At 69.9% G+C, this 57,481-nt stretch carries 49 protein-coding genes, 1 tRNA gene and 1 pseudogene (1 of these 51 running past the window's edge); 24 read left to right on the forward strand and 27 right to left on the reverse strand.

The genetic code is table 11. From position 1 onward, the window contains the following. A protein-coding gene (gene gltX / locus OHB04_RS18700; RefSeq protein WP_442814876.1) for a glutamate--tRNA ligase crosses the window boundary here: on the forward strand, positions 1 to 695 show its 3' portion. It extends 679 nt beyond the left edge of the window; only the last 695 of its 1,374 coding nucleotides appear in the window; the start codon falls outside the window, past its left edge; the stop codon is at positions 693 to 695. A gap of 7 nt (positions 696 to 702) precedes the next feature. Here gltX and OHB04_RS18705 read toward each other — a convergent pair whose 3' ends face one another. The 9 genes from OHB04_RS18705 to OHB04_RS18745 are packed head-to-tail and all read right to left on the reverse strand — an operon-like array spanning position 703 to position 9,807. Then, positions 703 to 1,689, reverse strand: a complete 987-nt coding sequence (locus OHB04_RS18705) for a glycosyltransferase (RefSeq protein WP_326807842.1) — start codon at positions 1,687 to 1,689, stop codon at positions 703 to 705. Next, the gene (locus tag OHB04_RS18710) at positions 1,686 to 2,300 is read right to left on the reverse strand and encodes an HD domain-containing protein (protein WP_326688843.1); all 615 of its coding nucleotides are present in this window, start codon (positions 2,298 to 2,300) and stop codon (positions 1,686 to 1,688) included. Before OHB04_RS18710 ends, OHB04_RS18705 begins: the two co-directional genes overlap by 4 nt. Further along, the gene (locus OHB04_RS18715; protein WP_326688844.1) at positions 2,297 to 4,021 is read right to left on the reverse strand and encodes a carbamoyltransferase C-terminal domain-containing protein; all 1,725 of its coding nucleotides are present in this window, start codon (positions 4,019 to 4,021) and stop codon (positions 2,297 to 2,299) included. Before OHB04_RS18715 ends, OHB04_RS18710 begins: the two co-directional genes overlap by 4 nt. 24 nt (positions 4,022 to 4,045) lie before the next feature. Then, complete coding sequence (locus tag OHB04_RS18720; RefSeq protein ID WP_326807843.1) at positions 4,046 to 4,843, reverse strand: radical SAM protein; 798 nt, start codon at positions 4,841 to 4,843, stop codon at positions 4,046 to 4,048. Positions 4,844 to 4,859: 16 nt separating this feature from the next. Beyond that, positions 4,860 to 5,981: a hypothetical protein gene (locus OHB04_RS18725; RefSeq protein WP_326807844.1), complete on the reverse strand. Its 1,122-nt coding sequence runs from the start codon at positions 5,979 to 5,981 to the stop codon at positions 4,860 to 4,862. Further along, the gene (locus OHB04_RS18730; RefSeq protein WP_326807845.1) at positions 5,981 to 7,093 is read right to left on the reverse strand and encodes a radical SAM protein; all 1,113 of its coding nucleotides are present in this window, start codon (positions 7,091 to 7,093) and stop codon (positions 5,981 to 5,983) included. Before OHB04_RS18730 ends, OHB04_RS18725 begins: the two co-directional genes overlap by 1 nt. Before the next feature lie 3 nt (positions 7,094 to 7,096). After that, positions 7,097 to 8,095, reverse strand: a complete 999-nt coding sequence (locus OHB04_RS18735; protein ID WP_326807846.1) for a D-2-hydroxyacid dehydrogenase — start codon at positions 8,093 to 8,095, stop codon at positions 7,097 to 7,099. After that, the gene (locus tag OHB04_RS18740) at positions 8,092 to 9,408 is read right to left on the reverse strand and encodes a glycosyltransferase family 4 protein (RefSeq protein WP_326688849.1); all 1,317 of its coding nucleotides are present in this window, start codon (positions 9,406 to 9,408) and stop codon (positions 8,092 to 8,094) included. The genes OHB04_RS18735 and OHB04_RS18740 overlap by 4 nt, the downstream gene beginning before the upstream one ends. A 21-nt stretch (positions 9,409 to 9,429) precedes the next feature. Continuing rightward, complete coding sequence (locus OHB04_RS18745) at positions 9,430 to 9,807, reverse strand: ATP-binding protein (RefSeq protein ID WP_326688850.1); 378 nt, start codon at positions 9,805 to 9,807, stop codon at positions 9,430 to 9,432. A gap of 351 nt (positions 9,808 to 10,158) precedes the next feature. Between OHB04_RS18745 and OHB04_RS18750 the strand changes: the two genes are divergently transcribed. The 4 genes from OHB04_RS18750 (at position 10,159) to OHB04_RS18765 (ending at position 14,659) form a co-directional block, all read left to right on the forward strand. Further along, complete coding sequence (locus OHB04_RS18750; RefSeq protein ID WP_326688851.1) at positions 10,159 to 11,604, forward strand: carph-isopro domain-containing protein; 1,446 nt, start codon at positions 10,159 to 10,161, stop codon at positions 11,602 to 11,604. Between the two features lie 10 nt (positions 11,605 to 11,614). Next, positions 11,615 to 12,568 carry an FAD-dependent oxidoreductase gene (locus OHB04_RS18755; protein ID WP_326688852.1) on the forward strand — a complete coding sequence of 318 codons (954 nt, stop codon included), beginning with the start codon at positions 11,615 to 11,617 and terminating at the stop codon, positions 12,566 to 12,568. A gap of 469 nt (positions 12,569 to 13,037) precedes the next feature. Next, on the forward strand, positions 13,038 to 13,205 hold the full coding sequence (locus tag OHB04_RS18760) for a hypothetical protein (protein WP_326688853.1): 168 nt from the start codon (positions 13,038 to 13,040) through the stop codon (positions 13,203 to 13,205). A gap of 149 nt (positions 13,206 to 13,354) precedes the next feature. Then, positions 13,355 to 14,659 (forward strand): tyrosine-type recombinase/integrase, encoded by a 1,305-nt coding sequence (locus OHB04_RS18765; RefSeq protein WP_326688854.1) that lies wholly within the window; start codon positions 13,355 to 13,357, stop codon positions 14,657 to 14,659. Positions 14,660 to 15,245: 586 nt separating this feature from the next. On the opposite strand, the gene OHB04_RS41850 is transcribed toward OHB04_RS18765, so the two are convergent. After that, positions 15,246 to 16,133: a DUF6615 family protein gene (locus OHB04_RS41850; protein WP_442815097.1), complete on the reverse strand. Its 888-nt coding sequence runs from the start codon at positions 16,131 to 16,133 to the stop codon at positions 15,246 to 15,248. A 184-nt stretch (positions 16,134 to 16,317) separates the two neighbouring features. On the opposite strand from OHB04_RS41850, the gene OHB04_RS18770 reads away from it, so the two are divergent. After that, positions 16,318 to 17,121: a hypothetical protein gene (locus tag OHB04_RS18770; protein WP_326688855.1), complete on the forward strand. Its 804-nt coding sequence runs from the start codon at positions 16,318 to 16,320 to the stop codon at positions 17,119 to 17,121. Between the two features lie 488 nt (positions 17,122 to 17,609). Here the strand turns inward: OHB04_RS18770 and OHB04_RS18775 are convergent, their stop codons facing one another. Together OHB04_RS18775 and OHB04_RS18780 are read right to left on the reverse strand one after the other, a co-directional pair. Further along, positions 17,610 to 18,644 carry a protein NO VEIN domain-containing protein gene (locus tag OHB04_RS18775; protein WP_326807847.1) on the reverse strand — a complete coding sequence of 345 codons (1,035 nt, stop codon included), beginning with the start codon at positions 18,642 to 18,644 and terminating at the stop codon, positions 17,610 to 17,612. 49 nt (positions 18,645 to 18,693) lie between these two features. Next, on the reverse strand, positions 18,694 to 18,915 hold the full coding sequence (locus OHB04_RS18780) for a hypothetical protein (protein ID WP_326807848.1): 222 nt from the start codon (positions 18,913 to 18,915) through the stop codon (positions 18,694 to 18,696). Positions 18,916 to 19,358: 443 nt separating this feature from the next. Between OHB04_RS18780 and OHB04_RS18785 the strand changes: the two genes are divergently transcribed. Next, positions 19,359 to 20,063: an HNH endonuclease gene (locus OHB04_RS18785; RefSeq protein WP_326807849.1), complete on the forward strand. Its 705-nt coding sequence runs from the start codon at positions 19,359 to 19,361 to the stop codon at positions 20,061 to 20,063. 219 nt (positions 20,064 to 20,282) lie between these two features. On the opposite strand, the gene OHB04_RS18790 is transcribed toward OHB04_RS18785, so the two are convergent. The 3 genes from OHB04_RS18790 to OHB04_RS18800 are packed head-to-tail and all read right to left on the reverse strand — an operon-like array spanning position 20,283 to position 22,190. Further along, positions 20,283 to 21,002: a YdcF family protein gene (locus OHB04_RS18790; RefSeq protein WP_326807850.1), complete on the reverse strand. Its 720-nt coding sequence runs from the start codon at positions 21,000 to 21,002 to the stop codon at positions 20,283 to 20,285. Then, the gene (locus tag OHB04_RS18795) at positions 20,999 to 21,388 is read right to left on the reverse strand and encodes a hypothetical protein (protein ID WP_326807851.1); all 390 of its coding nucleotides are present in this window, start codon (positions 21,386 to 21,388) and stop codon (positions 20,999 to 21,001) included. The genes OHB04_RS18790 and OHB04_RS18795 overlap by 4 nt, the downstream gene beginning before the upstream one ends. After that, a complete protein-coding gene (locus OHB04_RS18800) occupies positions 21,381 to 22,190 on the reverse strand; it encodes a GntR family transcriptional regulator (RefSeq protein WP_326807852.1) in 810 nt (269 codons plus the stop codon). Before OHB04_RS18800 ends, OHB04_RS18795 begins: the two co-directional genes overlap by 8 nt. Before the next feature lie 713 nt (positions 22,191 to 22,903). Between OHB04_RS18800 and OHB04_RS18805 the strand changes: the two genes are divergently transcribed. The 14 genes from OHB04_RS18805 to OHB04_RS18870 all read left to right on the forward strand — a co-directional run bounded on the left by OHB04_RS18805 (position 22,904) and on the right by OHB04_RS18870 (position 35,454). Then, on the forward strand, positions 22,904 to 23,161 hold the full coding sequence (locus OHB04_RS18805) for a DUF6284 family protein (RefSeq protein WP_326807853.1): 258 nt from the start codon (positions 22,904 to 22,906) through the stop codon (positions 23,159 to 23,161). Beyond that, the gene (locus OHB04_RS18810; RefSeq protein WP_326807854.1) at positions 23,161 to 23,448 is read left to right on the forward strand and encodes a DUF6303 family protein; all 288 of its coding nucleotides are present in this window, start codon (positions 23,161 to 23,163) and stop codon (positions 23,446 to 23,448) included. The genes OHB04_RS18805 and OHB04_RS18810 overlap by 1 nt, the downstream gene beginning before the upstream one ends. After that, the gene (locus OHB04_RS18815) at positions 23,445 to 24,467 is read left to right on the forward strand and encodes a DUF2637 domain-containing protein (protein ID WP_326807855.1); all 1,023 of its coding nucleotides are present in this window, start codon (positions 23,445 to 23,447) and stop codon (positions 24,465 to 24,467) included. The genes OHB04_RS18810 and OHB04_RS18815 overlap by 4 nt, the downstream gene beginning before the upstream one ends. 47 nt (positions 24,468 to 24,514) lie before the next feature. Continuing rightward, a complete protein-coding gene (locus OHB04_RS18820; RefSeq protein ID WP_326809469.1) occupies positions 24,515 to 24,841 on the forward strand; it encodes an RRQRL motif-containing zinc-binding protein in 327 nt (108 codons plus the stop codon). A gap of 17 nt (positions 24,842 to 24,858) precedes the next feature. Next, positions 24,859 to 25,278: an NUDIX hydrolase gene (locus OHB04_RS18825; RefSeq protein WP_326807856.1), complete on the forward strand. Its 420-nt coding sequence runs from the start codon at positions 24,859 to 24,861 to the stop codon at positions 25,276 to 25,278. 1,056 nt (positions 25,279 to 26,334) lie between these two features. Continuing rightward, the gene (locus tag OHB04_RS18830; protein ID WP_326807857.1) at positions 26,335 to 27,048 is read left to right on the forward strand and encodes a hypothetical protein; all 714 of its coding nucleotides are present in this window, start codon (positions 26,335 to 26,337) and stop codon (positions 27,046 to 27,048) included. 83 nt (positions 27,049 to 27,131) lie between these two features. Then, a complete protein-coding gene (locus OHB04_RS18835) occupies positions 27,132 to 29,375 on the forward strand; it encodes a hypothetical protein (protein WP_326807858.1) in 2,244 nt (747 codons plus the stop codon). 185 nt (positions 29,376 to 29,560) lie between these two features. Next, positions 29,561 to 29,884 carry a hypothetical protein gene (locus OHB04_RS18840; RefSeq protein WP_326807859.1) on the forward strand — a complete coding sequence of 108 codons (324 nt, stop codon included), beginning with the start codon at positions 29,561 to 29,563 and terminating at the stop codon, positions 29,882 to 29,884. A gap of 17 nt (positions 29,885 to 29,901) precedes the next feature. Further along, complete coding sequence (locus OHB04_RS18845; protein ID WP_326807860.1) at positions 29,902 to 30,351, forward strand: single-stranded DNA-binding protein; 450 nt, start codon at positions 29,902 to 29,904, stop codon at positions 30,349 to 30,351. Between the two features lie 89 nt (positions 30,352 to 30,440). Beyond that, the gene (locus OHB04_RS18850) at positions 30,441 to 31,124 is read left to right on the forward strand and encodes an SAM-dependent methyltransferase (protein ID WP_326807861.1); all 684 of its coding nucleotides are present in this window, start codon (positions 30,441 to 30,443) and stop codon (positions 31,122 to 31,124) included. Then, the gene (locus OHB04_RS18855; RefSeq protein WP_326807862.1) at positions 31,121 to 32,041 is read left to right on the forward strand and encodes a bifunctional DNA primase/polymerase; all 921 of its coding nucleotides are present in this window, start codon (positions 31,121 to 31,123) and stop codon (positions 32,039 to 32,041) included. Before OHB04_RS18850 ends, OHB04_RS18855 begins: the two co-directional genes overlap by 4 nt. 355 nt (positions 32,042 to 32,396) lie before the next feature. Then, a complete protein-coding gene (locus OHB04_RS18860; RefSeq protein ID WP_326807863.1) occupies positions 32,397 to 33,629 on the forward strand; it encodes a DUF3631 domain-containing protein in 1,233 nt (410 codons plus the stop codon). A gap of 167 nt (positions 33,630 to 33,796) precedes the next feature. Further along, complete coding sequence (locus OHB04_RS18865) at positions 33,797 to 34,003, forward strand: helix-turn-helix domain-containing protein (protein WP_326807864.1); 207 nt, start codon at positions 33,797 to 33,799, stop codon at positions 34,001 to 34,003. 65 nt (positions 34,004 to 34,068) lie between these two features. After that, positions 34,069 to 35,454, forward strand: a complete 1,386-nt coding sequence (locus tag OHB04_RS18870) for a tyrosine-type recombinase/integrase (RefSeq protein ID WP_326807865.1) — start codon at positions 34,069 to 34,071, stop codon at positions 35,452 to 35,454. A 46-nt stretch (positions 35,455 to 35,500) separates the two neighbouring features. On the opposite strand, the gene OHB04_RS18875 is transcribed toward OHB04_RS18870, so the two are convergent. The 5 genes from OHB04_RS18875 to topA all read right to left on the reverse strand — a co-directional run bounded on the left by OHB04_RS18875 (position 35,501) and on the right by topA (position 45,294). Beyond that, a tRNA-Thr gene (locus OHB04_RS18875) sits at positions 35,501 to 35,574 on the reverse strand. 120 nt (positions 35,575 to 35,694) lie between these two features. Next, positions 35,695 to 37,308 carry an alpha/beta hydrolase gene (locus OHB04_RS18880; RefSeq protein WP_326688856.1) on the reverse strand — a complete coding sequence of 538 codons (1,614 nt, stop codon included), beginning with the start codon at positions 37,306 to 37,308 and terminating at the stop codon, positions 35,695 to 35,697. A gap of 356 nt (positions 37,309 to 37,664) precedes the next feature. Then, positions 37,665 to 38,876 (reverse strand): DNA polymerase III subunit delta', encoded by a 1,212-nt coding sequence (locus tag OHB04_RS18885; protein WP_326688857.1) that lies wholly within the window; start codon positions 38,874 to 38,876, stop codon positions 37,665 to 37,667. Between the two features lie 290 nt (positions 38,877 to 39,166). Next, positions 39,167 to 42,313 (reverse strand): dTMP kinase, encoded by a 3,147-nt coding sequence (gene tmk, locus OHB04_RS18890; RefSeq protein ID WP_326807866.1) that lies wholly within the window; start codon positions 42,311 to 42,313, stop codon positions 39,167 to 39,169. Positions 42,314 to 42,444: 131 nt separating this feature from the next. Next, entirely contained in the window at positions 42,445 to 45,294 is a 2,850-nt protein-coding gene (gene topA, locus OHB04_RS18895) for a type I DNA topoisomerase (protein ID WP_326688859.1), read from the reverse strand. A 240-nt stretch (positions 45,295 to 45,534) separates the two neighbouring features. Here topA and OHB04_RS18900 point away from each other — a divergent pair, with 240 nt between their 5' ends. After that, positions 45,535 to 45,939 (forward strand): NINE protein, encoded by a 405-nt coding sequence (locus OHB04_RS18900; protein ID WP_326807867.1) that lies wholly within the window; start codon positions 45,535 to 45,537, stop codon positions 45,937 to 45,939. A gap of 130 nt (positions 45,940 to 46,069) precedes the next feature. Then, the gene (locus OHB04_RS18905; RefSeq protein WP_326688861.1) at positions 46,070 to 46,543 is read left to right on the forward strand and encodes a DUF2752 domain-containing protein; all 474 of its coding nucleotides are present in this window, start codon (positions 46,070 to 46,072) and stop codon (positions 46,541 to 46,543) included. A gap of 155 nt (positions 46,544 to 46,698) precedes the next feature. Here OHB04_RS18905 and OHB04_RS18910 read toward each other — a convergent pair whose 3' ends face one another. The 5 genes from OHB04_RS18910 to bldG form a co-directional block, all read right to left on the reverse strand. Further along, on the reverse strand, positions 46,699 to 48,438 hold the full coding sequence (locus OHB04_RS18910) for a class I SAM-dependent methyltransferase (protein WP_326807868.1): 1,740 nt from the start codon (positions 48,436 to 48,438) through the stop codon (positions 46,699 to 46,701). Positions 48,439 to 49,012: 574 nt separating this feature from the next. Continuing rightward, positions 49,013 to 49,573: a small secreted protein gene (locus tag OHB04_RS18915; RefSeq protein ID WP_326807869.1), complete on the reverse strand. Its 561-nt coding sequence runs from the start codon at positions 49,571 to 49,573 to the stop codon at positions 49,013 to 49,015. 263 nt (positions 49,574 to 49,836) lie between these two features. Next, positions 49,837 to 52,236, reverse strand: a complete 2,400-nt coding sequence (locus OHB04_RS18920) for a sodium-translocating pyrophosphatase (protein ID WP_326688863.1) — start codon at positions 52,234 to 52,236, stop codon at positions 49,837 to 49,839. Between the two features lie 710 nt (positions 52,237 to 52,946). Beyond that, positions 52,947 to 53,492 (reverse strand): ATP-binding protein, encoded by a 546-nt coding sequence (locus OHB04_RS18925; RefSeq protein ID WP_326688864.1) that lies wholly within the window; start codon positions 53,490 to 53,492, stop codon positions 52,947 to 52,949. A gap of 140 nt (positions 53,493 to 53,632) precedes the next feature. Beyond that, positions 53,633 to 53,974, reverse strand: a complete 342-nt coding sequence (gene bldG / locus OHB04_RS18930) for an anti-sigma factor antagonist BldG (RefSeq protein ID WP_016473000.1) — start codon at positions 53,972 to 53,974, stop codon at positions 53,633 to 53,635. A gap of 71 nt (positions 53,975 to 54,045) precedes the next feature. On the opposite strand from bldG, the gene OHB04_RS18935 reads away from it, so the two are divergent. After that, positions 54,046 to 56,592: a DEAD/DEAH box helicase gene (locus OHB04_RS18935; protein ID WP_405804896.1), complete on the forward strand. Its 2,547-nt coding sequence runs from the start codon at positions 54,046 to 54,048 to the stop codon at positions 56,590 to 56,592. A 201-nt stretch (positions 56,593 to 56,793) separates the two neighbouring features. Here OHB04_RS18935 and OHB04_RS18940 read toward each other — a convergent pair. Together OHB04_RS18940 and OHB04_RS18945 are read right to left on the reverse strand one after the other, a co-directional pair. Further along, positions 56,794 to 57,150: pseudogene (locus tag OHB04_RS18940) on the reverse strand (Rv3654c family TadE-like protein); the annotation flags it as partial. Next, a complete protein-coding gene (locus OHB04_RS18945; RefSeq protein ID WP_326688866.1) occupies positions 57,092 to 57,466 on the reverse strand; it encodes a TadE family type IV pilus minor pilin in 375 nt (124 codons plus the stop codon). The gene OHB04_RS18945 and the pseudogene OHB04_RS18940, both read right to left, overlap by 59 nt. Between the last annotated feature and the right edge of the window lie 15 nt (positions 57,467 to 57,481).

Genomic DNA, 57,481 nt, shown 5'->3' on the forward strand with positions numbered 1-57,481 from the left:
ACAAGGTGGCGCTGGAGGACTACCTCGCCGACGGCTTCCTGCCCGATGCGCTGGTGAACTACCTCATGTTGCTCGGCTGGGGCCCCGGTGATGACCAGGAGATCAGGCCGTACGAGGAGCTGGAGCGGCTCTTCCGGATCGAGGATGTCGGGACGGCACCGGCCTTCTTCGACGTGAAGAAGCTGACGGCGTTCAACGGCGACTACATCCGCGCGCTGGCGCCGGAGGAGTTCGTCAAGGCGTGCGCGCCGTGGCTGGCGGCGCCGTACGCGCCTTGGCAGCCCGAGGCGTTCGACCCGGGCGTCTTCGAGCAGGTGGCCCCGCTGGCCCAGACCCGGCTGGCGCTGCTGTCGGAGATCACGGACAACGTGGACTTCCTCTTCCTCGACGAGCCGGTCTGGGACGAGGCGTCCTGGAACAAGGCGATGAAGGCGGGCGCCCTCGATATCCTGCGCGACGCCCGCGCCGAGCTGGCCACCACAGCGGACTGGCAGGCGGACGGTCTGAAGGCCGTACTGCTCGCCGTCGGTGAGAAGCACGGGCTGAAGCTGGGCAAGGCGCAGGCGCCCGTCCGGGTCGCGGTCACCGGCCGGACCGTCGGACTCCCCCTGTTCGAGTCCATGGAACTGCTCGGCCGGGACCGCGTGCTGGACCGTCTGGACGCCGCAGCCGAGAAGCTGGCCGCGCAGGCGTAGTTGTCGGTCAGGCGATCTCCGCGAGGAGGTCGCCCCAGGCGTTGCCGAAGTAGTTCAGGTCGAAGCGGGCCAGGACCTCGTACGCGGCCTTGGCCTCAGTCTGGCGGGCCGCCGCGCGCTCCAGGACCTGCGTCGGCAGGCGGCCGAGATCCGGGGCCGGCTGGCCAGTCAGAACGGCAAGGTCGCCCAGTCCGGCCACCGGACGGATCAGGCAGGGCAGGCCCAGCAGCAGGGCCTCGGCCGCGCAGCGGCTCCAGCCTTCCCGCATCCGGGGAAGGAAGACGCCTACGTCACACGCGCGCAGCAACCGGAGATATCGCGCGCGATCGACGTCATAGTGCGCGCCGCCGAAGCCGATGGTGTTGCTGCCGCTGGTGATCACTCGCATCCCCGGGGTGTTGGCCAGGGCAGCCGCGACGTCCTCGGTTCCCTTCCAGTGCACGGCCTTGCCCGCGTAGACGCCGAGCGTGTCCGGGGGCAGGCCGAATTCGGCTCGGCACTCGGCCCGGTCGAAGCCGCGCGCCTGCTCGACCTCGCCCATGTCGAACGCGTTGTGGATCATCCGTACGTTCCGGACGCCTCGGGCCCGGAGGAACGCGGCCCAGTACGGGGCGACGCACACCACGACGGCGCACTGCGGCAGCACCTGGAACAGCCTCTCCCAGAGCACGGCTTCGACCGGGGCGGAGTCGTGCTGCAACGGCTCGTAGTGGTGCAGGAGGAAGATCGTGCGGGCGCGCATTTCGGGGGTGAAGAGGAGCAGGCTGAGGTCGTCCCATACGAACGGTCCGGCCGTCTTGCCGAGGGCCCGGATGGTCGGAGCGAGGCGGGTGAGGTGGCGGAGCTTGCGCCAGCGGCGGGTCCGGTAGGTGCGTTTGTGGTCGGGGACCGTGTGCCACTCCACGTCGTCGGCCGTGACCTCGTGGAGCATCCGCAGGTACACCCGGCCGCCAGTCGAACCGACAGGCTCCATCGAGTAGACGACCCGCTTCACGGACGTACCTCCTGTGTCTGTCTGACGTGTTCGGTGTGCAGCCGCGTGTGCATGGCCTCCATGTGCGGGCCGTGGTGACGGGCGGCCTCGGCGAGCGGTAGGTGGAAGTCGGCGAGGTTCAGGAGGAAGCGTCGGCGGCGGTCGAGATCGGGGGACGCGCCGAGGTCGCGAAGGTTGTGCAGGCGGTCGGCGAGCCGCACGAGGAGGTCTTCGGGCGGGAGCGCGGCTTGCTTGTCGCGCCAGCAAGCTTCGTCACCAGCCGACTTGGGGCGCTGTTCGAGACGGTGGTCGGCCGTGATGGCACGCAGGCGGGCGGTGAACGGGCCGCCGAGGTGATGGACGAGCAGCGACTCGGACTCGGGGGCCACCTCCAAGGCGTCGTGGAGGAGGGCGAAGAGGAGTGTTTCGGGGTGGCTGACGCCGATCTCCTGCCGCAGGAGCGTGACGACGGCCAGTGGGTGTCCTAGGTACGGGGTGCCTTGATCGCGGGTGTGGCCGTCGTAGACCGTGAGGGCGAGGCCGCCGGCCACGCGGGCACGGGTCTGTTCGTCCGTGCTCCACGCGGCGGCGCCGAGCACGGCCAGAACGTGGTCCAGATCGATGATGCTCATCCGTCGGTCCTCCCTCGGAGCGCCGTGGTGCGGGGGTCGGGCACGTGGTGTGCGAGTAGCAGGGTGTCCTCGACCGCGAGAGCGTCGAGGCCCAGGTCCGCCGCCGCTGCCATGACCTGCTCGGCGGTGCGCAGGATCGGGGCGCCCTTGCGGTTGAAGGAGGTGTTCAGCACCAGTGGCAGTCCGGTGCGTTGGTGGAACTGCTGAAGAAGCTCGCGCAGGCCCTGGTGGTCAGCGGAGACGGTCTGGACGCGGGCGGTGCCGTCGTGGTGAGCGACCGCGGCGATGCGGTCGGCTCGGCAGCGGCGGACTCGGGTGACGCGGTTCATGAAGGGGTCGCCTTCCGACATGAACCAGTCGGTGGCGTGCTCCGCGAGGACCGCCGGTGCGAACGGCCGGTAGGTGGCTCGCTTCTTGATCGCGTTGAGCCTGTCGCGCGTGGCGGGGTTGCCTGGGTGAGCGAGGATCGAGCGGTGTCCGAGGGCTCGCGGCCCGAATTCGAGTCGCCCCTGCACCCAGCCGAGGATGTGGTGGTCTGCCAGCAGCGCTGCCACCGCACGCGTCAGTTCGGGACCGAGGCCGGTACAGGCGCGGTAGCCGGACGGCACCGGGCTCGTTGGCAAGGCGCCTGGGCTCGGCCCCCAGTCCGCGTCGTTCGGCACCGGCAGGCGCTCCTGGCCGAGCTGGTAATGCCAGCCGTAGAGCGCGGCGCCGACGGCCGTGCCCGCGTCGTGCGGTGCGGGTGCCACGAAGAGGGTGTCGAAGCCGCTGTCGGCGGCGAGTTGCCCGTTGAGGTGGGAGTTCAGGGCGCATCCGCCGGAGAACACCAGTGCCGGGGCCCGCGTGAGGCGTCGCAGGTGGCGGGCGACATGCACAACCGAGGTGGTGAAGACCTCCTGCACGGCAGCGGCCAGGTCCGCACGTTCGTTCTCGGACTGCTCCGCTACGTTGCCCAAGGTCCAGGACCGGCCGCCAAGGAGCAGCGGCGTGTTGCTGTCCGCCGAACCCCAGGGATGGGCGATGTGGAGGGCCCCGTCGTCACCGAGCCGGACCAGGTCGCGGACCTCCCTTCCGTAGCGCTCGGGATCGCCGAAGGCCGCGAGGGCCGTCAGGCTGCCCTCGGGCTCGTTTCCCGGCGGGATCACCCTGCTGGCGAGGTTCCGGTAGAAGTGCCCGAGCGAGGAGTGGACGCGGCGGGGCCCGGCGGGCCCGGGGAGCACGTCCGGCATGGTCTGGTGGATGCGGTCGATGCGGTCGGGCCGCAGTTCGTAGCCCGTGATGCGCTCCCGGCCCGGCCCGAAGTCCGAGCCGAGGGCGGACCCGCCAGCGTCGATGACCAGCCCCGCCGCGTGCTGGTGCCCGGAGAGCAGGTAACCGGACAGCACGTGGGCCGTGTGGTGGGAGAGGAGGCGTAGCCGGTCGCCGAGTGGGTCGGGCAGGAGGGCGCCGAGTTCGTCTCGTTCCTCGGCCAGCCACCAGCCGGCTGCGGGGTTGGGGCGCATGGAGGCGGCCCAGACGGCGTCCACGTCCCGTGGTTCGAGACCGGCCGACTCCAGGCACCACTGGAGTGCGCGGGTCGGGGCGCTGAGTGTGCCCTTGCGGGCGGAATGGTTGTGCTTGATGCCGCTCCAGCGTTCCTCCTCAGCCGCGTGGACGCGGCCGTCTACGACCAGGGCGGCGGCAGTGTCGTGGTGGAAGTTGAGTCCGAGGACTGCGGGCATGATCGTGCACCTCCGGCCTGGGGATCAGACGGTGGGAGCGAGGGCGGGGACGCGCGCGGCGCCGGAGTCGGAGTACTCGTGACAGCGCAGGCAGAACCGGTAGTGGTGGCTGCGGGGCGCGAACACCTTGGCCGCGAAGTCCGCGTCCCACACCGTGAATTCGCTGTCGTCCTTGGCCATGGCGTTGAAGCAGCGGTAGCAGGACCCGTCCATCTCGATCATCAGGTGCTGGTCGAGGTAGCGGTCGCAGAGGCCGCGCAGTTCGTTCGCGGGCTGGCCGACGTCGATGTGGTGAACGTGGTTGGTGACATGGATGGCGCCGTACTTGTCGCACAGCCACGTGAGGCGCGTGAGCCGGGTGGGACTGATGCCTTCCAGGACGCTGTTGACGACGACGGTCTTCCCGGCCTCGCACAGGCGCGGAACGACGGTGTGGACCTCGTCCTCGTTCCCGTGCTCGTCGTCGCAGCCGATCAGGATCTGGTCGTACGAGCGAAGGGTGGCCTCCATGATCCGCTGGTTGCGGGCCAGGGTGATGGCGTTGGTGCCCAGGACCATGACCTTGTCCGGCAGGCGCGTGCGGGCGGTGTCGCTGAGTGCGGGGAAGTCGCGGTGCACGGTGGGCTCGCCGCCGTTGATGTGCAACTGGCGGAAGGGGAGGGATTCCAGGCGGGTCAGGATGGTGGAGAAGAGTTCCGGGGACATGTTCTCGCCTTGGGCGCCGTCGGCGAAGATGCAGAAGTCGCAGGACCTGTTGCACTTCGTCGTGATCTTGATCTTGGCCGTCTTCAGGACACGGGGCGGGGGCGCGTGTACTGACATGGCGTAACTCCTTGTTTCAGAGGTGGACATCGTCGGGGGCGAGACTGAGGAAGTCCTGGACGGTCGCCTTCTGTCGGTGCCAGCGCGCGAGGGTCGTGCGCAGGGTGCCGGCGGTGGTCGGTCCGGCGGGGAGCAGCGTCGCCATCCGGGCGGCCTGCCGCTGGGCGGGAGTGGTCTCGTCCGCCGCGAGCACGCTCAGGGCCCGCGCGGCGGTGCGGAGTTCCTTCGCCTCCCGCCGGATCAGGTACTGGGTCGCCACGCCGGGCGGCGGATCGAGGTAGTACAGCCAGCGGGCGACACGTACCCGGAGCATCCCTGCGGTCATCACCCAGGCGGTGCGGGTGCGCTCCTGGCCGTCTCTGCCGAATCCGTCCGCGTCGGGGACGCGGCGCATGGCTGATTGGAGGACGGCGTGGGCTGTGCGGAGCAAGTGGGGCGGGCTCCGGAGGCAGGTCTCGGAGCGTTGTGCGGCGGCGTGCCGGAGAAACAGCTCGGCGTACCGGTCCAGCCCATCCGGTCGCCACTGGGTGAGGGCAGCCGTCTTGCCGGGGCAACGGGTCCGTGTCGCGAGTGCGGCGGCGGCGAACCAGCAGGGGGCGAGGTAGTGCCAGGCCACGCAGTGGCGCCGGTAGGCGGTGATGTCCCCGGTCACGTTGTCCGTGCTGTCTGCCGCGAGCCGGTAACGGCCACCCAGCCGGGAGTGCAGGATTCCGCGGTAGAACCGCTCGTCGATCCCGCACCAGGGCGCCATCTGGGCTCGGGACCTCCAGCGCTGGAAGTCCCGGCGGTTTCCGGCGATCAGCGACCACGTCGCGAGTTCTGGCGCGGAGACGAGCCGCCCGTCTGCCTCGGCCGTGGTGAACGCGAAGCCGGGCGGATGTTCCAGGAGGCGTCGATGGGAGACCTCCCGGCCGACTGCGGCGGTGTGCGCGGCGGCCAGCCGCTGGTTCCACTCCTCCCAGTCCTCGGGGGCGTCATGGAGGAGGACACGTACGTCGAGATCGGAGTGCGGGGCCAGCAGATCGGCAGGCTGCCACTTGTGGGTGAGCAGCGCGGCCCCGACACCGTGGGCACCCAGCTCACCCTCGTAAAGGCCACCGAGCTCCTGATAGAGAGGGTGGGCCTCGGCCATGAGCATCACCGCTCCCCGGTCGAGGCGCGAGCGCAGGACGGCACACCGTCTGCTCCCGTGGCGACCACGGGGAGCAGCGGCCGGACCGGGGCTCCTTCGGGGCGCTCCATCCGGTCCCAGCGCAGGTCGTAGTCGACGTAGTGGAAGCCCTGCCAGGCGTCGTTGGCGTCACGGTCGAGCATGGCCTGGAAGAGGTGCGCGAAAGCGTCGCCGAGAGTGCCGTCTGCCAGGTGGGGCTTCAGGGGGATGTCACGGTTGTGCAGGATGCAGGGGCGTGCCAGGCCCGTGGGGGTGATCTTGATGCGGTTGGCGTCGGAGCAGGTGGCACAGCTGGAGTTCGAGATGAAGCCGATCGACCCGGCCCAGCCGTCGGGCCGGAGGTACCTCCCCGGGCTGCGGACCCCGAGGTGGCTCCTGGGAACCTCACCGGCATCCGCGAACCACGTGCGGAGACGGTCGCGGACCTCCGCCTCGCTGATGAACTCGGTGTCGAACAGCGCCTGTGCGGGGCCGATGTTCTGGAGCTCGATCAGACGGACGGCGATAGGCAGGTCACGGGCGAGTTCGGCCACGGCGAAGGAATCGTCCAGATAGCTGCGCTGGAGCACGCAGTTGACCTTCACGCGTAGGCCGAGGGACAGGGCGGCATCGAGGGTGTTCCGGGTGGTGCGCGGATCGCCGCCGCCCATGATGGCGGCGGACCGCGTTGGATCGAAGCTGTGGAGGCTGAGGTTGAGGTAGGTCAGACCGGCACGGTGGAGCCGTTCGACGGTCAGTCCGCGGCGAAGGTTGCCGTGGCTGGTCATGCCGATAGCGGCGTCCTGGCCGAGGCCGTCGGCCAGGCCCGCGATCACGTCGAGGATGTCCACCCGGAGGGTCGGCTCGCCACCGGAGCAGTGCGCCTTCTTGATCCTCCAGGCTCCGGCCTCGGCGGCGATGGCCGCATAGTCGGAGGCCGACAGGGGGCGGTCCTTGTGCCCGTAGTCCGGCATGCAGCGCGGCTTGCAGAAGACGCAGTCCAGGTTGCAGAGGGAGTTCAGGGTGAACGCCAGGTAGGGGTGGTTGCGGCCTGCCACGGTGAGGGCGGCAGCCAGGTCGCGATGGTGTGCTGTGGGCATCGGTCAGCCTCCTGCGAGCGGAGCGGGGACAGCGGGTACTTCGGCCAGACCGTTGAGCGGCTGACCAGCGAGAAAGCGGTGCAGGTTGTCGGCGAAGAACGCGACGGCCGCGTTCATGTACGAGCGGCAGAGCACGGAGCTCTTCGGCGTGAGCATGACCCGGGGGTGGAGCCGCAGCGGATGGCGGGCGGGCAGCGGCTTCGGGGCGAAGACGTCCAGGGCCGCACCACGGAGGTGGCCTGAGTCGAGGGCAGCCAGGAGAGCCGAGTGGTCGACGGTCGTCGCGCGGCCAAGGTTGAGGAAGAGGGACCGGGGCTTGCACGCGGAGAAAAGTTCACGGTCGAAGAAGCGGTCCGTGTCCGGGGCGGCAGGCAGCAGGTTGACCACCACGTCGGCGACGGGCAGCGCCTCGCGCACCGCCGACACGGGCATCCACGTGATCCCACCCCCGTCGTCCGCGGGCGGCCTCCGACGTATCCCGATGACCGCCATGCCGAAGTTCCGGGCTGCCTGGGCCAGGTGGCCTCCGACGCTGCCGCAGCCGACGATGACCATCGTCGCTCCCGCCAGATCGAAGAACTCCTCGGCGAGATCGTCCTTCCACCAGGACCGGTTCCGTTGCACGCGCCGACTCGTGAACAGCCCGCGGGAGAAGCCCAGGATCAGTCCCATGGCGTGCTCGGTCATCGGCCTGCCGTGAAAGCCGTACGAGCGGGTCAGGGCCACGTCGGCGGCATGTGCCTCAGCGACGGGCAGATGGTCGGTGCCGGCGGCCGGGGAGGCGATCCACCTCAGCTGCGGGGCGCCGGACAGCCACGAGGCTGCACAGCACCAGCCGAAGTACACATGCGCGTCGGCAAGCTGACTCGGAACGTCCTCCTCGCTCGCGGTGCGGAACTCGACGCGAGGAAAGGCAGCGGACAGCGCATGCTCATGCTCCGCGGACAAGCGCCAGAAGGCGTGCGGGGACTCCAGGCAGATCAACACCACCGGCCTGTTCACCGCGTTCGGCCTTCGACTGTGGGCGACGGGGCCAGGACCCATGGGGCGATGTGCTGGAGGGCGGAGCTGATGCTGGTCTCGTAGTCGTGGTGCGTGCGCACCAGGGCCGCGCCGGTGTTCCGAAGCCGCTCGCGTTCCCGGGGCAGGACGGTCAAGGCACGGTGGAGGGCCGAGGCCAGGGAGGCGGGGTCCCTCGGTGCGGCGGTGAAGCCGGTCTCCCCCTCGATCACGGTCTCTGCCAACCCGCCGGCGGTGGTGGCGACCACCGGGCCCGCGCCCGCCGCGAACGCCTCCAAGGGGATTCGCCCGAAGGGCTCCTCGCGGGAAGGAACGATGACCGCGCGCAGAGCCGGGCTGTGCATCCAGGCACGGGTCGCGGGAGTGAAGCGCGTGGTCAGGGTCGCATCCAGGCCGTACGTCCGGACGCGTGCCGCGAGGTGCCTCTGGTACGAGGACAGGTCATCGTGAACGTCCGAGGTCACAGCCGCCAGGAGCAGATGCGGAACGCGGACTTCGCGCTCCCGCAGGATGCGCAACGCCTCCAGTAGGTCCTCGAAGCCTTTGATGGGTACGGCGCGGCCCATCGCGAGAAGGAACCCGGCCCGAGCCCTGAAGGGCACAGCCGGTGCGTCTCCCGGCCAGACCGTCTCCCCCTGGATCAGCCCGTTCGTGATGCTCACGATGCTCGACTGGGAAACGCCGTACCCCGCTGTGAGGTGTCGTCGCATGTGCGGAGAGATGGCGCCGACGTGTCCGCCCCGCGCCGTCGCTGTCCGCAGGGCCTCTCGCTCCCAGTGGACCCGTGAGAAGTCCTCCGGGCAGGTCAGCCCGGCCGTGGAGCGGGGTACCAACAGCAGGTCCAGAGCCGGTGACGCGTAGGGAGCGAGCCCGAGGAAGGGCACGTCGAGACCGACGAGGAGGCAGCGGCTGGCGCGCTCGGCAATGCGTACGGCCGCCGTACCCGCCTGCCGACAGAGCGATACGTATGCGGAGAGTGAGTCAGGCAGCACCCCAGCATGCGGAAGCGTGACGATCTCGGCCTCGGCTCGCCGCAGCACCTGCTGGACCTCGCTGGTCCACTGCCGCCCGTGCGCCCGTGCGTTCTCCAGCACGTGCGGGGTGATCACCGAGAGACGGCCCGGCGGCAGCAGGCGAGCCAGAGCGGTGAGGAAGGCCCGGTTACTGAACCCGGTGCCGGACTCGGCACCGTAGAAACCCTCGTGGAGAGCGACGACGACCTGGGGACCGCGAGCCGCCCTCGGTGCGTCTGTGGGCGAGGGTGATGAGGTCGCGGAGGGGATGCGCACCGACATGGTGCCTCCTCGGAGAAGTGTTTAGGTGCTGGAGTCGCGGACGTCAGAGCCGGTCGGCGAAGGGGGGCTTCCACGCGTGAGGCGGCACCAGGCACGAGTCCCGTCTGTTCCGGTCGTCAGCGACCAGGAGTCGGCCAGGGCCTCGACGATGACCAGTCCCCGCCCCGATTCCGCCTCCTCGTCGACAACAGGAGGAGGAGTGGAGGGCACGGGGTGGGAACAACCGCCGTCGGTGACGGCGATCTCGATTTCGAGAGCGTCGGAGGTCAGGCTTGTGCGATCGACGGAAAGGACCAGCGGTGGACTGCCTGCGGTGACCGCGTTCGTGGCGAGTTCCGAACCGATCAGGCGTGCGTCATCGATCAGTTCCGCGGTTGCGCCGTGCAGGGCTACGGCCATAGCGCCCCGCGCTACCTCGGCCGCTGTCGGCCCGTACGGCAGATCCGTGATCAGTGAGGTTGTGCCACCGCCGCCGGGGCGGTGTCCAGAGGCGGAGCCCGTGCGTACTCGCGAGGTGTTCGAGTAGTGGCTCAAGGCGCCCACCTCTCTCCGTTCTTGCCGCCGTCGTGGAAGGCGGTGTGTCCGGCGGAGATCCAAGAACACCGGAGGAGACCGATCACCCGGCACCCGATCCATGGGTCAACTCGGTCAACTTGCTCGCGAGGGCGCTGCGCCGTCCGTCCGAGAGCGCCACTATTGAGGAGCACGTGAAGTACGGGACGAACCACTGGGGGTGAGGGGTGGTTGCACGTGGCACCGCAGACAGGGAAACCCAATGCCACGCTGGCCGGGTGTCTGGACGAACTCGGGTGGAGCCCAAAGGCACTCGCCCGCAAGCTCAACAGGGTGTTCGGCACGGGGACGGTGGCCGAGTCGGCGCCGTACCACTGGCGGGACTCAGGCGCGCTGCCACGCTCACCGTTACCGACGATGGCGGCGTACGTACTCTCCCAGGAACTGGGAAGGCCCATCCCAGTGGCCGAACTGTGGCAGGGGCGTGTAGGCGACTCCTCGGCACTCGTCTCCGCGGACACGGATCTCGCACGGCCCTGGACCGTGAAGGGCATGGAGGCGATCGTGCAGGACTGGGTGAGGGGCGGGCTCGTCGACCGCCGCCGGTACCTGGCGATCTCGGGATCGGGGCTCCTCGCGATAGTCGCCCAGTACCTTGACGGCACAGCGGGACGCGGTCAGCTCACGCCCCGTATGGCGTCGTCGCTGGGCAACGACCCCCTCGTGGACCAGGTGGAACAGCACCTGCCCATGCTGCAGGCGCTCGACGACGAGCACGGAGGCGCCCGCCATCTCGCCTACGTGGGTGCCCAGTTCCGCGCCGTCGGGTTGCTGATCCGAGAGGACGGCCACTCCTCCGCCGTCGAGGGCCGACTGGTCCGAGCCCTTGCGGAGATCGGTCAGCTGGCCGGCTGGATGGCTTTCGACGCAGCCGATCACGGCTTGGCCCAGCGCTACTTCGCCACCGCGTTGCGGGCCGCACACCAGGTCAACGACCTCCCGTTGTGCGCCCACATCCTGGGCGACCTCTCCTTCCAGGCAGCGAGCCGAGGACACCCGGCGGACGCAGTCGCTCTCGGCGAGGCCGCCCGTCGAGCCAGTGACGCCGCTCCGCCCGTCGTCCGGGCCTCTGTACTGTCCCGGCTCGCCTACGCGTACACCGCCGCCGGTCGCGACAACGACTTCGCCCACGCGCGCGGCTCCGCCCGCGAACTGATCGCAAGCCGCGACGGCAAACGGGAGGAACCCCGCTGGATGTACTTCCTCACCGACAACCACCTGGACTGCCAGGCCGCCTACGGCCTCATCCAGATGGGTCGTGCTCGACAGAGAACAGACAGCGACACGAAGAGCCGTCGTTTCCTCGCCCAGGGGAACGAGATGCTCCGCTCCGGGGCGTACGACGTCCCCCGCGGCGACCCCAGCCAGCGCAGGGCCCTGTTCGAGGGGGCCTGGCTGGCCCTCGGGCACAGCGCCCACGGGGACGTGGAGGCAGCCTGCGGGATCGGGCGAATCGCCGCTGACCGACTGGGCGCCGTGCGCTCACCGCGGAGTGCGGCCCTGCTCCACCAGCTCGCGGCGGACCTACGGCGCCGACAGCGCAACCCGCACGTCCGCAGCTTCCTACCCGCTCTGGAGGACGCCCTCGCCCAGCACGCCCCAGCGGCATCATCTGGCCGCTAGGGTCGCAGGCATGGCAGCAGGAGAGCGCGTTGTCGTTGTCGGAGCCGGGGTGGCCGGGCTGACCACCGCTGTCGTTCTGGCCGAGGCCGGAGCCTCGGTGCGCGTGATCGCCGAGCAGGTGCCTGGCGTCACCTCTCTGGCGGCCGGGGCGATGTGGGGCCCGTATTTGGTCGAGCCGAAGGACAAGGTCGACCACTGGGGTCAACGCTCCCTGGAGATCTTCCGCGAGCTGGCCGAGGCCCCGGACACCGGCGTCCGGCTCACCAGCGGCATCGAGGCGTCCCGGACGGCCGAGGCCGCGCCGGACTGGGCCACCGCTCTGCCGGGCTTCCAGCCGTGCGCACCGGCCGAACTCCCGCCCGGCTTCACCGCCGGGTACCGGTTCACCGTGCCCCTGATCGACATGCCGGTCTACCTCGACCACCTCCTGCACCGGCTCCGTGCCGCCGGGGGCACGGTCGAGCAGCGACGACTGGCCTTGCTCACGGACATCGGCCAAGCCCCGGTGATCGTCAACTGCACGGGCCTCGGCGCCCATGGGCTGGTCCCGGACACGGACCTCCACCCCATTCGTGGCCAGCACGTCGTCGTCACCAATCCCGGACTGACCGAGTTCTTCTCCGAAGACACAGGACTCTCACCGGACTTGCTGTGCATATACCCCCACGGCGACACCGCCGTGCTGGGCGGCACCGCCATCGACGGCGAAGGCAGCCTCGCGCCTGATGCCGCCGCAGCAGCCGGCATCCTCGCCCGCTGCGCTGAGGTCGAGCCCCGCCTCGCCCAAGCCCGCGTCCTGGAGCACCGCATCGGCACCCGACCGACCCGCGCCGCGGTCCGAGTGGAGGCGGAGCTGCGGGAGGACGGCACCAGGGTCATCCACAACTACGGCCATGGCGGCGCGGGCGTCACGCTGTCATGGGGATGCGCCGAGGAAGCTCGCGAGCTGGCAATTCTCAAGTGACCCGTGGTTCCTCGCTGTTAGACACTGGAGTCCTGGCTCAGACGCCAGGAGACAAGTAGTCCGTCGGCAACTCTCGGAACTCCGGCCTCGCCTGCGCCCGCGTTCGGCGGCAGGGCGTTCATGTAACGAGCGCGCAGTGGACACACGAGGTCCCCGGCCAAGCGCAGGCCCGCAGTGCCTGGAGGCTCGACCACCCGCCATGAACGGAGAGAAGATCCGGCACGCCCGCACACCGGACACGGCCAGCCCTCCGCCCCGGACTCGGAGAATCACCTCGCAGCGCACACCGCCATGAACCTCCCGGCGCTGTACGGCGGCGGATTCGCGAGCGATCGACAACCTCGCGACCCACGGAAACAGGGGCTCCGGACGGGAATTCGCGAGAGTTGCGGGCCTTGGTCCCGCATCCCGCACTCTCTCCCACGGCTCCGGAGCCACCAACCTGATGGCACTACCCGTGGGAGAACCCATGCACAGATTTGACGCCCTTCCCCTCGTCGCCCTCATTGTGGCGACGCTGACCGCCGCGGCGTTCGGGGCGTACGTCATCCGTCAGCATCCGGCCGTCGCGCCGGCGCTGACCTTCGCTCTCGCCGTCGTTGCCACCGTCGTGACCGTGGTGGCGCTCAGCGTCTGACCTGACCTTGCCGGAGCCTGCCGAGAGTGGGCCGTGGGCGGCACGTCGCCCACGGCCCACCCGGTCCGCCGGACCTCGACGGGTACGCGGATTCGCGCAACCGGACCGACTGTCAGTGCCGGGCGCCATGATGGGTGGTTGCCCGAGCAGTGCGCAGCAATGGCCCCAGGTCGGGCCAGGACCTGGTCGGCCGTCTTACGGTCGGTGACTGGCTCAACCAGTGGCTCGCCGGCAAGCGCATCCGCAAGTCCGGGGTCAGCCGCTACGAGACCGACATCCGCGTGCACTTGAAGCCACGGATCGGTCATCACCGGCTCGACCGCCTGCGCGTGAGCCACCTCAGCGAGATGTTCACAGCTATCTCGGACGCCAATGCCGAGATCCTGGAGCAGAACGCCCAGCGCAGGACCGCCGTCGATGAGCTGGCCCAGGTGCCGTGGAAGGGCCTGGAGAACCGCGCCCGGCGCAAGTCGATGAAGGCGGCGATCGACGCCATGCCGCCCTTCCGCCGTGTCACGGGGCCTGCCACCCGGCTACGAGTCAAGGCCACACTGCGGGCAGCGTTGAACGACGCGATCGCACAGCAGATCATCACCTTCAACCCAGCGGCTCACGTCGAGATCGACCCCGTCCGCAAACCCAAAGCCCTGGTGTGGACGCACGAACGCGTCGCGAAATGGCGACAGACCGGCGAGAAGCCGTCTTCCGTCATGGTGTGGACGCCGGAGCAGACCGGCGCCTTCCTCGACTTCGTCGCGGAGGACCGGCTGTACGCCATGTGGCACCTGATCGCCTTCCGTGGCCTGCGGCGGGGTGAGGCGTGCGGGCAGCCGTGGTCGGAGACCAATCTCGACACCCGTTTCCTCACCGTCTCCTCCCAGCTCGTCCAGGAGGGCTGGGACGTCGAGTCCTCTGACCCGAAAACGGACAGCGGCTACCGCGTCATCGCCCTCGACGACGACACGGTCGAGGTTCTGAAGCGCCACCGCGAACGCCAGGGCGCGGACCGCGAGCAGTGGGCCTCGGCCTGGGTCGACACCGGTCTCGTCTTCACCCAGGAGGACGGCTCGTGGCTGCACCCCGGCAAGGTCAGCGACCTCTTCGAACGGCTCGTCGTCGCATCGGGCCTTCCGCCCATCCGACTGCACGACCTCCGGCACGGCGCGGCCACCTTCGTGCTCGCGGCCGGCGTAGACGTGAAGGTCGTCTCGGACACGCTCGGGCACAGCGACACCCGGATCACGCGGGACATCTACCAAAGCGTCCTGCCCCAGGTCGGCAAGAACGCCGCCGAGGCGACGGCGAAGTTGGTCCCGCTGCAGCGTAAGGCGGAGGAGAAAGCACGTAAGGCCGAGGAGGAAACGGCCCGCAAGGCGGCCAAGAAGGCTAAACGGACGAAGAAGGCACAGTCCGACGGCAAGAAGAGGGATAAGAGGAAGAAGCCCACAAAGTAGGGCCTGCGCCCCCTTCGCTCACGCAAGCAACCTGACGGCATTCCAGCCGTGCGACGCGTCATACCCCGAGCAGCAGAAACTCCAGCTCACGGGTTATGTGACCTGACCCTTACCGGAGCCGCCTTCGGGACTCCAACCCGAGACCTATGCATCAGCGCGGCACCCCGCAGGTCGTCCCGAGTGATGCTGCCCCGTGCCACGGTCAGAGACAGCGCGCTCTGGGCCTACGATCCACCCAAGTCCGCGCTGCGCCACCCCGTCTCTTCACGGATGGCCGACGCCCTCCCGATCGCCAGGTGAGGGATCCGGCCGCTCCGCTCGACGTGCTGCGGCTGGTAGCGGCCAGCGTCGCAGGTTTCGCGGCTCCTGGAGGGGCCTCAGGTCCCGACGAAGCCAAGGTTGAACAGAACCGCGCCCGCGGCTCGGCCGTCAGGCGGTGACGCCTCGACACCACGGACCATGGCCCGGACGCGCTGCGGAAGCTCACCCATCGGAAGCTCCGCCATTTCCCTAAGTTGCCCGCGCAAAGAACCTTCGGTTGGACTGAGCGGCGCTTCACCACGCGTAGTCTCGTGATCGACCCAGCTCAGGCCGTCCTCACCAATACGTTGATAGCGCTCCGCTCCGCTCGGCTCCGCTCGGCTCCGCTCGGCTCCGCCGACAGGTCAGACCGGGTCGGAAGCCTGGCCACTGTTGGAGAGGCGTCCGCGGACCCCGCACCCCGCTCAAGCTCCACAAGAGCCATCCGATGCAGGTGCAGCACTCTCTGGTAAGCGGTGTCCAGGCTTGGCGCGCCTGATGCGCTCCCGTCGCACAGGACGCGGTTCCAAGGGCGACTGCGATCCTTCACGTATCGCGAGCTTGTACGCGCTCCCACCAGGGTCCGCTTGACAACCAGCGCCGACACTATGGTGCAACCCAGCTGCCCCTCAGCGAAGGGGCCATGTTCGCAACCCATCCACGGCTTACCAGATCGGCTCTGCGGCCAGTTGAGGTGGTTGTAGAAGACATAGACTGAAATACAGCCTGCCTTCACAGCATCTTCGATCAGAAGGTCGCTCTGGTACCTGTCGCCATCAGGCCGGTATCGCAGGTCGTATCCACCATTTCGGTTGGCACGCTTCGCTTGGACGCGCATACCAAACCCCATGTCTCCAGAGTGAAACCACCACTCCCAGTCCGCGCCGTTCGCGCGTTCCTCGTCACTCGTGAACGGTCGGATCGCTACCCGATCTGCATGGGCTCGGTCGATGGCCCGGAGATTCTCCTCAGTATGTGTCACTTCACTCGACGGCCAGCCTCTACGGTGCTCGGCAGCCAACGCCTCAAAGGTCAACTCGGCGCGTCGACTGAGGGTTCCGCAGAGTGAGCCGACCATAGATGTGCGCGTGCCACAGAGGCGACAAAAGGTGTCATTCCTGTTGATCCGCTGGCCACAAGTGCAGCGCGCCAACTCGCCTTCACCTCTCAACATTCCATGTGCCCAGTTTCGCACTCGAACGCCGCTCCACGGCCACGTAACGACCGTATCGGACAAGTGAGCGCCGATGACGACGGCGGTGCTATGTGCTCACAATCCCAACGGCGCCCCGATGTAGACGACTTCTCGCGCGACGCATGGTTTCCAAGCACACGCTGCACCAGCATGATGGTCTGCCGTGAAGGACTTCGTGATTTCACTCGTGGCCGCAGTGATCGGATTGGCTGCAACCGGGCTGGGCGCCGTTGTTGGAGCACGAGCAGCCAGGTTCGGTGCCGAGAGGAACGCCGAGACCGTTCGACGGCAGGTACAGGATCAGGGTGTTGTGGAGCATGGCCATTGGCTGAGGCAGCAGCGGCTCAATACATACGAGACCTTCCTCGAAGCCTGGGACGAATGCCTGCGTATCACCCAAACCTCGCCAGAAGTACACGACCCCGACTCGACGGGCCTCGAAGATCTCAAAGAGGCCGCAGGCCGTATGGCGGAGCGTGCACGGCGCATCGCGCTCTTGGGGCCGGAGGAAGTCACACGCGCGGCCGAGGAGCTGACCGAGACGATGCAGGAAGACGTCGCGGTCTCCACCCGGTTCATCGAGGTAGCCCAAGCCGCGATAGCGGCGGTCGACAGCCGCCTGGTCCCCTCTGAGGCAGTGGCCGAAGCAACCGAGGAGTACAGGCGGCGCACGGAAAAGCTTACTGCACTCATGCACGGTTACCGTGATCAGGGGCGGAGCCTACGCGACCTTGATGGCCACCCCGTACTGGGCGAGATGATGAGGAGCATCGAGCAGTATCGCCAGGCTTCCAGAGAGGCTCGGGGAGCACTCAAGGAGAACGTCGAGCAGCTGTCCGGAGCCTTCGACGAGGCATCGACGATGGTGGATGTCCTCACGCGCAACAAGGAAGCACGGGAACTCAGTCGGGAACGTTTCACGAGCGCCGTACGGAAGATACTCGGCACACCACCCACGTCCGAGTAGCGGTCCGATCGGGGGATGAGGGATGGCGGCAATGCCCGCAACCATCGGAAAGCGTCATCCCCTAGGCGGCAAGCAGACCGCCGAAGCAAGTGCGGCCCCCTCCAGTGCAGGGCCAAAGACACGTGCCAAAGTCAAAGAGAAAGGACGCGCCAGGGCTCCGCTCACGCATCGCTCACGCAAGCCACCCACTGGCATCCAGGCCGTGTGACGCGTCATGCCCCGAGCAAGGCAAAAGGCCAGGTCACGGGCTATGTGACCTGGCCTTTCCCGGAGCCGCCTAGGGGAGTCGAACCCCTGACCTACGCATTACGAGTTGTCCGATCATGGTCCGAGCACGTCCACCTGAGTCCACGTAGCGCATCACCTTGCAGGTCAGGGGTGCTCACGGACCGCAAAGGATGACGGCAGACGAGGGCGGACTGACAGCTCATGGAGACCACATCTGAGACCGGGAGGCCCCAGTGACAGGGACATCGGTAGGGAGGCATTCATGCCGGAGGACTGCCGGCGTGGGATCCATCAGGAAGTGGGTAGCGGTATGCGGTAGCGACGAGCTCTTCGCGCTTCGGTAGCCAGTCGGCCCACGTTCGCCAGCGCCCGCCGCCGCAACGGAGGTCGTCATCGACTTCGATCTGATCTATGACTATGAGGCAGGTCGGCACGCCTTCAGCGTGACGCACTTCTCCTTCGGTCAGGTCGATGGCTTCGCGGCTGGTAGTGCTGCCCTTTACCTCTATGTGTGACTCAGTCCCGTCTCTGCGCACGGTGATGTCCCATGGAGAATGGTCGCCCACGTCCTCAATCTGATAGCCCCGTGAGCTGTAGTGATTGAGTACAAGGTCCATCGCATAGCGCTCGACTGCCTTTCGCTGCTTGGCGTCGTGCTGTCGGCCGTATCCGCTAGGCCCGCGGGTCTTACGCGTTGGCGAGGAGTGTGGAATAAGCACTTCCGGCTCGCTGGGCTCAGAGATCGCGGTCTGGCGCAGCTCTAGCAACTCAGGAAGCGTCTCCACCAGTGAGCGGGGGAGCTTGGTCAGATACCCCTGCGCAGCACGGAGCGGTCTCGTGCTTGAGAAGACGAAGGGGAAGTAGAGCGGCCCTGCGACCGAGTCGGTGAGGCGATCCCGCAGGGCATGGATGCGTGGCTCGATCTCACGCAGGCGCGCCTGCGTGACCGGACGCTTCAACCGCCGGTACCCGCCAAGAGGCGCTTGCCAGGCTGGCTCTGGGCCTGATGTACCTCGCTGTCGGCCGTAGGTCCCCCGGCTCTGCCAGGTGATGGTCGATGCGAACGCCTCGCCCCGAACATGGGAGTAGCCGACGACTCCGGGCCCGTGGTTCTTATCCCAATGCAGCACGAGATCACCGGGGCGTACTTCACGAACAAGCGCGTAAGACCAGTACTCTTCGCCCCGGTCGTTGAGCTGCGGTGCGAGCAGATTCACACCGATGTCTTCGCGGTTCGTGATCTCAAGCCAGTAGCGCTCGTTCGGGTCGTGGCTCCACCACTTGTTTACGGACACGGTCCTCCCTGGCTGGCCTCTTCCGGATCTCTGCCGATCTTGCCAGGTGTCAGAGGCCTTTCTGCCGCTCGGCGTCCCTTTGCCTCACCGCGTCCAGGCGCGCGAACAGCGTCTTCCAGTCGCGTGCAGCAGAGGCTTTCTGCTGCGCTCGGTCCGGTTTCGCCGACCGCGTCCTGCGCCCCTTCCCGTCCTTCGGCGCGGCGTGATCGCCGCTGGTGAGCCGAACTCGTTTCGCCGTGCCGTTATAGCGCTGCCGGTCCCCCTTGGCCATGTGTGAACGGTACGTGCCGGAGACGGAGTTGAGGAGAGTCGATTTACGAGTAGAGACAACCTTTCCATCCGGTCGCCGCCTGCCCCTCCTTCGGAGAGTCGCAGCAGAGACACGCGGAAGCAGCCAGCACGGAGATCATTTGTCGGGCTGGCAGATCTACAGCCTGCTATCGCAACCGCTGCCGACCAGCGGTCCTACCGAAGCATCGCCGCCGGTACCCACGTCTGCCCCGCAGTAATGGCAGATCCCCGGACACCCGGTCCGTCGACCAGTCGCACGCTCCCCGGACTCCCCGCTGTTCGGAGCACGAATCACGAACGCCTGGCAGGCGTACACAGTTGCGCCGAACGTCGCCGATGATGCGCCAGCGTTGACATTAATGCGCGCCGCATGGAACAGTTGCTGCGCCGACACTTCGTCGGCAGCCTAGGGAGGGAGCTCTAGTGAGCGATGGCGTGCGCAGAACGTCTTTGGTGAAGGTGGCCGAGTTCGTGGCCAGCAGGGGGATAGGCAACAAGTTCAGCAAGCTGGACTTGTTCGAAGCCGTGCCCGACGTATCCCAGGCTGATCGCCGCATGCGAGAGCTGCGGCCGATGGGCTGGATCATCGACAACTACAAGGTCAACCCCAACCTGAAGCCGGACGAGTACCTCGTCCGCGAGCTGGGGACCAGGGTCGATCTCGGCGAAGCAGCCCCCAAGACCATCCGTAAAAACATCACGGGCCCCAAGCGCCGTCGCGTCCTGGAACGCGACGGCCACATGTGCCAGGTATGCGGAATCCGTGCCGGTCAGGTCTTCCCCGATGCCCCCGAGCGCGGGGCCATCATGACGATCGGCCACATCATCCCCGTGAAACGCGGAGGGCAGAACGACGATGGCAACTTGCGGGCCGAGTGTCAGCGCTGTGGCGACGAAGCCCGCGACTTGACTGTCGACCCGCCCACGGCTGAGCAGGTGCTCGCGCACGCATCACAGGGCAGCCTGAAGGACAAGCGGCAGCTCTACGGCTGGATGCAACTCGGACGCCGCACTCCTTCCGACATCGAGAAGGTGTTCCAGGAGTGGTCCAGGCTGGGACCCGCTGACCGCATGAGCGTCATGACAGCTCTTGCCGGCCAGGTCATCAAGGAGCTCGACAACGAGTGACCGGCCCCGGAAGCCCCTGGTGATAAGGCCACGCCTTCCGTGTCCTGACTACCAGGGGCGCCTGCTCCTGTCGGCCAGTGCTGTCAAACAGCCGAGCAGAGATAATGCCGTGAGCTGCCCATCCTGGCGACGTGGCACGTATTGCAAAAGCCGCGCCCCTCTCGTCGGCGCTCCTAACGCCTTGTCTACCCGGAAGTGCTGGGGCCGGGTAGCGGCTAATCAGGAGGCGCGGGGGTGACCTTCGTCGGTCGCGGCTGTGCCCTGCTGTTGGCGTACGTTAGATGTCGACTGTGGTGTGACGAGACGGCTCGTGTACCCCTCGTCGCACAGCCGGTTGTGGGCCGCCATCACGTCTTCAGGCACCGATAGGGCCACCATGAACCCCTGCTCGGGGTAGATCAGTAGGCGCTGAAGCGCACCGACGAGCATGTCAATCACGAGGCGTGCGTCCCCGATGGAGTCGGCGTAGTCCGTGAACGTCATCGGTGTGGACGCGCTCACGATGTCGATTTCCGGCCACAGTTTGCGGGCCGTAGCGTATGCGCGGCGTTCCTCGTAGGGCTTGCTGATCAGCAGGACCGACGAGACATCGACGCCCTTCTCTTCGAGCACGGCCCGGCTGAAGCGGATGTTCTCGCCCGTGTTGCGCGCGTACGGCTCGACGAGCACGGCGGAGCCAGGGACGCCGAGTTCGAGGGCCCGTTCCCGGTAGTGCACCGCCTCACCGCGCGGCATGCGCTCCCGGGTCGTTGGGCTGGTCGCTCCAGTGAAGAGGAGGAGCGGCGCCATGCCGCGACGGTAGAGGTCAACTGCCGTATCGGCTACGCCCAGGTCGTGACTGCCCAGGCCGACCGCGACCGAGCACGGGCGCGGTTCGTGATGCATCTGGTGATAGTCCCAGATGGTCTGAGCGTCTTCCCATGCCTGCGCCGAGATCACTTGCCCTTCCCTTCCCCCACGAGGCGCAGTGCCTCGGTGGCCTCGTCGTCCGGGAGCTGCTCGGCCCACGTCATGAACGTCGCCTGAACCTGTGTGAGGTCGGTTGCCCCGAGCGCTCCCGCGAGTTGTTCCCACGTCGCTCCGCGCCGCAGCCCCTCGAAGACCAAGCGCTGCTCCTGGTCGTCAAGGACGCGGCGGATCACAGTGTCGAGGGCGAGTGTGGCGAGCACATCCGTGGCACTGGCACCGCTCGTCTCCTGTCCGGTGGCTCGTGCGGTGTGGCGCTCCCGTCGGTCCGCCAGTAGCCACAGGTTGGTGGTGGGGGCGTCGCTGGGCGTCGTGATGACTGCTGTGTCGATCGGCTGCGGCGTTCCTTCACTAGGCACGGGGGCCTCCTTCCTCGGTCTTCTGGTTGTGGGCGCTGTCGGGCACCTTGAAGTCGTACGCCCACGTGAAGCGGGACGCGGCGTGCACGCCAATGGCGAACTCGACCACCGTGCCATCCGCTGTGTACGTCGTCCGATGGAGCTCCACGACGGGTTCGCCACTGGGGAGCTGGAGGAGCTTTGTCTCCTCCAGCGTCGGCGTGCGGGCGAACAGCTCTTCCCGCATGTGATCGATCTCGTAACCCGCGTCGTAGAGCACGCGGTAGCCGCCCCCGCGACCAGCAGGGCCGGGGGTCGGGTCGACAATTCGCGTGCCCTCGACGTGCTCCGGCCGGTAGTAGCTGGTCAGCGTGTGCGTGGGCTGCTCGCCTTCCTTCACGAGCCGCGCCCGCGCGTAGACCTGGGCGCCGGTCGGCAAGCCGTGCGCTTCCGCGACTACGGCTGGCGCTTCGACGAAGCTGACCGTCTGCGTCTGCTCGCCACGGCGGTACGAGCGTCCTGACGCGACGCGGTCCGCGATGAACGCGACCTCGTCGCCGTCGCGCCACTTCGCCTTGTCGTACCGCTCGATACTCAACCGCTTGAGCGGAGTCTGCGGCCGTACGACGGTGCCGTGCCCGCGTGACGAGGTCACCAGCCCTTCGGCTTCCAGGGCCTTGTAGGCAGCATGAACGGTCGCCTTGGAGCCTTCACCCGCCTCCACCTGATCCCTGATGTGCGGCAGCTGCTTACCGGGAGCGATCTCACCGTTCTTGATCTGTTCGGCCAGGCGGTCCGCCAGCTCTCGCCACTTGGGCGCCATGCAGATCTCCTCTCGACGGCTCCAGTGAAACATAGTCCTAGGACTGTTGACAGTCCTAGGACTGCCAGTGCATGGTCGTATCAGTCGCCACACAGTCCTAGGACTGCAAGGCGACCGCCCCGGTGGCTCTCTTTGGGCTGCCTGGCGACGCCCGGAGGGCCCCTGAAACGGGTTCGAAGGAAGCGTCCGTTGGTTGAGAACTGAACAGCGTGATCCACCACAGCTAGACGGCCGTGACTACCCCGGCCGAGGTGAGTGGAGATCCGTCGTGAGGCGCCATTACCGCTGGTGGTGGCAGTCGACACGTGTGACGACCCCGCAGGGCTCATTGCTGCGGGCGAACACGGAGGGTCGGCACCCTCGCGACGTTAAAGAACGACGCGGCACACCTTTCAGGCTGGGATTACGGCTCGGGATGAAAGTCTCCCCGGGCCCGAACAGCCGCCGCGTGAATGAGACCAGCCAGCAGTCCTGTGCTGCACGTCGTCCCCCTCCGTCACCCCTCGTGGGTCGGCTCGGAGGGGCGTCGGCGTGGGGATGCAGGAAGACCCCCATACGAAGCGCACCGTCCGGCCCCCGGGCGGTGCTTCTCAGGTGCCTTCGCCGCGCTCGACAGCGCCCGCGAGCACGGTCTGACCTGATACGGCGGCGGCCCCGGTGCTGGAACACCGAGGCCGCTTCAGGGCCGTTCTACCTGGAAGGAACCACGACCCATGACTGTCAACCGTACTGTCCGCCGCTTGCGCACTGTCCCCGATGAGGAGATCGGCCCGTCGGCCGCTGAGCTGGACGCGATCGAGGTGGAGTGGCCGGTCATCGCGGCCGATGTGGAGCTGCTGGATGCGCGGATCGCTGTCCTGGACCGCGTCCCGACGGAGGTGGACCGGCAGCGCATCCGCCGCGCTCACCGACGGCTGCTTTCCGCCCGGCGGGAGCTGGCCAACCGGTTTGGTACGCCGGAGGTGGCCTGATGCTCGGGGAGTTCACCGCGCAGCTCGCCACACGGGGCGGTCGCTGGCGGCTGTATGTGGCGCTGATGGACACCACCGAGCCGTGGCCCGTCCACGACTTCGACCGCGCCGGGCCGCCGCCGACGTTCACAGAGCGTTCAGCCGTCCTCAACCGGCTCGGGTTCGAGCCCTTCCCGCACACGGTGTGGGTATGGAGTGAGACCACCGAGGACCCTGCCGACGCCAGCTCGCCGGTACGGCTGATCGCCACTATGGCGGTGCGTTCACGCCGGGCGGTGGTCGTGTGAACGGCGTTCAGATCCGTTCAGCAGAGCGCGCCCTCTCGGTTGGCACGTGGCTGATCGTGGCCGGTGCGATGCTCTATTCGATCCTGACCGTCACCCCGCTCGCCGCGGCCCACACGCCGGATGAGTGGGACTGGACCGCGCCGATTCTGCCTCTGGTGGTTGATGCGGCGGTCGTCATCGTCGTGCGTCTGGATGCGGTGCTGGCCCGTCTTGGCGGCAACGGTGGGCGCTGGCCGGTGGTGCTGCGGTGGATGACCGGCGGCATGACTCTCGCCCTGAACGTCGCGGATTCTGCCTTGAACAGGGACCTGGTGGGCGTCGCCGTGCACGCGGTGGCGCCACTGCTGCTGATCGTCACGGCGGAGACGGGTTTGGCCTACCGCCGCGCCATCACCGCCGCCGTCACCGCCCAGGAAGCCCGCCGCCGGGCCGAACAGCAGGAGCGGGAGCGGACGGCCGCAGAGCAGCGTGAGGCCGCGGTGCGGCTGGCCCGGGAGGAGCGCGAGCACGCCGCGATGCTGGCGCGTGAACAGCGCGAACACGAGGCCCTGCTTGCCCGCGAACAGGCCGAGCGCGAGGAGCGGGCGCGGCGCAAGGAGCGCGAACACCGGGAGGCCCGGGAACGGTCCGAACAGCAGCAGCGTGAACGCCTTGAGCGGGAGCGTGAACAGGCCCGGCTCAAGCGTGAACAGCGCGAGCGGGAAGAGGCGCAGCGCCGCGAACGCGAACAGCGGGAGCGCGCGGAGCGTGAACGCCGTGAGGAGGCCGAGCGGCAGGAGCGGGCCGAGCGTGAACGCGCCGCGCTGCTGGCAGCCGGCCCGGCCACCGAGAAGCAGCCCGAAGGGCGCGCCCGCGAGACCGTGCAGGCCGCCTTCGTTGCGGAACTGCCGGTGCGCCAGGCCGCGGAGTTGTGCGGCTGGTCGGTCGGCTGGGTCTCGACCCGCTACCAGGAACTGCGCGATACACCCCAGCTCCCCGGCGGCCCCACGCCGCGTGCGCTGGAAGGAGCCACCCCGTGAAGCCGTCACGCAGCACGGCCCCGGCGCGTTCAATTTCCGCGAACCCGCTGGTTTCTGTCTACCGGTGGCGTCTGGCCCCGGACGGGATGGCCACCTACCGCCAGCTCCGGGCCATGGGCCTGCGCCCCGGCGGCCAAGACGTGGCCGCGCAGATCGAGCGTCCGCGCCGTCGGCGCGGGCCGCTGGTCGCCTACCTCTACCGCATTGAAGACGCGAAGCCGGTGCGGCCGATGACCCCGGCGCGCCGTCGGGCGCTCGACGCGGCGATGACCGCCCGGCGCACCTGCCCGACCTGCCGCGCGATCCGGCCCTACTGCATCGCCCGCTCACTCGGTGAGTGCGTGCCCTGCGCCGATGCCCCCCGAACTGGATGACCAGACCAGGAGTTGACATGCCCGAGACCGAGACCATCCGCTACACCGCCGATGTCGTGGCCGTCACCAGCGATGGCCGTGTCCTGCTCATCGAACGCAGGTGGGACCCCTTCGAGGGGCGCTGGGCCCTGCCCGGTGGGCACGTCGACGCCGGGGAGACGAGCCGTGCGGCGGCTGCCCGCGAGCTGGCTGAGGAGACCGGCGTGCACGTGGACCCCGTCGACCTGCGCCAGCTCGGCACCTTCGACCGGCCTGACCGGGACCCCCGAGGCCGCTACGTCACCGTCGCCTACCTCGCCCGGGTGCCCGCCGACACCCCGATCCTCGCCGGTGACGACGCCCGGACTGCCCATTGGTGGCCACTGACCGGGCTGCCGGGCCTGGCGTTCGACCACGTCGACATCATCCTCCACGCGGTCGCGGCACACCTCCGCTGACTCCGCCCCGCGACGGCCGCCCAAGCCTGGCAGCAGCGTCGGCCGTCGCGGGCCCCTGCACCGCCACAAGACGAGACAGGAGACATTCAGCATGACGGACTCGTACCTGATGCCCTACCCCTCCCGAGGCGAGGTGAAGGCAGGATGACCGAGACCACGACCGAGGCCCCGGCGACCAGCAGCACCGCGCAGCCGGGCACGGCCGCGCCGTCCACAACCAGCGCGGCGGCCCAGGGCAAGCCCGAGTTGCGGCACACGCGGGGTGGGCTTCCGGCGGTGCCGCTGGCGGTCACGACGGGAAACACCGTCGTCGGTCTGCTGTCCGCCGCCACCTTGGCCGGCGGCCCCCTGGCGGGCGCCGCCGCTGTAGGCGGGGCCGCCTTGACCGGCGCCGTGGCCGCCGGGCGGCGCCGCAAGCAGGGCCGCACGTCCCGGAATTCCTCCCGAGGGGGAGGCCGTACGGGAGGTTCTGGGAGCCGTAGGACATCCGGCGGCGCTGGTGCGCTCTCGGGCCGTTCGCGTGGAGGAGGCAGTGGCTCCCGGAAGTCGTCCGGCGGCCGGAAGCCGTCCGGCTCCCGTACCGGGTCCGCCTCACAGCCCCGCAGCAACAGCAGTAGCGCCCGCCGTGCGGGCACCGGCGGCAAGTCCGGTTCCAGCGCTGGCCGCTCCCTTCTCTCCCGCGCTGGGGGGCTTTCGGGCTCCCGCGCTGCGGGCTCCCGGGGCGGGTCGTCGGGGCGCCGCGCTTCCGGTGGTGGGGCCGGGGGCCGGTCCGGCGGTGCGGCGGGGCGTGTGGGTGCGGTGCGGGATGCGCGCCGGGCGCGGCGGGAGGGGGCCCCGAGCAGGGCGTCTCAGCGTCGTGCGGACACGGGCGCGCGGCGCAGCGTCGCAGACGCCCGCCGCAACGCCCGCCAGACCGCCCGCGGTACCGGCGGGCCGGGCAGCAAGCACAACGGTGCGAACCGGGCGCTGAACAACAGGCGGGGCGGTGCCCGCGGTTCCGTGCGGGAGCGGGCGCGGGGGCGGCTGGATGGGTGGCGGGAGGGGCGTGCCGATCGGGTGGCCCAGACCCGTCGGCGCAAGCTGGCGCAGCGTTCGATGCGCCGGGAGTTGCGCTCCTCGCGGCTGCGCTATTGGGGCCGTTGCCTGGCCGCCGCCGCCCTGGCCGCCCCTGTCGGGGTGCTGGGCATGCTCACCACTCCGCTGGGCCGCCGGTTCGGTGCGCCGGGCCTGATGCATCCGGGCCGGCGCCTCTTCCGCGCGCTCACGGGCAAGGCCCGCGCCGCGCGTGAGGAGCGTGACGAGGCGGCCCGTGAACTCCCCGACCGCGAAGCCGGGTCGGACGGGGCGGATTTGCTCACGCGGGTGCCCCGCGCGCCGCGCAACCATCACCACCTGCTCAAGGGAGACGCCATGTCCGACACCCCCGGCTTCCTCTTCGACGCCTCCGCCTCGGAGATGGAAGAGGCCGCCAACACCTACGACCCCAGCGGTGCGATGCACGTGGTCAACACCCTGTTGGGGATGCCTGCCGCGCTCACCTCGATCTCCAACACGTTCAAGATCCTGGCCGAGAAGTCGGATGAGGACTTCCCCCTGGAGAAGGAGGTGGCCGAAGCGCTGGAGGACGTCTACAAGCACCTGAAGAAGGCCGTGGACTCCGCCGAAGACGTGGCCGAAGTGGTCGAGAAGGTCCACGAGCACGACATCCGCCGCCACAAGGAGCCCCGCAAGGGCGAGCCTATGTGGGACACCAGCAACAACGACGAATAGAACCCCTCGAACTACCCGCAACGGGCGGGCCCGCACCAGCTGGTGCGGGCCCGCCCTCGTCATACGGCAAAGGAGAGACCTTCATGGCGGAACACAGCCTGAACCTGACGAACAGCGCGGCCCCCGCCAAGCCGCCGAAGCCCTCGAAGACAACGACCAAGACGGGAGTCCCTTTGGACTGGGCCGCTCCCCACGGCCCGCTGACCGGCGCTGTCTCGGCAACGACCGGGGCAGGGGCCGCCGCGCTGCTCGGAGCCGCCGGAAGCATGCCTCCAGGCTGGCCCCTGGTCATCGGCGCCGCCGGCGCGCTGGGACACGGGATCGGCGCATCCATCCGGCGGAAGCTGACCGGGCACAGCATCGTGGCCCGCTCCGCATCCTGGCTGCTGGCCGGCGGGTGGACCACGTGGGCCATGACCACCGGCCCGCTGTCCTGGGCCGCCGCCGGGTCCCTGGCCGCCCTCGGAGTCGGCATCGGCGCCATGTCCTCCCACGCCGCCGTCCACGAAGAGGCCGCAGAACAAGAACGCCTCTCCGCCGAAGCCCGCGCCCTGGCCCGCGAGATGAACGCCGAGCGCACCGGTATCGCGCGGGAGTGGGAGGAGCGCATCACCCGCGTGTGCCGCGTGAAGGTGCAGATCTTCGCCGTGGAACTGTGGGAATCCGGCGCCGGGCACTCCCTCGCGGCCGAACTCCCGGGCGGGGGCGCGACCTGGGACCAGATCCGCAACCACGCCCGCGCCCTGGCCGCCGACGCCGGCCTCCCCCTCGGCTGCGCCATCCACGTCGAGGAAGGCGACCGACAAGGCCGGGTCGTCCTCGACATCCCGACACAGAACGTGGTGGCCAAGGACTACCCCTACCCGACCGACTACAGCCCCCTGTCCATCCTGACGGGCATCCCCTGGGGACTGCTGCCCCACTCCGAGCACGTCAACGTCTTCCTGCGCGAGGCGTGCGCGCTGGTCCTGGGCCCGCCCGGATCAGGCAAGTCCACCTTCGTAGACGTGGTCCTCGCAGGCTTCAACCGCTGCACCGACGTGATCACGTTCGTCATCGACTTCAAGGCCGGTGCCTCCGCCCGACCCTGGGTGCGCCCCTACCTGGAAGCCGCGGGGCACCTGGCACCGCGCCGGGGACTTCCCGCGCCGCCGGCCGACACCCGGCCCGGGGTGGACTGGGTGGCCTCCACACCGAAGGAGGCGCGGCGGATGCTGCGCGCGGTACTGGCCATCAACGCCGCACGCCAGGCCGCCTACCAGGACCTCATGGACGAGCACGACACCACGCTGCTGCCCGTCTCCGCGCGACTCCCGCAGATCCAGATCGTGGTGGACGAGGGCGCCGAACTCCTGTCCGCACCCTCCTTCCGGGACCCGGTCATGAAGGAGGTTCAGGGCGGGGTCAAGACGGTCATGCGCACCACCCGCGCCATGGGAATCCGCCTCGTCCTGACCGCAGTGGACGGCAACACCGCCGCGCTGGGCAACACCGAGGTGCGCAAGTTCTCCCCCGTCGGCGTCGCCCTGACCTCGGGGGAGTCGGCGGGGGACAACGCGGCCAAGCTGTTCAAGCGGGTCAAGGTCGATTCCTCCCAGCTCAACGCGAAGGGCGCCGGCATCATCGGCGCCGCCGGCGCGGAAGGCTTCGCGCCCACCCCCTTCAAGGGCTGGAAGACCACACCCAGCCTCGCCCGGGACGTCGTGCTCGCCACCAACCACCGCCGCCCCCTCCTCGACGAGGTCTCCGCACACGCGGCAGGAGAGGACTACAGCGAGCGCTGGAGCACCGAGCGCGCCGGATGGCTGTGGGAAGACCACCCCAGCAGCAACAGCACACAGCCGGACACCGGAACCGCGCAGGAAACCCCAAGCGGCCCGCGCGAACCAGGCGACCTGAACCTCTCCTACCGGCGCCGCGAAAACAGCGGGCCGGACGAGGCGGACGCCATGGCCGCCCGCCTCATGCAGCAGATCGAAGACACCTACGGCACCACCACCGAACCCGACCCCACCCACCGCCCGCCAGGGCGCGACGAGGGGCTGAACCTCTCCTACCGCCACCGGAACAACGACGACGAGGACGGTGACGACTCGGAGGGTGAGCCGGGCGACGCCCGGAAAGCCGCGCTGCTGCTGATCCTGGCGGCCGGCCCCGAGGGGACCGGCGCCTCAGCCATGGAACGCGCCCTCAAGGACGACTTCGGCACCCGCCGCCCAGTCATCCAACGGTGGCTCAAGGAGTGGACCGAGGCCGGCGAAATCGTCCGCGTCGGCGAGGGCAGCAAAGCCCGCTACGTCCACCGCCAGCACGCCACCGGCCCGTAGACCCGACCACCTGTCTGTCACCTGTCACCAGGCCCCACACACCCCCTCAAAGAGCGCCTGTGGGGGCTGCAACCCCGCTTTGACCTGCATGTGACAGGTGACAGACAGGTGACAGGTGACAGGCGGATGACAGGCCGAGTGACAGGCACCTCCCACACCGCACCACACCGCGAAGGGAGCACACCATGCACCGCCATCCACCACCCCACGGCGGCCCTCCCGGGCACCTCGCCCCGCACCTCCCAGCCGACGACTACCGCCGCGCCCAGGACAGCGGACAGCCCGTCATCGTCGTCCACACCACGACCCGCACCCACCGCCCGGCCCACGACTTCCTCTTCCCCATCGTCCTCGCGGGCGCCGGCGTCGCGGGCGTCTTCGGGCTCGTGGCCGCGTTCCTCGCGCTCCTCGACTTCGCAGCCCACACCGCGGTGGCCATCGGCGGTGCCGCGGGCCCGCTGGGCATCGGCGGAATCACCCTCAAGCTCGCCCGACCCCGCGCCAAGTAGCAGACAGGAGAAACCCCATGGCCATGGGAGAAACCCCCATCACGATCGTCGGCAACCTGACCAGCGACCCGGAACTGAAGTTCACCCCCAGCGGTGCGGCTCTGGCCCGGTTCACGGTCGCGTCCACACCGCGCCAGTTCGACCGCACCTCGGGCCAGTACAAGGACGGCACCGCGATGTTCATGCGCTGCTCCGCATGGCGCGGCCTGGCCGAGAACGTCGCCGCCTCGCTCGCCAAGGGCCACCGCGTGGTGGTCACGGGGCGGCTGCGCCAGTTCGACTGGCAGACCCCGGAGGGCGAGAACCGCAGCATGCTCGCCATGGAGGTGGATGAGATCGGCCCCAGCCTCCGGTTCGCCACCGCCGAGCCGGTCAAGGCCACCGGGGACGCCAGGAAGCCGGCGCCCGCCGACGACGCCTGGAACACCGCACCGGCCGCGGCCGGTGGCGACGAACCCCCGTTCTGACCACGCCAGGGGCGGCCCCACCTCGCCAAAGGAATCCGGGGCCGCCCCTGCCCACAGCAACTCAATAGAGAGCACTGGAGGTCTCCAGCATGACCCAACCCACCGACATCCGGCGAGTGCGCGGCCGACGGCCGCGGCTGCTGGATCTGTACTCCTGCCAGGGCGGCGCCGCCAAGGGCTACGCGGACGCCGGGTTCGATGTCGTCGGCGTCGACAAGGACCCGCAGCCCCGGTACCCGTACGCGTTCGTCCAGGCCGATGCGCTGGACTTCGTGCGCAAGCACGGCGCCGGGTTCGACTTCATCCACGCGTCCCCGCCCTGCCAGCTCGACTCGGACTGCCAGCGCATCCAGGCCCGGACCCACCCCGACCTGATCGCACCCACCCGCGCCGCGCTGCAAGCGACCGGCCGCCCGTGGGTGATGGAGAACGTGCGCGGCGCCCTCCCGAAGCTCCGCGAGCCGGTCATGCTGTGCGGCGCCATGTTCGGCCTGCACACCTACCGGCACCGGTACTTCGAGACCGGCGGCGGCCTCACCCTCGTCCAGCCGCCGCACCCCGCCCACACAGCGCCGCAGGCCAAGATGGGCCGCCCCGTGCCTGAAGGGCACTTCGGGCAGTACGTCGGCAACTTCTCCGGCGTCCCCCAGGCCCGCACCGTGCTCGGAGTGCCGTGGATGAACCGCGACGGCATCCGCGAATGCATCCCCCCGGCCTACACCGAGCACGTCGGCCGTGCGGCCCTGGCGGTCCGGCTGGAGGTGGCGGCATGAGCGCACCCACCACCTGCAACCTGGCACTGCTCGCCTGGGCACTGGACGCCGTACGCCGCGGCTGGCACGTCATCCCCCTGCGGCCCGGTGACAAGCGGCCCGCCGGCCACGCCGACAAGTACTGCCCCGGCACCGGCCGCTGCGCCGGCGGGCACCACACACCCGAGCAGCGCGCCACCACCGACGTGGATCTGCTGGCGGCTGCGTGGTCCCACCAGCCCTACAACGTAGGCGTCGCCGCGGGCCCGTCCGGACTGCTGGTGGTGGACCTGGACACGCTCAAGGCGACAGACGAAGAAGGAGCGCCTGACGGCGCAACCGCTCTTCTGGCGCTCTGCGAGCGCGCCGGACAGCCCTACCCGACCACGTTCCAGGTGCGGACCCCGAGCGGAGGGGAGCACCTGTACTTCACCCAGCCGCCCGGCGTCGCACTGCATTCCACTGCGGGGCGCCTGGCGAAGCGGATCGACACCCGCGGGTGGGGCGGCTACGTCGTCGCCCCCGGCAGCACCACCCCCGACGGCACCTACACCGTCCTGGAGGACCGTCCGCCCACACCGCTGCCCGGCTGGCTGCACGGCGCACTCACACCACCCCGTCGGCCCGCACCGACCCCGGCCGGGCCCCCCGCCAGTGGTGGCGGTGGCGGATATGCAGCGGCAGCGCTGCGGGGTGAGGCCGCCAACGTGGCCGGCGCCGCAGACGGCAGCCGCAACGCCACCCTGCTACGGGCCGCGCGGGCACTGGGACGGCTGGTCGCATCCGGCGACCTGAGCAGGGTCGAGGTTGAGGAGGCTCTTAGTGGGGCGGCGGCGGGCAACGCAACACAGCCGCAGCGCTACTACGACGACGTGATCCGACGCGGCCTGGACTGGTCCATCACCCACAACCCGGCATCCGGGAGGCGGGCCGCATGACCAACCCCCCGCCCACTAAGAGCCACAACAACCCCGACCCCACCCCACCCGCCGCACAGACGCCGGGACACGACAACAGCGGCGGCGTGAGCCCTGGCGCCCGTCAGGGCGTCCTTTCAGTCCTTCCCTTCACCGTCCTCACCGAGGCCGAAGCCCGCGCTGATAGGCACCGCCCTGTGGCCTGGCTCCACATCACCGCGCCCAAGGACGAAGCCCCGACCGCCACGTCGGTGTGCGCGTGCGGACGAAACCGCCGCGCTACCGGCCAGGCGGACGTACTCGCACTTCAAGAGAGCCACACCGCACATCGCGACTCCTGCCCACTCCGCACCCCCACCGAAGGGAGGGCCGCCGCATGAGCGAGCACATCGACGGCGCCGCACTGCTCGATGAAGTCGAGCGCTTCCACCGCCGCTTCAACGTCTTCCCAACCGAGGCCGCCTACGTCGCCACGACCTTGTGGGACGGCCACGCGCACCTCATGGACGCGTTCGACGGCACCGCCCGCCTGGCCTTCCTCTCCCCCGAACCCGGGTCCGGGAAGTCCCGCGCACTGGAGATCGTGGAAACCCTCACCCCCCGGGCCGCGACCACAGTCAACGCCTCCGCCAACGCCCTCTTCCGGCTGGTCGAGTCCGATGGCGGCACCCCCACGCTCCTCTTCGATGAGATCGACACCGTGTTCGGCCCCAAGGCGGGCGACAACGAGCCCGTACGCGGCTTCCTCAACTCCGGCTACCGACGCGGCGGCAAGTCCCTGCGCTGCGTCGGAGACGGCTCCAACCAGAGCGCCGAATGGTTCAGCAGCTTCTGCGCCGTCGCCATGGCCGGACTCGGCTCCCTCCCCGACACAATCCTGACCCGCTCGATCATCATCCGCATGCGCAAGCGCGCCCCCAACGAGAAGATCGAGCCTTACCGCCGGCGCACCCACGAACCCCAGGGTCACGCGCTGCGCAACCGGCTTGCCGAGTGGGCCGACACCATCCGCGACGACATCGCCGACGCCTGGCCAGAGATGCCCGAAGGGGTCTCCGACCGGCCCGCCGACGTGTGGGAACCGCTCCTCGCCGTGGCCGACGCGGCTGGCGGGCACTGGCCCGAGCGTGGCCGCGCCGCCTGCGTGGAGCTGATCGCCGCCGCCTCGGAGAACGACAAGGCCAGCATCGGCGTCCGCCTGCTGACCGACCTGCGCGACACGGTGTTCTGCGGCGCGGACCGCATGCCCACCGCCGTCATCCTCGAATGCCTTCTGAGCATGGACGACGCGCCCTGGGCCGACCTGGACGACAAGCCCCTCAACTCCCGCACCCTGGCCAAGCTGCTCGGCCAGTACGTCACCCCCGCCAACAAGCCGATCCGGCCCCGGGGCATCCGGACCGCCTCCGGCACCCCGAAGGGCTACCACGCGGAAGACCTTCAGGATGCCTGGACCCGCTACTGCCCCCCTTCCCCCGGAGAGACCGCAACAGCCGCAACGTCCGCCACACCGCAGGTCAGCGAGGGTGAAAGCGTGGCGGATCCCCTCCCCGGCGTCCGCAACACGTCCGAGGAAGCCGACACACGCACGCTCCGCATCGTCGGCTGACCAACCCAGTGCCACCGGTGCCGCCGCGCCCCAGCGTGGCGGCACCTATCCGCAACATGACAGCCGTCCGCCACAGATTCGAGCCGCTGACCAGCAATGTTGCGGCGTTGCGGCTGTTGCGGATTCCCCAGACGGAGAAAGGCCGACGGCCGAGGAGGCACACCCTGATGAGCGCCACCATGACCGCACCCGCTGACCGCCTGCTCTACAAGCCGGAGGACGCCGCCGAAGTCCTGAGCATCGGCCGCTCCTTCGTCTACGAGCTGATGGCGGCGGGAGAGCTGGAATACGTCGAACTGAGCCGCCGCTGCCGGCGCATCAAGCGCGCCGCACTGGAGCAGTACGTCGCCAAGCTGCCCCCACAGACCCACTGACCCACCCACATCCTGAGGCGCCCCCGGACACCAATCCGGGGGCGCCTCCTTGCATGGAGGAGCACGTGAGCCCTCGTAAGCCGAACATGGAGTCGTCCATCTACCTGGGCAGTGACGGGTGGTGGCACGGCCGCGTCACGATGGGCGTGAAGAACGACGGGAGTCCGGACCGCCGGCATCGTCGGGCGAAGACCGAACCGGAAGTCAAGCGCAAGGTCAAGGAGCTGGAACGGCTCCGGGACGAGGGTCGGGCGCCGAAGGCCGGGCGGAAGCCCACCGTTGAGCAGTGGCTGACGACGTACCTCACCACCATCGCGAGCCTGAAACTCAAGCCGCGCTCCCTGGATGACTACTGGTCGAAGGCCCGAAACGACATCGTCCCCGGGGTTGGTCAGCACCGTATCGACAAGCTCCGGCCGGAGCACTTGGAGCGGATGTACGCCGACATGCTCGAAGAGGGTCACGCGCCCTCCCACGTGGTGAAGGTCCATCGCATCCTGTCGCGGGCACTGAAGATCGCTCACCGTCGTCGGATCATCTCGGAGAACGTGGCCACCCTGGTCGATCCGCCATCCGTCGATGAGACCGAGGCGAACCCCTTCACCATGGCGGAAGCCAAGGCGTTCCTACTGGCTGCCGCGAAGCGCCCGACCTCCCTCCGCTGGATCGTCGGCGTGGGCATGGGGTTCCGCCAAGGGGAATGCCTGGGGCTGCGCTGGAAGTACGTTGACCTCGAAGCCGAGTTGTTCCACCCGCGATGGCAGCTCCAGCGCCTCACCTGGCGCCACGGCTGTCCCGACCCGCACGCCTGCGGGACCCGCCTGCACCGCTTCGAACCGTGCCCTGAGAAGTGCACAGTCCACAAGCACTACACGCGCGGCTGTCCCCCGCCGTGCTCGGAGGACTGCACCCGGCACGCGAGCGTCTGCCCGGAGCGCAAAGGTGGCGGGCTCGTCTTCACGCGGCCCAAGACGAAGAAGAGCCGTGAGCCCGTGCCGATCCCTCCCCCGTTCATCCCCCACCTGGCCGCCCAACGTGAGGCCCAGCAGGAAGCGCGCGAGGCAGCCGGTGAGCTGTGGGAGGAGCACGACGCGGTGTTCGCCCGGCCGGACGGTCGCCCCTTCGACCCCCGAGCGGACTGGGAGGAGTTCAAGGAGCTGTTGGAGGAGTCGGGCATCAGCGACCGTCGGCTCTACGACGGGAGCCGCCACACGGCCGGCACGATCCTGAACGAACTGGGGGTGGACATGCCCACGATCATGGAGATCCTGCGGCACACCCAGATCAGCCAGACGCGGCGGTACGTCAAGGGTCGGTCGGAACTGTCGAAGGAGGCCATGCGGCGTATGGGGGACGCTTTCCTGCCCCCGCCCCGGGCCACGTCTGAGACCAAAACTGAGACTGGGCAGACCCGCGCGGAGCGAGCGAAGCGCCGCCGTCGCATCCGCTGAAGCACAAAACCCCAGGTCAGAATCCTCTGACCTGGGGTCCCAGCGGAGCCGCCTAGGGGAGTCGAACCCCTGACCTACGCATTACGAGTGCGTCGCTCTGGCCGACTGAGCTAAGGCGGCAATGTGCGTGCGACCAGCGTGGCAGCCGCTGCGGCGACAAGTCTACAGGGTTTACGGGGGTGCTCCGGACTGGGTCCCGGCGGGGGCCGAGGAGACGTGGCGCGGGGGCAGGGGCGCAGGTCAGCGGCAGGTTGTGCCGTCCTTGGGGGGCTTGCCGCCGACGAGGTAGGCGTCCACGGCGCCGTTCACGCAGTCGCTGCCGCGCTGGTACGCCGTGTGGCCGTCGCCGTCGTAGGAGAGCAGGCGGGCCGAGGAGAGCTGGCCGGCCAGGCCCCGGGCCCAGCGGTAGGGGGTCGCCGGATCCCGGGTGGTGCCGACCACCACGATCGGGTCGGCGCCGTCCGCGGCGATGCGGTGCGGTTCACCGGTGGCCTTGTGCGGCCAGGAGCCGCAGTTCAGCGCCGCCCAGGCGAAGCCGCGGCCGAAGACGGGGCTGACTTTCTCGAAGGACGGCAGGGCCTCGCGCACCTCGTCGGCATCGGAGAAGGCCGACGGGATGTCGAGGCAGTTCACAGCGGGGTTGGCGAACATGATGTTGCTGTAGACGCCGTCGGGGCCGCGCTCGTAGTAGTCGTCCGACAGGGCCAGCAGCTGGGCGCCGTCGCCCTTCTTGCCCGCCGCGAGGGCCTCGCGCAGCATGGGCCAGGAGCCCTCGTCGTACATCGCGCGGATCACGCCGGTGGTCGCCTGCGACTCGGTGAGCGTGCGCTTGGAGCCGGTCTTCAGCGGCTTGCGGTCCACCCGCTCGAAGAAGGCGCTCATCTTCTTCCCCGCCTCCTTGACGCCGCCCTTGCCCAGCGGGCAGCCGGACTTCTTGACGCAGTCGCGGGCGAAAGCCCGGAAGGCGCCCTCGAAACCGGCCGTCTGTTCGCGGTTGACGCGGCGCGAGGAGAGCGAGGGGTCCAGCGCGCCGTCCAGCACGAGGCGGCCGGAGTTCTGCGGGAACAGGCCCGCGTACGTCGCGCCGAGGTAGGTGCCGTAGGAGGCGCCGACGTAGTGCAGCTTCTTGTCGCCGAGCGCCGCGCGCAGGACATCCATGTCGCGGGCCGCCTCGACGGTCGAGACGTGCCCGAGCAGCTTGCCCGTGCGCTTCTCGCAGCCCTTGGCGAACTTCTCGTACGAGGCGGTGAGTTTCTCCGTCTCGCCGTCGTCGTCGGGCGTCTGGTCGACGCGGGTGTACTGGTCCATCTGCTTGTCGCTCAGGCACTCGACGGGCCGGCTGCGGCCGACCCCGCGCGGGTCCATCCCGACGAGCGAATAGCGCTCGCGCACCTTCGCCGGATAGGCGAGCCCCGCCGACTGCTGGACGTAGTCGACCGCGGAGCCCCCGGGGCCGCCCGGGTTGACCTGCAAAGAGCCGCCCTTGCCCTTACCCTTGCCAGGCTTCGTACGGGTCACGGCCAGCCGGATCTCGTCCTTGGGCCCGTCCTTCGGATGCTCGTAGTCGACGGGCACCCGCAGCTTCGCGCACTGGAAGCCGCCGGGGCCGCAGTTGTGCCAGGCGAGCTTCTGGTCGTAGTACGGCCGCAGCTCATCCGGGACGCGCTCGGACAGCGGCTTGAGCGGCGGAGCGGCGGGCTCCCCCGCTCTGCTGCTGCTCGCCGACGCCATCGAGCGCGGCTGGTCGGGCGAATCCCCGCTCGTACAGCCGGAGATCAACAGCACGCCCGCGGTGAGCGCACCGAGCAAGGAGAGCGCGGCACGCGGGCCACTCAGCAGGCGTGTGTGGTCCATGACGAGTCCCTCCGCTCGCGGTACGTGCTCTCGCCGCACGTGTTGTGGAGCGTATCCGGGCCCACCCCGTCCATGCCCACTCCCCCCGGTTCCTTGCTCGTACGAGTGATCCACCGCCAGCCTGTCATACGGGCCTCCGGCGGCCCGGCGGAGCGCGTCAGCCCGCCGGGCGGGGGCACGTCGGCCCGTCCCGCGGGGGCACGTCAGCCGCCTCTCAGAAGCACACGAGGCCGCGCCCGGCGGGCCGCTCAGCCCGCTCAGCCCGCTCAGCCCGCTCAGCCCGCTCAGCCCGCTCAGCCCGCTCAGCCCGCTCAGCCCGCTCAGCCCGCTCAGCCCGCTCAGCCCGCTCAGCCCGCTCAGCCCGCTCTCAGTGTCATCGTCATCGACTCCACCGCCAGCAGCGGCGCGACATTGCGGTCCAGCGCGCGCCGGCAGTCCAGCACCGCCTCGATACGGCGCAGCGTCTGCTCGGGGCGGGAGGCGGCGGCGATCCGGTCGATGGACTCGACCGCCTCGTCGTGGGAAAGAGCCACCGAGGAGCCCAACTGCCGTGCCAGCACGTCGCGGTAGAAGCTCGTCAGGTCGGTCAGCGCCAGGTCGAGGGAGTCGCGCTGGGTACGCGTCGCACGGCGCTTCTGCTTGTCCTCCAGCTCCTTCATCGCCCCGGCCGTGCCGCGCGGCATCCGCTTGCCCTCGGACCCTCCGAGGGCCGCCCGCAGCTCCTCGGTCTCCTTGACGTCGAAATCCTCGGCGACCTGCTTGGCGTCCTCGGTGGCGGCGTCCAGCAGCTCCTGGGCCGCGCGCAGCGCCTGTCCCACGTCGTCCACCCGGGCGGGCAGCTTCAGCACGGCCGCGCGTCTGGCACGGGCCCGCTCGTCGGTGGCCAGCTTGCGGGCCCGGTCGATGTGGCCCTGGGTGGCGCGGGCGGCGAACGCGGCCATGCCCGGCTCGATCCCGTCCCGCCGCATCAGCAGATCAGCGACCGCGTCCACGGGGGGCGTACGCAGCGCCAGGTGGCGGCAGCGCGACCGGATGGTGGGCAGCACGTCTTCCGTGGAGGGGGCGCACAGCAGCCATACGGTGCGCGGCGCCGGTTCTTCGACCGCCTTCAGCAGGACGTTGCCCGCGCCCTCGGTGAGGCGGTGGGCGTCCTCCAGCACGATCACCTGCCAGCGCCCGCCGGCAGGCGACATCTGTGCCCTGCGCACGAGGTCGCGGGTCTCCTTGACGCCGATGGTGAGCAGGTCGGTGCGGACGACCTCGACATCGGCGTGGGTGCCCAGCAGCGCCGTGTGACAGCCCTCGCAGAATCCGCAGCCGGGCTCGCCGCCCAGCGCGCGGTCGGGGCTCACGCACTGGAGCGCGGCGGCGAACGCGCGTGCGGCCTGGGCCCGCCCGGCGCCCGGTGGGCCGGTGAACAGCCACGCGTGGGTCATGGCCGACCCGGACAGCCGGGCGGAGCCGCGCTCCGTGGCTTCCGCCGTCACGAACGCGTCAGCGTCGCGGGAGGCAGCACCCAGCTGCCTCGCCGCCCGCTCCTGCCCCACCAGCTCGTCCCAGACCGCCATGCCCCCATTGTCCCGGACGCCTGTGACAGCCGGACCCACCGCTGACAACCCGACCCACTGCTGGCGGCCGGATCCACCATTGACGGCCGGGCCCAGCGCCGTCTTCCGCCCGCCGCTGAATCGACCCGAGCCCTCCACCCGACGGGCCCTGCCCACTCGGCGGGCTCCCCCACCCGGCAAGCCATCCACCCCGCGAGCCATCCACCCGGCCGATCCGCCGTCCTGTGGCTCAGTCCGGCGGCTCAGCCCGGCGGCTCAGCCCCTGGGTTCGGCCCCTCGGCGAGCGGCTGCTATCGGTCCCGCTTGCGGCCTTTCTCGGGATCGTCGTCCTCGTGCCGGCCGAGCAACTCGTCGGCGAGCGTGGGCACATCGTCCAGCGGGGTCTCCTCCGCCCAGGAGGGGCGGGGGCGTCCGCCCTCGTCCACCTGCGGCAGCTCCCGCGTGCGGTCGCTGCTGCCCTCGCCGGCCTCGTCGACCTGTGGCAGGACCGTGGTCTCCTCGTGGTCGGAGACCTGCGGCAAGACGGTGGTCTCGTCGTTGTGGCCAAACGCGGAGGACGCAGAGGACGCGGGGGGCGACGCCTGCGGGATCTGCGCGGTGTCCGCCTCCGTGCCGTCGGGCAAAGCGGCCGACGGCGCATCCTCCGGTGCACTTTCCGGGGCATCGGGGGTGACCTGCGGAATCTGCGCGGTGTCCGCCTCGGTCCCGTCGGGAGATGGCGCAGCATCCGGTGCGACAGCACCCGCCGAACCCGACCCCGAGCCCGAACCCGAAACGGCACCCGACTCCGAAGCCGAAGCCGAAGCAGCAGCCGGACCCGCAGCCGCCGTCTCGTCCTTCCGCATGGAGTGCGCCGCCCGAGTCGCAGCGCGGGCCTCCTCGGCCCGCAGCAGCGCCTCCTCGGCCTTGCGCTGGCGCTCCAGCCGCCGCTCCTCCGCCTCGGCGCGCAGCCGCGCCTCCTCGGCGGCACGCTGGCGCAGCCGCTCCTGCTCCTCCTCGTGGGCGCGCTGCTCCGCCTCGCGCCGCGCGCGGTCCTCCTCGGCCTTGCGGCGGGCCTCCTCGGCCTGCTTCCTGGCCTCCTCGGCGCGCCGCGCCTCCTCGCGCTGACGCTCCAACTCGGCCTCGCGGCGCTTGCGCTCCTCCTCCTCGCGGCGCAGCTTCTCCAGCTGTTCCTTGCGCTCGCGCTCCTGGCGCTCTTCCTCGGCCTTGCGCGCCGCCTCTTCCTCAGCCTTGCGACGGGCTTCTTCCTCGGCCTTCTTGCGGGCCTCTTCCTGGGCCTTCTTCTCGGCCTCGGAAAGCGGCAGCACCTGGTCGAGGCGGTGGCGTACGACGGTGGTGACGGCCTCGGGCTCCTGGTCGCCGTCGACGACGAGGTAGCGGGCCGGGTCTGCGGCGGCGAGGGTCAAGAATCCGGAGCGCACCCGCTCGTGGAACTCGACGGGCTCGGACTCCAGCCGGTCCGGCGCCTCGGTGAACCGTTCCCGCGCGGTCTCCGGCGCCACGTCCAGCAGCACGGTCAGGTGCGGGACGAGGCCGGCGGTGGCCCAGCGGGAGATACGGGCGACCTCGGTCGGCGACAGGTCGCGCCCCGCGCCCTGGTAGGCGACGGAGGAGTCGACGTAGCGGTCGGAGATGACCACGGCGCCGCGCTCCAGCGCGGGCTTGACCACCGTGTCGACGTGCTCGGCCCGGTCGGCCGCGTACAGCAGCGCCTCGGCACGGTGCGAGAGCCCGGTCGAGGACACATCGAGCAGGATGGAGCGCAACCGCTTGCCTACGGGCGTGGAGCCGGGCTCCTTGGTGACGACGACCTCGTGGCCCTTGCCCCTGATCCACTCGGCGAGAGCCTCGACCTGGGTGGACTTGCCCGCGCCGTCGCCCCCTTCGAGGACGAGGAAGAAGCCGGACCCGGCCGGGGACCGGGTGGCCTGGCCGCCGCCGAACGCCTCCAGCAGGTCGCGGCGCAGCGGCACGCCCTGCCGGTCGTCCGTACGCCCCAGCAGCAGCGCGCCGACCGGCAGCAGCAGCGCGCCGACGAGCATGAGCGTGAAGGACGCGCCGCCGTGGTCGAAGACGAAGGCGCCGTTCTCCACGCGGTGCGGCCCGACGAGGGCGGCCACCACGGGTGCGACCACCGCGGTAACCGCCAGCGACAGCCGTACGGCCGCCTGGAGGTGCTCGGTGGTGCGGGGCCGGCGGGGGTCCTCGGTCTCCTGGTCGAGCAGGGTGTGCAGGGTGTTGGCCGAGATGCCGGCGCCGAGCCCGGACAGCAGCGTCAGCGCGATCACGGTGGCGGTGTCCGAAACGAGCCCGGCGGCCAGCAGCGCGATGCCGGTGAGCCCGATGACGAGCGCGAGCAGCCTGCGCCGGGAGAGCGCGGGCAGCGTGAGGGGTGCCAGCCGGATACCCGCGCCGGTGCCGCCGGTCAGCATGAGCGTCAGCAGCCCGAAGGCGACGGGGCCCCCGCCCAGGTCGGCGGCGTGCAGCGGGGCGAGCGCCACGGCGGCGGCGATGGCACCGGCGACCGCGGCGCCCGCGAGCACCAGCAGCGGAACGGCGCCGGTGCGGCCCTTGTCGGTGCCGCTGTCGGTCTTGGGCCTGCGCAGCCCCTCCAGCGGGGAGCGGGGGCGCGGGCCGGCCGCGTCCGGCAGCTCGAGGAAATAGACGACCGAGGCCGCGGCGGCGAAGAGCCCGGCGGCGACGTACGAAGCGAGAGCGCTTTGGTGGGCGCCGAACCAGTCGATGCCCGTGCCCAGCAGGTTGCTGATCAGCGTGACGACGACCAGCAGCGCTGCGGCGACCGGCAGCGCGACGAAGCCGGAGCGCAGCCACAGCCTGCGCAGCGCGTCGTGGTGGTCGGGCAGCCCGCGCACAGCGGCGCTCTCCGGCGGGGCCGCCGGGAGCAGCGCGGGCGCCGTGCTGTCCCGCGTGACGGTCGAGAGCCGCTCGGCGGCGCCCGTCACGAAGACGGTGACCAGCAAGACGGGGAAGGCGCTGCCTGGTGTCCAGTCGATCCACAGCGGCGCGACGACCAGCGCCAGCGCGCGCAGCACATCGGCGCCGAACATCGTCCAGCGCCGGTCCAGGATTTTCTTCTTGTCCTGGCCGGAGTTGACGAGCGCGGCCACGGGGCCCAGGAGCACCGCTCCGAACAGGAGCGTGGACAACAGCCTGAGCCCGAAGACCGACGCGACGACAAGGGCCATCCCCCGGTACTCGCCGCCGAAGACCGGGTCCCCCGCCACACCGCGTACGGCCGCCGCCTGCATGGCCAACAGCAACAGCACCAGCAGGGCCAGCATGTCGCCGATCCCGCTGGTGAACTGGGCGCTCCACAGCCGCCGCAGCGGCGGGAAACGCAACAGCGCGCTGACGGCGCCCTCGCGGGATTCCGCGGCCAGGGAGTCATCGGGGGCGGTAGGGGACTGAGACTTCATCCCGCCAGCGTATAGGGAGCCTCCGACTACCGGAGGGCTACCCGAACATCAGTGCCTCCACCGGCTCCTGCGCCCACCCGTCCAGGCATGGCGCTGCCCCGCTCGGACGAGCGGGGCAGGGGCCGGTCCGGCTACTCCCCGGCGGTCTTCTTCGAAGCGGCCGTCTTCTTGGAGACCCCGGTCTTCTTAGCAGCTGTCTTCTTGGAGGCAGCGGCCTTCTTGGCAGGAGCCTTCTTCGCAGCGGCCTTCTTGGCCGGTGCCTTCTTGGCAGGAGCCTTCTTCGCAGGAGTCTTCTTCGCCGGTGACTTCGCCCGCTTCTCCGCGAGCAGTTCGAACCCGCGCTCGGGCGTGATCGTCTCGACGTCGTCGTCGCGCCGGAGGGTCGCGTTCGTCTCTCCGTCGGTCACATACGGTCCGAAGCGGCCATCCTTGACCACCACCGGCTTCTCGGTCTGCGGGTCGGTGCCCAGCTCCTTGAGCGGCGGCTTGGCGGCGGCCCTCCCCCGCTGCTTCGGCTTGGAGTAGATCTCCAGCGCCTGTTCCAGCGTGATGGAAAAGAGCTGCTCCTCGCTCTCCAGCGAGCGCGAGTCCGTCCCCTTCTTCATATAGGGGCCGTACCGTCCGTTCTGGGCGGTGATCTCGGTGCCGGACTCGGGGTCGACGCCGACGACGCGCGGCAGGGAGAGCAGCTTCAGCGCCTGCTCCAGCGTGACCGTATCGAGCGACATGGAGCGGAACAGCGAGGCGGTGCGCGGCTTGACCGCGTTCTTGCCGGTCTTCGGCGTGCCCTCGGGCAGCACCTCGGTGACGTAGGGGCCGTAGCGCCCGTCACGAGCGACGATCGGACGGCCCGACTCCGGATCCGTACCCAGCTCGAAATCGCCGCTGGGCTTGGCCAGCAGTTCCTTGGCGTAGTCGACGGTCAGCTCATCCGGCGGCAGGTCGTCCTGCACATCGGCGCGCTGGCCCGGCTCGCCCTCGGTCTCGCTGGGGCCCTCGACGTAGGGGCCGTAGCGCCCGACGCGCAGGGTGATGCCCTCGCCGACGGGGAAGGAGGAGACGCCGCGGGCGTCGATGGCGCCGAGGTCGGACACCAGTTCCTTCAGTCCGCCCAGGTGGTCGCCATCTCCGTTGCCCGAGTCGGCCGCCGAGCCGACGGCCGTCTCCGCCTCGCCCTCGCCGAAGTAGAAGCGCCGCAGCCACGGCACCGCCTCGGCGCTGCCGGCCGCGATGCGGTCGAGGTCGTCCTCCATCTTGGCGGTGAAGTCGTAGTCGACGAGCCGCCCGAAGTGCTTCTCCAGCAGCCCGACCACGGCGAAGCTCAGGAAGGACGGCACCAGGGCCGTGCCCTTCTTGAAGACGTAGCGCCGGTCCAGGATCGTGCTGATGATCGAGGCGTAGGTCGAGGGCCGCCCGATCTCGCGCTCTTCCAACTCCTTGACCAGCGTGGCCTCGGTGTAGCGGGCCGGAGGCTTGGTGGCGTGGCCGTCGACCGACAGCTCCTCGGCGCGCAGCGGGTCACCCTCGGTGACCTGCGGCAGCCGCCGCTCACGGTCGTCCAGCTCGGCGTTGGGGTCATCGGCGCCCTCGACGTACGCCTTGAGGAAGCCGTGGAAGGTGATGATCTTGCCGGTCGCGCTGAACTCGGCGTCCCGCCCGTCGGAGGAGCGCCCGCCGACCTTGACGGTCACCGACTGCCCGACCGCGTCCTTCATCTGGGAGGCGACGGTCCGCTTCCAGATCAGCTCGTAGAGCTTGAACTGGTCGCCCGTCAGCCCGGTCTCGGCCGGGGTGCGGAAGCGGTCGCCCGAGGGACGGATCGCCTCGTGCGCCTCCTGCGCGTTCTTGACCTTGCCGGTGTAGGTGCGCGGCTTGTCCGGGAGGTAGTCGGCGCCGTACAGCTGTGTGACCTGCGTGCGGGCCGCGGAGATCGCCGTGTCGGAGAGCGTCGTGGAGTCCGTACGCATGTACGTGATGAAGCCGTTTTCGTACAGCTTCTGCGCCACCTGCATGGTGGACTTGGCGCCGAACCCGAGCTTCCGGCTGGCCTCCTGCTGGAGGGTGGTCGTACGGAAGGGTGCGTACGGCGAGCGGCGGTAGGGCTTGGACTCGACGGAGCGGACGGTGAAGTCCGTGTTCTCCAGCGCTGCCGCCAGCGTCCGTGCGCCTTCCTCATCCAGGTGCAGGACCGAGGAGCGGTCCTTGAGCTGCCCGTCGGAGCCGAAGTCGCGGCCCTGCGCGACCCGCCGCCCGTCGACGGCGCTCAGCCTGGCGCCGAAGGTTCCCGGGTCTCCCGTCGAGGCATCCCCCGCCTGCCCCGTCGCGAACGTCCCGGTCAGGTCCCAGTACTCGGCGGAGCGGAACGCGATCCGCTCGCGCTCCCGCTCGACGACGAGCCGGGTGGCGACCGACTGCACACGGCCCGCCGACAGCCGCGGCATGACCTTCTTCCACAGCACCGGCGAGACCTCGTAGCCGTACAGACGGTCGAGGATGCGGCGGGTCTCCTGCGCGTCGACCAGCCGCTGGTTCAAGGTGCGGGGGTTGCGGACGGCGTCCTGGATGGCGTCCTTGGTGATCTCGTGGAAGACCATCCGGCGGACGGGCACCTTGGGCTTGAGCACCTCTTGCAGGTGCCAGGCGATGGCCTCGCCCTCGCGGTCCTCATCGGTGGCGAGGAGGAGTTCGTCCGACTCGGCCAGCAGCTCCTTGAGCTTCTTGACCTGGTCCTTCTTGTCGCTGTTGATCACATACAGCGGCTCGAAATCGTGGTCGACGTTCACACCGAGACGGGCCCAGGACTCGCCTTTGTACTTCGCGGGGACCTCGGCCGCACCGTTGGGAAGGTCGCGGATGTGCCCGACGCTGGCCTCGACAACGTAGCCCGGGCCGAGATAGCCCTTGATCGTCTTGGCCTTGGCAGGGGACTCGACGATCACGAGTCGGCGCCCGCCGTTTGCTGTCTCGTGGGTCGGGGACAACTTCTGCTCTTCTCTCCGGTCGGTTGTGCCGATATGTCTCGGCTGTGTCTCGACTGCGTCGCAGCCCGACAGCGTTTCCGTATCGCTGCGGAGTGTGACGGTACCTCCCGCCTCCATGTCAAACGGGAAAAGTCCGCAACGCCACTCGAACGGTAACCCGACAACCAGGAATCCCGCCGCCCGATGCCTCTGGCAGCATGTCTGCTCACAACCAGGTACCGCTCGACCTCGGAGGGACCCATGTCCGATCCCAACCAGCCCGGCTACGGATACCCGCAGCAGCCCGGCCAGAACCCGTACGGCGCCCCGGCCGGCGGCCCGCAGGGACAGCCCGCCTACGGCTATCCCCAGCAGCCGCCGATGCCCGGAGCCCCAGGTCCGTACGGCGCCACCGACCCGAACGCCCCCTACGGCTACGACCGCTACGGGCGCCCCTTCTCGCACAAGTCGAAGATCGTCGCCGGCGTGCTGCAGCTCTTCCTCGGCCAGCTCGGAATCGGCCGTTTCTACACCGGCCACATCGGCATGGGGATAGCCCAGCTTCTTACCTGCGGAGGTTTCTGGATCTGGGCGCTCGTCGACGGAATCATCTTCCTCGTCAGCGACGAGCGCACCGACAGCGACGGTCGCATACTCCGCAGCTGACCCGGCAGTGTCCAGGCAGCATGGTTTAGGCAACCGCAAGAAGGGTTCGGATAACCGGAGGAAGCGCATCCAGCACAGCGGATGCGGGACGGCCGGAGACCGGACCGTCGGAACGGAAGAAGACACTCGCATGGAGAGGGCCGCGGCGCGAGACGGCACGGGGGACACCAGCCAGACGGTGAAGGGGCACGTCCCTCCCCCTCTCGTCCGGCTACGCGCCGCGCTCTCCCATCCGGCCGCCGCGCCGCTCGCCACAGCGGCGGCGGGGGCGGCCGGTGCCGTCCATCTGTGGGGCACCGACCCCCACCAGTCCGGTCAGCTGCTGCCCCGTTGCCCTTTCAACTGGGCGACGGGGCTGCTGTGCCCGGCGTGCGGCGGCACACGGATGCTCTACGACCTGATGCACGGCGACTTCGCCGCCGCGCTGCACGACAACACCGCGCTGCTGTTCCTCGGCCTGCCCGCCGCCGTGTACCTGTCCGGCCGCTGGCTCTACGAGGGGCTGCGGGGGCGCCGCTACCGCCCCCGGCTGAGCACCCGGGGCACGGTCGCCGTCCTCTCCCTCGCGGTGGCCTGGGCGGTGGCCCGCAACCTGGTGGGCTGAGCCCCCTCGAAGCCCGTCCGAGCCTCGCACCGGATACCGGGTGCGGTTCCTCACACCGGATGCCGGGTTCCGGATACCTCGCACCGGATACCGGACGCCAAGTGCCCCGTACCGGATGCCGGATGTGTGCCCCCGGCCCCGGATGCCCGTGGGTGTCAGGCGCCCGCCACACCGTTGCCGAGATTGCCGTCGCCCGGAACGGCGTTCTTGACGGCCGCACCGGGCCCGAACTGTCCGGCATCCACCGGCGTCAGGAACCCCTGTTCGACCAGCAGCCGGATCGACTCCGGCGTACGGGCCCGTAGCTCGGCCGGGTCCTCCCCGAGCAGCTGGCCGATGGCGTCGAGGATGCGCCCCGCGCTCAGCGTCCCGTCGCACACACCCGCGAATCCCGCGCCGACCGTGTCCACCGTCGTCGCGCGCCGCATGCCCCGGTTCTGGCGCAGCACCACATATTCCGGATCCTCGGCGCCCGGCAGCCCGACCTGCTCCTGCACCACCTCGTCGGCGAGGACGAACCGGTGTTCCAGCAACGCCGCGTCGGACGTCTCCCGCAGGAAGTCCTGCCGTTCGAAGTGTGAGCGGACCACTTCGCCGAGCGGCTGCTCCACCGGATGCGGCCACTCCTCCGCGAGGACGGACGGACGTTCCGCTTCCGTGCGCCGCAGGGTGATCCAGCCGAAGCCGACGGCCTTGGTCCCGCGCGCCTCGAACTCCTCCAGCCAGGCGTCGTAGTGCGCGGCGTACGTGGCCGGATCGCGCAGGTGGTCGCCCGCGTCGCGCAGCCACAGCTCCGCGTACTGCGTCACGTCCTGCACCTCGCGCTGCACGATCCACGCGTCGCACCCGGCGGGCACCCAGGAGGAGACCCGCTCGCGCCAGTCCTCGTCGGCTCGGTGCTCCCAGTTGGCCAGCAGCTGGCAGTAGCCGCCGGGCGCCAGGTGCGCGGCGGAGCGCTCCACGAGGGTGCGGCACAGCGCGTCGCCCGCCATGCCGCCGTCGCGGTAGGTGAGGCGGGCGCCGGGGGAGATCACGAAGGGCGGGTTGGAGACGATCAGGTCGTAGGGCTCCTCCCCCTCGGCCGGCTCGAACAGCGAGCCCTCGCGCAGCTCGGCCGCGGGGGCTCCGGAGAGCGCGAGGGTGAGACGTGTCATATGCAGCGCACGCGGGTTGAGGTCGGTCGCGGTGACCTGAGTCGCCGAACGGCCGGCGTGCAGCGCCTGGATGCCCGAGCCCGTACCGAGGTCGAGCGCACGGGCGACGGGTCCGCGGACGGTGATGCCGGCCAGCGTGGTGGAGGCCCCGCCGACGCCCAGGACGAGGCTTGCCGCGTCGCCGCCCCGGTCCGAGGTGGCCGACGTGTCCGAGCCGGAGGTACCCGAGGTGGCCGAGCCCGAGGTGGCCGAAGTGCCCGGATCGCGCGCCGAGCCGATGCCGCCCGCGCCGCCGACGGCGCAGCCCAGGTCGCTGACGATCCACCAGTCCTGGTCCTCAGGGCCGCTGTAGGGCCGCACATCGACGGTCGCGCGGACGGAGGCCCCCGGACCGGGGCCGAGCCCCCCGCCGTCCTCTGAGCCCCTCTCAGGCGCTTCTCCCACCCGCTCCAGCCACCCGTCGGCGAGTGCCTCCTCGACGGGGAGCACCGAATGCGCACTGTCGTACGGCACGGGCTGCTGGAGCAGGAAGAGCCGTACCAGGGTCTCCAGCGGGCCCTCGCCGCGCGTGGCGCGCAGCGCGGGCACGGTCTCGCCGCGGGCGAGGGCCGCGTAGGCGGGAGCGCCCAGCAGTTCGAGGAGCCCGTCGGCGGTGAAACGGGCGGTCCGCAGGGCCTCTCTCAGCCGTCGGGTGCTCTCATCAGCGGGCTCGGGAAGCGCGTCAGTACTCACCCGCCCCATTCTCCTTCGTATCCGGGCCGAAGCGTCCTTCGCGGCGCCGACCCGGCTCCAGCTCCTGTCGCCACATTCGCTTCGTCGCCCGGAGGGCGGCCCCGCGGCGTCAGGTGCGTGCTCCGGGGTCCCCCCGGCCGGAGGCTGGGGGAATGCCGGGCGCAGGCCCTCGTACTGGACGTACTCGGGTCTGCGCCCGGTGCGACGAGCGGGGCGCCTCCCACGCCCTTGAGGCAGCGGGGGAGCGCGCATGGCGTCGCGGGCGGACGGGAACGCGACGACAGGGCCTAGTGCCGTGACCGGCAATGTTTGCCCGGAAGGAGCGTCGTCGTGGGGGCACCGCCCGCGCGAGCGGAGCCGAACGTGGGGGTGCGTGCGATCGCAAGGCGGCCGGAAGCCCTTGATCGGGGTCTCCCCTGCTCTGGGGGCACCTCCCGGCCGAAGGCCCGGGGGAGAAGTCGAGAGCTTGGGGAAGGAGCTACCAGGGCTTTTGGCCAACGCCGCTGGGGGCACCCCCTGCTCGGAGCGCTCGGGGGAGGGCGTGCCGGACGACGCGACGGGGCAAAACTTGCCGGGAGGGGCACTAGGAACCGGTGGAGCCGCTGGGCTTCTTGCAGCCCTCCTGGTTGGCCATCGACTTGCCCAGCTCACCGGACTGGAGCTTGCTGAGGGCCTTGTCGCCGCTCTTGCCGAGGGTGTCCAGCTTGGTGGCGACGCCCTTGAGGCCCTCGGCGAACTTCGACTGGTCCTTGGTGTCGAGCTTGTCGACGGTGGTCTTGAGGGTGCCGTACTGGGTGGAGAGGCTCTTGAGCTCCTTTACCGCGTCCTTCTGGAGTTTCTCCCCGCCGTCCACGGGCGGCGCCCCGGCGCCGTCGACCGCGCCGGCCAGCGACTTGTAGGCGCCGGAGATCTTCTGGAAGGCGGCCGAGTCGGTCTTCTTGACCTCTGCCGAGGACTCCTTCTGCTGGGATGCCTGGTCGATCGAGGAGTTGGCCTGCTGGATCTTCGTGACCTGCGGCCTGACCTCGTCGCAGACCTTCTTGGCCCAGTCGTCCGTCTTCTTGCCGCTGTCGTCGCTGCAACCGGTCAGCGCGAGTACGAGTGCCGCACCGCCGGACAGTGCAGCCGCAAGCTTCTTGTTCACCGGATCGGTCCCTTCCATGGCTGTTCGGCCCGGAACATACACGCCAGGGAGGGAGTGGCGACGAGTCGTCAGTTTTTTCTGTCCTTGATTACAGCCATTTGCACCAAAAGCACGTACCGGCATCGCGGGCATCCTCCGGCCGGAGCGCGGCGGCCCGTACTCCGGCACGAAGGAGGGCGGGCAGGGCGCCAACGCACCCTGCCCGCCCCCCTGTTGAGCTGCGGCGACGCGCCCGTTCCCGGCCGCGGTACGCCACGTTCCGGTTAGGAGGCGGCCACCGGATCGGTGGGCTTCGCCACCGGTTCGGTGTTGCCTTCCTCACCAACGGCGATCCCGCGCCGCTTGGAGACGTAGACGGCGCCGACGATGACCGCGATGGAGACCGCCGCGACCACGACCCGCGCGCCCACGCTCTGGTCCGCGCCGTAGCTGAACTTCACCACGGCGGGCGCGATCAGGAGTGCCACCAGGTTCATGACCTTCAGCAGCGGGTTGATCGCGGGGCCGGCGGTGTCCTTGAACGGGTCACCGACGGTGTCGCCGATCACGGTGGCCGCGTGCGCCTCGCTGCCCTTGCCGCCGTGGTGACCGTCCTCGACCAGCTTCTTCGCGTTGTCCCAGGCACCGCCCGAGTTCGCGAGGAAGACGGCCATCAGCGTGCCGGCGCCGATCGCACCGGCCAGGAACGCCGCCAGGGCGCCCACCCCGAAGGTGAAGCCCACGAAGATGGGCGCCATCACGGCGAGCAGACCGGGTGTGGTCAGCTCGCGCAGGGCGTCCTTGGTGCAGATGTCCACGACGCGCCCGTACTCGGGCTGCTCGCTGTAGTCCATGATCCCGGGGTGCTCGCGGAACTGCCGCCGCACCTCGTAGACCACCGAACCGGCCGACCGGGAGACGGCGTTGATGGCCAGGCCCGAGAAGAGGAAGACCACCGCGGCGCCGAACATCAGCCCGACCAGCGTGCTGGGCTGCGCGATGTCCATCAGCTCCAGCATCTTGCCGGCGCTCTGGTCCGCCTTGTCCAGCGCCTTGCTCAGCTCGGTGCGGTACGACCCGAAGAGCGCGGCGGCGGCGAGCACGGCCGTGGCGATGGCGATGCCCTTGGTGATGGCCTTGGTGGTGTTGCCCACCGCGTCCAGGTCGGTGAGCACCTGCGCGCCCGCGCCCTCGACGTCGCCGGACATCTCCGCGATGCCCTGCGCGTTGTCGGAGACCGGCCCGAAGGTGTCCATGGCCACGATCACGCCGACGGTCGTCAGCAGACCGGTGCCCGCGAGCGCGACCGCGAACAGCGCCAGCATCACCGTGCCGCCACCGAGCAGGAACGCGCCGTAGACGCTGAGACCGATCAGCAGCGCCGTGTAGACGGCCGACTCCAGGCCGAGTGAGATTCCCGACAGGACGACGGTCGCGGGCCCCGTGAGCGAGGTCCTGCCGATGTCGCGTACGGGCTTGCGGCTGGTTTCCGTGAAGTATCCGGTCAGCTGCTGGATCAGCGCCGCCAGGACGATGCCGATGGCGACGGCGACGATCGCCATCACCCGGGGGTCCCCGTCGTGGCCGAGGATGTCCTGGGCATTCTCGCCGGAGACACCCTTGAGGTCCGCGTAGCTGGACGGCAGGTACGCGAACGAGGCGATGGCCACCAGTACCAGGGAGATCACGGCCGAGATGAAGAAGCCCCGGTTGATCGCGGTCATCCCGCTGCGGTCCGCTCGGCGCGGCGCGACGGCGAACACTCCGATCATCGCCGTGAGCACCCCGATCGCGGGCACGAGCAGTGGGAAGACGAGTCCGGAGTCTCCGAAGACGGCGGTGCCGAGGATGAGCGCGGCCACCAGCGTGACCGCATAGGACTCGAACAGGTCGGCCGCCATGCCGGCGCAGTCACCGACGTTGTCGCCCACGTTGTCCGCGATGGTGGCGGCGTTGCGCGGGTCGTCCTCGGGGATGCCCTGTTCGACCTTGCCGACGAGGTCGGCGCCGACATCGGCCGCCTTGGTGAAGATGCCGCCGCCGACCCTCATGAACATCGCGATCAGCGCGGCCCCGAGGCCGAAGCCCTCCAGGACCTTGGGCGCGTCGGCCGCGTAGACGAGCACGACGCACGCGGCGCCGAACAGTCCGAGGCCGACGGTGAACATGCCGACGACGCCGCCCGTCCGGAAAGCGATCTTCATCGCCTTGTGCGAGACGGTGGTCAGATCGGCGGCAGGTTCCCCTTCCGCCGGAGTCGCCTCACGCGCCGCAGCCGCCACTCGCACATTGCTGCGCACCGCGAGCCACATGCCGATATAGCCGGTCGCCGCCGAGAAAGCCGCACCGACCAGGAAGAACAGCGAACGGCCGAGCCGCTGTTTCATATCGTCGGCAGGCAGCAGCATGAGCAGGAAGAAGACGACGACCGCGAATACGCCGAGGGTGCGCAGCTGCCGCGCGAGGTAGGCGTTGGCGCCCTCCTGCACGGCCGCCGCGATCTTCTTCATGCTGTCGGTGCCTTCGCCGGCGGCGAGCACTTGTCGTACCAGCACCACGGCGACGCCTAGCGCTGCCAGCGCGACAACCGCGATCACGATCGCGAGTCCCCGGTTGCCACTGGTCAGCTCTGCGGCGTCAGCGAGGTGCTGGGGGTTCTGAAGTGGGCTGAGATGCCCCGCCATTCGTCCTCCTTGACGTTTGGCACATGGGCGCGCGCAAGCACGCTCAGGCGTCCTGCTGCAAAGATGTGGACGGATTGTAGGGAGCGCCACTAGATCAAAACAGAGCGCAGCAGCGGGAATTCGCCCCGAACGGCGAAGATCAGCCGCGCATGACGCCGTTAATTCGCTCGCACGAGGGAAGGCGCAAATTCAACTGACGCCGTGAAAATGATCTCTCGAACGATCAAGAGGACCGGAAAACCCCCTGGTCAGAAATACGCGAAGAAGATCGAAAGAAGGTACGAGAAGGCCCGGGGAATCCGCACGGAAGATCGAAAAAGCCCACCGCAAGTGCGGCGGGCATATGGCGCGGACCCTCAGTACAGGGCCCGGAATCGATCACTCAACCCCCCGGTCGAGGCGGCCTGTCAGGTGCTTTGGATGCCAACGGGCCGACGAGCACCCGGGCGGGAGGCAGCCACAGAACGCCTGAGGGGGCCGTCAGCGGGCCGGGGGTCTGGCAAAGGCCGCCGGAGCCCGTCTGCGGACTCGCGAGGCTCACAGGCGGGCGTCAGAGCTCCGGAAGGACAGGGCCACACTCCGGACCTGAACGGACCCAGAGGGATCCCGACGACTCCATAGGGCGTTTTGACGGGCCAGGACACTTCCCCGGACGGGGCCCCACCTTCCCGGACGGGGCCACGCCAAGCAGGTCGGCGGTCGGGACGCCGTCAGGGGAGGACGGGCTCGGGAGTGGTGGGCCAGCTCATCCGGATCACGCCGCCGTTCTCGTCGGCGGAGACCTCGACGTCGTCGACGAGCCCGCTGATCACCGCGAGCCCCATCTCACCGTCGCCCTCGTCCTCTTCGGCGACGGGCTCGGGAATCTCGTCCCGCGCACCGGGCATCAACGCGCCCTCGGCCTCCACGATCCCGTCACCGGAGCCGGAACCGGCGGCCGGTCCGGAGCCGTTCCCCGACCCCGGAGGAGCGCCCAGCGTGTCTCCGGGCATCGTGAAGCGCGGGTGCGGCGCCTCGTCACCGACCTCGATGGAGAACTTCTTCTCGTCCTCGATCAGCGACACCCGCACCGGGCTGTCCACGCCGTTGCTCATATGGAGCCCGACGGCGCGTGTGCACGCCTCGCCGACGGCCAGCCGCACCTCATCGAGCACGGCTTCGTCCACTCCGGCGCGCCGCGCCACGGCGGCGGCCACCAGCCTTGCCGTCCGGACATGCTCCGGCAGCGCGCTGAAGAGCAGCTCTACGGTGGCCATCCATCCCCCTCGGTCTTCCCAGTGTGTCTGCGGGGCCCGCGCCCGGGGACTCGGAGAGCCGGACCCCAGCGACCGCGTTCCAGTCGTCAGCCGGTCCGCCGCCGCCCGCCCCAGGAGGGGCGGGCGGCGGCTCCGGTACTTCAGTCGGTGGCCGCTACGGCCTCGTCGACGGACGAGTGAATCGGGAACACCTTGGTCAGACCAGTGATACGGAAGATCTTGAGAATGCGCTCCTGATTGCACACCAAGCGCAGGGAGCCCTCATGGGCACGCACCCGCTTGAGTCCGCCGACGAGCACACCAAGGCCGGTGGAGTCGAGGAAATCGACTCCCTCCATGTCCACGACGAGGTGGTAGCTGCCATCGTTCACGAGCTCGACAAGCTGCTCCCGCAGCTTGGGCGCGGTGTATACATCAATCTCGCCACCGACCTCGACGATCGTGCGATCGCCTACGGTACGGGTCGACAGGGACAGGTCCACGGATCCTCCAGCACCTTGCTATCGAGCGGTCAGCCCCCTCGGTTCTCCCTCCCCCTGCCTGACGGAGGGAGGTGCCCCCAAAGGCAGGGGACGGATCGGCAGCCGCAGAGGCATTCAATCACTTACCAGCAGGGGAGTACGACGCCTTGCGGCCATTGTCCGTCTCGCCAGTGACACACTCGGTACCGATGGCCAACGAACAGCACACCCGGTCCGCGAGCGTACGCCCGCGAGCCGAGCCCGACCGCTCGGCTTCCCGCGGCGACCCTCGCGACGTGCTCGATCGTCTCACCAGGGGGGCGGACCGCGCCGGGCGCATCACCCATACGGAGCACTTGCCCCCGCGGGACGGTCGCCATGCAGAATGGCCCGACCGGATCCGGCCAGAAGTGATCGAAGCCGTGCGCGACGCGGGCATCGAGCGGCCTTGGGAGCATCAGGCGCACGCTGCTGCCCACGCCGTGGACGGCGAATCCGTGATCATCGCCACGGGCACGGCTTCCGGGAAATCCCTCTCCTACCTCGTTCCGGTGCTCAGCCATCTCCTCGACGGCTCCGAGGCGCCCAACGGCCGCGGCGCCACCGCGCTGTATCTGGCCCCCACCAAGGCGCTCGCCGCCGACCAGCGCCGCGCCGTCACGGAGCTGGCCCGCCCTCTCGGCACGGCGGTGCGTCCCGCCGTCTTCGACGGCGACACCCCGGTCGAGGAGCGCGAATGGGTGCGGCTGTACGCCAACTACGTCCTCACCAACCCGGACATGCTCCATCGCGGCATCCTGCCCGGGCACGCCCGCTGGTCCTCCTTCCTGCGCGCCCTGCGCTACGTCGTCATCGACGAGTGCCACACCTATCGCGGGGTCTTCGGCTCCCACGTCGCCCAGGTCGTCCGCAGGCTGCGCCGACTGTGCGCCCGCTACGGCTCCTCCCCCGTCTTCCTCCTCGCCTCCGCCACCGCCGCCTCCCCCGCCGAGGGCGCCGCCCGGCTCACCGGTGTGCGGCCCGTCGAGATCACCGAGGACACCTCGCCCCGTGGGGAGACGGTCCTCGCGCTGTGGGAGCCGCCCTTGACCGAACTGGAGGGCGAACGCGGCGCGCCCGTCCGCCGCACCGCCACCGCCGAGACCGCCGAACTGCTCACCGACCTCGCGATCCAGAATGTGCGCACCGTCGCCTTCGTACGCTCCCGCCGTGGTGCCGAACTGGTCTCCCTCATCGCCCAGGAGCGCCTCGCCAACGTCCCGGCTCCCCGCGCCTCCGCTGCGGTTCCGGGGGCCGGGCGGGGCGGGGGGCTGTCGTCGCGGATCGCCGCCTACCGTGGCGGCTACCTCCCCGAGGAGCGGCGCGCCCTGGAACGCGCCCTCCACACCGGCGAGCTGCTGGGGCTGGCCGCCACCAACGCCCTCGAACTCGGCATCGACATCTCAGGTCTGGACGCCGTCCTCATCACCGGATATCCCGGCACCCGCGCCTCGTTCTGGCAGCAGGCGGGGCGCGCCGGACGGGCGGGCCAGGGCGCGCTGGCCATCATGGTGGCCCGCGACGAGCCGCTGGACACCTACCTCGTACACCACCCCGAATCGCTCTTCCAGACCCCCGTCGAGTCCACGGTCCTCGACCCGCACAACCCCTACGTGCTCGCGCCCCACCTCTGCGCAGCCGCAGCCGAGATCCCGCTCACCGAGGCCGACTTCGCCCTGTTCGGACCGGAGACGGGCCAGCTCGTCCGCAAGCTCGAAGAGCGCAAGCTGCTCCGTCGCCGCGGCTCCGCCTGGCACTGGACCCGCAAGGAACGCGCCGCCGATCTCACCGACATCCGCGGCGGCGGGGGCAAGCCGGTCCAGGTCGTGGAGGAGGGCACGGGCAGGCTGCTGGGCACCGTTGACGCCTCCGCCGCTCATACGGCCGTCCACGACGGCGCCGTGCACCTCCACCAGGGCCGCACCTATGTGGTGCGCAGGCTCGACCTGGAGGATTCGGCCGCACTCGTCGAGGAGGCCAGCCCTCCGTGGACGACGATGGCCCGGGACACCACCTCGCTCACCATCCTGGAGACCGATCAGGAGGTCCCCTGGGGAGAGGCCAGACTGTGCTTCGGCTCCGTCGAGGTCACCAACCAGGTCGTCTCCTATCTGCGGCGGCGGCTGATGACCGGTGAAGTCCTCGGCGAGACGAAACTGGACCTGCCTCCCCGCACCCTGCGCACCCGCGCCGTGTGGTGGACGGTCACCGAGGACCAGCTCGATGCCGCCCGGATCAACCCGGAGATCCTCGCCGGTGCCCTGCACGCGGCGGAGCACGCCTCCATCGGCATCCTGCCGCTGTTCGCCACCTGCGACCGCTGGGACATCGGCGGCGTCTCCATCGCCCTGCATCCGGACACCCTCCTTCCCACGGTCTTCGTCTATGACGGCCAGCCGGGCGGCGCGGGCTTCGCCGAGCGGGCCTTCCACACCGCCAGGGACTGGCTGACGGCGACCCGCGACGCCATCGCCGCCTGCGAGTGCGAGGCGGGCTGCCCCTCCTGCATCCAGTCCCCCAAGTGCGGCAACGCCAACGACCCGCTCCACAAGCGCGGCGCCGTCCGCGTGCTCACCGAACTCCTCAAGTCCGCGCCCTGACGCCTCCGCTGCCGTGCGGCTGGACATCTCCGGCGCCGTCCGGCTGCCGCTGAGATCCCGTTCTCGCGGCCCGTACCGCTCGCTCCTCTCGCTTGAGCCCTCCCCTCCGGCTGTGCCGCCTCCTTCGCGTGTGCCGCCTTCTTCGTCCAGGCCGCTTCCGGTGCCCGAGCCAGTCCCGTCGGCGAGCCAAGGCCCCGCGCGGGACCGAGCCCGGGAGGCCAACGGCCCCCAGCGCGTCCGCACGTCCAGGTCCGCGACCTGACCGCGGACCGCACACCGGGCCACTCGCGCGCCCTGGGCCCGCGCCACCTGCCGGGCCGTCGCGCAGGCCCTCGCCTCGCCGTACAGGGCACGGTCAGCTGCCGCGAGCGCTGCCAGGTCGGCCGCCGCGCCGGCCTGGTGGCGCACGGCCACGGCCTGGCCCAGTGCGAGCACCCCGCCGAACACCGAGCACAGCGCCACCGCGGCCAGCGCGCCCCACACCGAGGCCGAACCCCGGTCACGGTCCCTCCCGCGCCACGGCCTCGCTCTCGTCCTCAACCTCCACCTCGCCCCCATCACCCGCTCCTCTCTCGTCCAGCGCCACCGCCGCGGACTCCAGCTCCAGCGTCAGGGGCCCCGGCCCAGCCGTCCGTGCCCGCACCACGACCCGCACCAGCTCGCCCTCTCTGGCCACCTGTGTGCGAGCGCCCGGCGCCGCCGATCGCACGGCGCTCTCCACTTTCGAGACGGGCTCGCCGCGTGCCGCCGCCCGCGCTCCGGCCCGCGCCGCGTCCACGCACTGGATCCTCAAGACCGCCGCCATGAGGCCCCACAGCAACACCACCACCAGCAGCGCCAGCGCCGGGATCACCACGGCGGCCTCAGCGGTCACATAGCCCGCGCTCCG

This window comes from Streptomyces sp. NBC_01775, assembly GCF_035917675.1.
Lineage (GTDB): Bacteria > Actinomycetota > Actinomycetes > Streptomycetales > Streptomycetaceae > Streptomyces.

Excerpts from the sequence above, each read along its gene's own strand:
- OHB04_RS18710 (WP_326688843.1), bottom strand. The coding sequence starts at position 2,300 with ATGAGCATCATCGATCTGGACCACGTTCTGGCCGTGCTCGGCGCCGCC.
- OHB04_RS18715 (WP_326688844.1), bottom strand. The coding sequence starts at position 4,021 with ATGCCCGCAGTCCTCGGACTCAACTTCCACCACGACACTGCCGCCGCC.
- OHB04_RS18720 (WP_326807843.1), bottom strand. The coding sequence starts at position 4,843 with ATGTCAGTACACGCGCCCCCGCCCCGTGTCCTGAAGACGGCCAAGATC.
- OHB04_RS18725 (WP_326807844.1), bottom strand. The coding sequence starts at position 5,981 with ATGCTCATGGCCGAGGCCCACCCTCTCTATCAGGAGCTCGGTGGCCTT.
- OHB04_RS18730 (WP_326807845.1), bottom strand. The coding sequence starts at position 7,093 with ATGCCCACAGCACACCATCGCGACCTGGCTGCCGCCCTCACCGTGGCA.
- OHB04_RS18740 (WP_326688849.1), bottom strand. The coding sequence starts at position 9,408 with ATGTCGGTGCGCATCCCCTCCGCGACCTCATCACCCTCGCCCACAGAC.
- OHB04_RS18745 (WP_326688850.1), bottom strand. The coding sequence starts at position 9,807 with ATGGCCGTAGCCCTGCACGGCGCAACCGCGGAACTGATCGATGACGCA.
- OHB04_RS18755 (WP_326688852.1), top strand. The coding sequence starts at position 11,615 with ATGGCAGCAGGAGAGCGCGTTGTCGTTGTCGGAGCCGGGGTGGCCGGG.
- OHB04_RS18760 (WP_326688853.1), top strand. The coding sequence starts at position 13,038 with ATGCACAGATTTGACGCCCTTCCCCTCGTCGCCCTCATTGTGGCGACG.
- OHB04_RS41850 (WP_442815097.1), bottom strand. The coding sequence starts at position 16,133 with ATGTTGAGAGGTGAAGGCGAGTTGGCGCGCTGCACTTGTGGCCAGCGG.
- OHB04_RS18780 (WP_326807848.1), bottom strand. The coding sequence starts at position 18,915 with ATGGCCAAGGGGGACCGGCAGCGCTATAACGGCACGGCGAAACGAGTT.
- OHB04_RS18800 (WP_326807852.1), bottom strand. The coding sequence starts at position 22,190 with ATGGCGCCCAAGTGGCGAGAGCTGGCGGACCGCCTGGCCGAACAGATC.
- OHB04_RS18805 (WP_326807853.1), top strand. The coding sequence starts at position 22,904 with ATGACTGTCAACCGTACTGTCCGCCGCTTGCGCACTGTCCCCGATGAG.
- OHB04_RS18810 (WP_326807854.1), top strand. The coding sequence starts at position 23,161 with ATGCTCGGGGAGTTCACCGCGCAGCTCGCCACACGGGGCGGTCGCTGG.
- OHB04_RS18825 (WP_326807856.1), top strand. The coding sequence starts at position 24,859 with ATGCCCGAGACCGAGACCATCCGCTACACCGCCGATGTCGTGGCCGTC.
- OHB04_RS18835 (WP_326807858.1), top strand. The coding sequence starts at position 27,132 with ATGGCGGAACACAGCCTGAACCTGACGAACAGCGCGGCCCCCGCCAAG.
- OHB04_RS18840 (WP_326807859.1), top strand. The coding sequence starts at position 29,561 with ATGCACCGCCATCCACCACCCCACGGCGGCCCTCCCGGGCACCTCGCC.
- OHB04_RS18845 (WP_326807860.1), top strand. The coding sequence starts at position 29,902 with ATGGCCATGGGAGAAACCCCCATCACGATCGTCGGCAACCTGACCAGC.
- OHB04_RS18850 (WP_326807861.1), top strand. The coding sequence starts at position 30,441 with ATGACCCAACCCACCGACATCCGGCGAGTGCGCGGCCGACGGCCGCGG.
- OHB04_RS18855 (WP_326807862.1), top strand. The coding sequence starts at position 31,121 with ATGAGCGCACCCACCACCTGCAACCTGGCACTGCTCGCCTGGGCACTG.
- OHB04_RS18860 (WP_326807863.1), top strand. The coding sequence starts at position 32,397 with ATGAGCGAGCACATCGACGGCGCCGCACTGCTCGATGAAGTCGAGCGC.
- OHB04_RS18865 (WP_326807864.1), top strand. The coding sequence starts at position 33,797 with ATGAGCGCCACCATGACCGCACCCGCTGACCGCCTGCTCTACAAGCCG.
- OHB04_RS18880 (WP_326688856.1), bottom strand. The coding sequence starts at position 37,308 with ATGGACCACACACGCCTGCTGAGTGGCCCGCGTGCCGCGCTCTCCTTG.
- OHB04_RS18885 (WP_326688857.1), bottom strand. The coding sequence starts at position 38,876 with ATGGCGGTCTGGGACGAGCTGGTGGGGCAGGAGCGGGCGGCGAGGCAG.
- tmk (WP_326807866.1), bottom strand. The coding sequence starts at position 42,313 with ATGAAGTCTCAGTCCCCTACCGCCCCCGATGACTCCCTGGCCGCGGAA.
- OHB04_RS18900 (WP_326807867.1), top strand. The coding sequence starts at position 45,535 with ATGTCCGATCCCAACCAGCCCGGCTACGGATACCCGCAGCAGCCCGGC.
- OHB04_RS18905 (WP_326688861.1), top strand. The coding sequence starts at position 46,070 with ATGGAGAGGGCCGCGGCGCGAGACGGCACGGGGGACACCAGCCAGACG.
- OHB04_RS18910 (WP_326807868.1), bottom strand. The coding sequence starts at position 48,438 with ATGGGGCGGGTGAGTACTGACGCGCTTCCCGAGCCCGCTGATGAGAGC.
- OHB04_RS18920 (WP_326688863.1), bottom strand. The coding sequence starts at position 52,236 with ATGGCGGGGCATCTCAGCCCACTTCAGAACCCCCAGCACCTCGCTGAC.
- OHB04_RS18925 (WP_326688864.1), bottom strand. The coding sequence starts at position 53,492 with ATGGCCACCGTAGAGCTGCTCTTCAGCGCGCTGCCGGAGCATGTCCGG.